Annotated in this window: 49 protein-coding genes, 1 pseudogene and 1 riboswitch (2 of these 51 only partly in view); of the genes and pseudogenes, 9 read left to right on the top strand and 41 right to left on the bottom strand. The window is 36.9% G+C overall.

The features are described from left to right. The 4 genes in view from H8S01_RS05950 to H8S01_RS05935 are tightly spaced (at most 51 nt apart) and all read right to left on the bottom strand, a layout consistent with a single transcriptional unit that may run on beyond the window. Positions 1–202, bottom strand: partial view of a D-alanine--D-alanine ligase family protein gene (locus tag H8S01_RS05950; protein WP_021866160.1) — the 5' end (the start) only. The gene continues 833 nt to the left of window position 1, outside the view; the window shows 202 of its 1,035 coding nt (coding positions 1–202); it begins with the start codon at positions 200–202; the stop codon falls past the left edge of the window. A gap of 28 nt (positions 203–230) precedes the next feature. Further along, on the bottom strand, positions 231–1,598 hold the full coding sequence (locus H8S01_RS05945; protein WP_186836526.1) for a citrate/2-methylcitrate synthase: 1,368 nt from the start codon (positions 1,596–1,598) through the stop codon (positions 231–233). Positions 1,599–1,636: 38 nt separating this feature from the next. Continuing rightward, on the bottom strand, positions 1,637–2,191 hold the full coding sequence (locus tag H8S01_RS05940) for a DUF1653 domain-containing protein (RefSeq protein WP_021866158.1): 555 nt from the start codon (positions 2,189–2,191) through the stop codon (positions 1,637–1,639). Between the two features lie 51 nt (positions 2,192–2,242). Further along, a complete protein-coding gene (locus H8S01_RS05935; RefSeq protein WP_021866157.1) occupies positions 2,243–2,845 on the bottom strand; it encodes a zinc dependent phospholipase C family protein in 603 nt (200 codons plus the stop codon). 161 nt (positions 2,846–3,006) lie between these two features. Between H8S01_RS05935 and H8S01_RS05930 the strand changes: the two genes are divergently transcribed. Further along, positions 3,007–3,855 (top strand): PHP domain-containing protein, encoded by an 849-nt coding sequence (locus H8S01_RS05930; RefSeq protein WP_186836525.1) that lies wholly within the window; start codon positions 3,007–3,009, stop codon positions 3,853–3,855. A gap of 134 nt (positions 3,856–3,989) precedes the next feature. On the opposite strand, the gene H8S01_RS05925 is transcribed toward H8S01_RS05930, so the two are convergent. The 3 genes from H8S01_RS05925 to pheA all read right to left on the bottom strand — a co-directional run bounded on the left by H8S01_RS05925 (position 3,990) and on the right by pheA (position 7,337). Further along, on the bottom strand, positions 3,990–5,171 hold the full coding sequence (locus tag H8S01_RS05925) for a phosphoribosylaminoimidazolecarboxamide formyltransferase (protein WP_186836524.1): 1,182 nt from the start codon (positions 5,169–5,171) through the stop codon (positions 3,990–3,992). 62 nt (positions 5,172–5,233) lie between these two features. Next, positions 5,234–5,947, bottom strand: coding sequence for an IMP cyclohydrolase (locus tag H8S01_RS05920; protein ID WP_021866154.1), 714 nt, complete (start codon positions 5,945–5,947; stop codon positions 5,234–5,236). Between the two features lie 79 nt (positions 5,948–6,026). Next, a riboswitch (ZMP/ZTP riboswitch) is annotated at positions 6,027–6,127 on the bottom strand. 79 nt (positions 6,128–6,206) lie between these two features. After that, positions 6,207–7,337, bottom strand: a complete 1,131-nt coding sequence (gene pheA, locus H8S01_RS05915; protein ID WP_186836523.1) for a prephenate dehydratase — start codon at positions 7,335–7,337, stop codon at positions 6,207–6,209. 103 nt (positions 7,338–7,440) lie between these two features. Here pheA and H8S01_RS05910 point away from each other — a divergent pair, with 103 nt between their 5' ends. Continuing rightward, positions 7,441–8,466: a DUF5050 domain-containing protein gene (locus H8S01_RS05910; RefSeq protein ID WP_186836522.1), complete on the top strand. Its 1,026-nt coding sequence runs from the start codon at positions 7,441–7,443 to the stop codon at positions 8,464–8,466. A gap of 66 nt (positions 8,467–8,532) precedes the next feature. Next, positions 8,533–8,736 (top strand): annotated as a pseudogene (locus H8S01_RS14430) (hypothetical protein); the annotation flags it as partial. A 98-nt stretch (positions 8,737–8,834) separates the two neighbouring features. Here H8S01_RS14430 and H8S01_RS05905 read toward each other — a convergent pair. The 7 genes from H8S01_RS05905 to argC all read right to left on the bottom strand — a co-directional run bounded on the left by H8S01_RS05905 (position 8,835) and on the right by argC (position 16,400). Beyond that, on the bottom strand, positions 8,835–10,049 hold the full coding sequence (locus H8S01_RS05905; RefSeq protein WP_186836521.1) for a class I SAM-dependent rRNA methyltransferase: 1,215 nt from the start codon (positions 10,047–10,049) through the stop codon (positions 8,835–8,837). Positions 10,050–10,107: 58 nt separating this feature from the next. Then, positions 10,108–10,554 carry a DMT family transporter gene (locus tag H8S01_RS05900; protein ID WP_186836520.1) on the bottom strand — a complete coding sequence of 149 codons (447 nt, stop codon included), beginning with the start codon at positions 10,552–10,554 and terminating at the stop codon, positions 10,108–10,110. An 86-nt stretch (positions 10,555–10,640) separates the two neighbouring features. Next, positions 10,641–11,879 carry a sugar ABC transporter substrate-binding protein gene (locus H8S01_RS05895; protein ID WP_186836519.1) on the bottom strand — a complete coding sequence of 413 codons (1,239 nt, stop codon included), beginning with the start codon at positions 11,877–11,879 and terminating at the stop codon, positions 10,641–10,643. A 7-nt stretch (positions 11,880–11,886) separates the two neighbouring features. After that, positions 11,887–13,083, bottom strand: coding sequence for an aspartate aminotransferase family protein (locus tag H8S01_RS05890; protein WP_186836518.1), 1,197 nt, complete (start codon positions 13,081–13,083; stop codon positions 11,887–11,889). Positions 13,084–13,099: 16 nt separating this feature from the next. Beyond that, positions 13,100–13,996: an acetylglutamate kinase gene (gene argB, locus H8S01_RS05885; protein ID WP_186836517.1), complete on the bottom strand. Its 897-nt coding sequence runs from the start codon at positions 13,994–13,996 to the stop codon at positions 13,100–13,102. Positions 13,997–14,032: 36 nt separating this feature from the next. Beyond that, positions 14,033–15,256 carry a bifunctional glutamate N-acetyltransferase/amino-acid acetyltransferase ArgJ gene (gene argJ / locus H8S01_RS05880; RefSeq protein WP_186836516.1) on the bottom strand — a complete coding sequence of 408 codons (1,224 nt, stop codon included), beginning with the start codon at positions 15,254–15,256 and terminating at the stop codon, positions 14,033–14,035. Positions 15,257–15,353: 97 nt separating this feature from the next. Beyond that, on the bottom strand, positions 15,354–16,400 hold the full coding sequence (argC, locus tag H8S01_RS05875; protein WP_186836515.1) for an N-acetyl-gamma-glutamyl-phosphate reductase: 1,047 nt from the start codon (positions 16,398–16,400) through the stop codon (positions 15,354–15,356). A 280-nt stretch (positions 16,401–16,680) separates the two neighbouring features. On the opposite strand from argC, the gene H8S01_RS05870 reads away from it, so the two are divergent. After that, positions 16,681–17,910: an argininosuccinate synthase gene (locus H8S01_RS05870; RefSeq protein WP_021867249.1), complete on the top strand. Its 1,230-nt coding sequence runs from the start codon at positions 16,681–16,683 to the stop codon at positions 17,908–17,910. 348 nt (positions 17,911–18,258) lie between these two features. On the opposite strand, the gene glyA is transcribed toward H8S01_RS05870, so the two are convergent. The 10 genes from glyA to H8S01_RS05820 form a co-directional block, all read right to left on the bottom strand. Then, positions 18,259–19,500, bottom strand: coding sequence for a serine hydroxymethyltransferase (glyA, locus tag H8S01_RS05865; protein WP_021867248.1), 1,242 nt, complete (start codon positions 19,498–19,500; stop codon positions 18,259–18,261). A gap of 52 nt (positions 19,501–19,552) precedes the next feature. Beyond that, positions 19,553–22,060, bottom strand: coding sequence for a methyl-accepting chemotaxis protein (locus tag H8S01_RS05860; RefSeq protein ID WP_186836514.1), 2,508 nt, complete (start codon positions 22,058–22,060; stop codon positions 19,553–19,555). Positions 22,061–22,127: 67 nt separating this feature from the next. Beyond that, entirely contained in the window at positions 22,128–23,924 is a 1,797-nt protein-coding gene (gene aspS, locus H8S01_RS05855; RefSeq protein WP_021867246.1) for an aspartate--tRNA ligase, read from the bottom strand. A 57-nt stretch (positions 23,925–23,981) separates the two neighbouring features. Further along, positions 23,982–25,388 (bottom strand): coproporphyrinogen dehydrogenase HemZ, encoded by a 1,407-nt coding sequence (gene hemZ / locus H8S01_RS05850; RefSeq protein WP_186836513.1) that lies wholly within the window; start codon positions 25,386–25,388, stop codon positions 23,982–23,984. A 50-nt stretch (positions 25,389–25,438) separates the two neighbouring features. Continuing rightward, complete coding sequence (locus H8S01_RS05845) at positions 25,439–26,068, bottom strand: MBL fold metallo-hydrolase (RefSeq protein ID WP_021867244.1); 630 nt, start codon at positions 26,066–26,068, stop codon at positions 25,439–25,441. 20 nt (positions 26,069–26,088) lie between these two features. Further along, entirely contained in the window at positions 26,089–28,383 is a 2,295-nt protein-coding gene (locus H8S01_RS05840; RefSeq protein WP_186836512.1) for a RelA/SpoT family protein, read from the bottom strand. Between the two features lie 117 nt (positions 28,384–28,500). Further along, complete coding sequence (locus H8S01_RS05835) at positions 28,501–30,324, bottom strand: ABC transporter ATP-binding protein (RefSeq protein ID WP_243204226.1); 1,824 nt, start codon at positions 30,322–30,324, stop codon at positions 28,501–28,503. A gap of 16 nt (positions 30,325–30,340) precedes the next feature. Continuing rightward, positions 30,341–32,005, bottom strand: coding sequence for an ABC transporter ATP-binding protein (locus tag H8S01_RS05830; protein WP_243204225.1), 1,665 nt, complete (start codon positions 32,003–32,005; stop codon positions 30,341–30,343). A 53-nt stretch (positions 32,006–32,058) separates the two neighbouring features. After that, the gene (locus H8S01_RS05825; RefSeq protein ID WP_021867240.1) at positions 32,059–32,895 is read right to left on the bottom strand and encodes a sugar phosphate isomerase/epimerase family protein; all 837 of its coding nucleotides are present in this window, start codon (positions 32,893–32,895) and stop codon (positions 32,059–32,061) included. Between the two features lie 92 nt (positions 32,896–32,987). Then, positions 32,988–35,351, bottom strand: coding sequence for a beta-L-arabinofuranosidase domain-containing protein (locus H8S01_RS05820; RefSeq protein WP_021867239.1), 2,364 nt, complete (start codon positions 35,349–35,351; stop codon positions 32,988–32,990). 185 nt (positions 35,352–35,536) lie between these two features. On the opposite strand from H8S01_RS05820, the gene nrdG reads away from it, so the two are divergent. Further along, positions 35,537–36,064, top strand: coding sequence for an anaerobic ribonucleoside-triphosphate reductase activating protein (nrdG, locus tag H8S01_RS05815; RefSeq protein ID WP_186836510.1), 528 nt, complete (start codon positions 35,537–35,539; stop codon positions 36,062–36,064). A gap of 34 nt (positions 36,065–36,098) precedes the next feature. After that, a complete protein-coding gene (dut, locus tag H8S01_RS05810) occupies positions 36,099–36,542 on the top strand; it encodes a dUTP diphosphatase (protein ID WP_186836509.1) in 444 nt (147 codons plus the stop codon). A gap of 106 nt (positions 36,543–36,648) precedes the next feature. Here the strand turns inward: dut and H8S01_RS05805 are convergent, their stop codons facing one another. The 4 genes from H8S01_RS05805 to infC form a co-directional block, all read right to left on the bottom strand. Further along, positions 36,649–37,692: a trigger factor gene (locus tag H8S01_RS05805; protein ID WP_186836508.1), complete on the bottom strand. Its 1,044-nt coding sequence runs from the start codon at positions 37,690–37,692 to the stop codon at positions 36,649–36,651. 200 nt (positions 37,693–37,892) lie between these two features. Beyond that, positions 37,893–38,249, bottom strand: a complete 357-nt coding sequence (gene rplT, locus H8S01_RS05800) for a 50S ribosomal protein L20 (RefSeq protein WP_021867235.1) — start codon at positions 38,247–38,249, stop codon at positions 37,893–37,895. A gap of 32 nt (positions 38,250–38,281) precedes the next feature. Next, positions 38,282–38,479: a 50S ribosomal protein L35 gene (rpmI, locus tag H8S01_RS05795; protein ID WP_021867234.1), complete on the bottom strand. Its 198-nt coding sequence runs from the start codon at positions 38,477–38,479 to the stop codon at positions 38,282–38,284. Between the two features lie 39 nt (positions 38,480–38,518). Continuing rightward, positions 38,519–39,013, bottom strand: coding sequence for a translation initiation factor IF-3 (gene infC, locus H8S01_RS05790; RefSeq protein ID WP_186836507.1), 495 nt, complete (start codon positions 39,011–39,013; stop codon positions 38,519–38,521). A gap of 313 nt (positions 39,014–39,326) precedes the next feature. Here infC and H8S01_RS05785 point away from each other — a divergent pair, with 313 nt between their 5' ends. After that, positions 39,327–40,196, top strand: coding sequence for a DegV family protein (locus H8S01_RS05785; protein WP_021867232.1), 870 nt, complete (start codon positions 39,327–39,329; stop codon positions 40,194–40,196). Here the strand turns inward: H8S01_RS05785 and H8S01_RS05780 are convergent. Further along, positions 40,185–41,462, bottom strand: a complete 1,278-nt coding sequence (locus H8S01_RS05780; protein ID WP_186836506.1) for a peptidoglycan-binding domain-containing protein — start codon at positions 41,460–41,462, stop codon at positions 40,185–40,187. The two genes, H8S01_RS05785 and H8S01_RS05780, sit on opposite strands and share 12 nt — an antisense overlap. Positions 41,463–41,577: 115 nt before the next feature. Here H8S01_RS05780 and H8S01_RS05775 point away from each other — a divergent pair, with 115 nt between their 5' ends. Beyond that, positions 41,578–42,459 (top strand): N-acetylmuramoyl-L-alanine amidase, encoded by an 882-nt coding sequence (locus tag H8S01_RS05775; protein WP_186836505.1) that lies wholly within the window; start codon positions 41,578–41,580, stop codon positions 42,457–42,459. 16 nt (positions 42,460–42,475) lie between these two features. Here the strand turns inward: H8S01_RS05775 and H8S01_RS05770 are convergent, their stop codons facing one another. From H8S01_RS05770 to H8S01_RS05735, 8 genes are read right to left on the bottom strand one after another with little or no spacing between them, the layout of a single operon-like run. Continuing rightward, positions 42,476–43,342 (bottom strand): hypothetical protein, encoded by an 867-nt coding sequence (locus H8S01_RS05770; protein WP_186836504.1) that lies wholly within the window; start codon positions 43,340–43,342, stop codon positions 42,476–42,478. Continuing rightward, positions 43,326–43,817 carry a dihydrofolate reductase gene (locus H8S01_RS05765; protein WP_021867228.1) on the bottom strand — a complete coding sequence of 164 codons (492 nt, stop codon included), beginning with the start codon at positions 43,815–43,817 and terminating at the stop codon, positions 43,326–43,328. The genes H8S01_RS05770 and H8S01_RS05765 overlap by 17 nt, the downstream gene beginning before the upstream one ends. A gap of 26 nt (positions 43,818–43,843) precedes the next feature. Further along, positions 43,844–45,088 carry a GTPase HflX gene (gene hflX / locus H8S01_RS05760; protein WP_186836503.1) on the bottom strand — a complete coding sequence of 415 codons (1,245 nt, stop codon included), beginning with the start codon at positions 45,086–45,088 and terminating at the stop codon, positions 43,844–43,846. Beyond that, positions 45,088–46,899, bottom strand: a complete 1,812-nt coding sequence (gene ptsP / locus H8S01_RS05755) for a phosphoenolpyruvate--protein phosphotransferase (protein WP_186836502.1) — start codon at positions 46,897–46,899, stop codon at positions 45,088–45,090. The genes hflX and ptsP overlap by 1 nt, the downstream gene beginning before the upstream one ends. Positions 46,900–46,926: 27 nt before the next feature. Beyond that, complete coding sequence (locus H8S01_RS05750) at positions 46,927–48,732, bottom strand: glycerophosphodiester phosphodiesterase family protein (RefSeq protein WP_186836501.1); 1,806 nt, start codon at positions 48,730–48,732, stop codon at positions 46,927–46,929. 55 nt (positions 48,733–48,787) lie between these two features. After that, positions 48,788–49,354, bottom strand: coding sequence for a putative ABC transporter permease (locus tag H8S01_RS05745; protein WP_243204224.1), 567 nt, complete (start codon positions 49,352–49,354; stop codon positions 48,788–48,790). Between the two features lie 49 nt (positions 49,355–49,403). Then, positions 49,404–50,000 (bottom strand): CDP-alcohol phosphatidyltransferase family protein, encoded by a 597-nt coding sequence (locus tag H8S01_RS05740; RefSeq protein WP_021867223.1) that lies wholly within the window; start codon positions 49,998–50,000, stop codon positions 49,404–49,406. A gap of 28 nt (positions 50,001–50,028) precedes the next feature. Beyond that, positions 50,029–51,240: an NADP-dependent isocitrate dehydrogenase gene (locus H8S01_RS05735; protein ID WP_021867222.1), complete on the bottom strand. Its 1,212-nt coding sequence runs from the start codon at positions 51,238–51,240 to the stop codon at positions 50,029–50,031. A 205-nt stretch (positions 51,241–51,445) separates the two neighbouring features. Here H8S01_RS05735 and asnB point away from each other — a divergent pair, with 205 nt between their 5' ends. Beyond that, positions 51,446–53,299, top strand: a complete 1,854-nt coding sequence (gene asnB, locus H8S01_RS05730) for an asparagine synthase (glutamine-hydrolyzing) (RefSeq protein ID WP_186836500.1) — start codon at positions 51,446–51,448, stop codon at positions 53,297–53,299. A gap of 159 nt (positions 53,300–53,458) precedes the next feature. On the opposite strand, the gene H8S01_RS05725 is transcribed toward asnB, so the two are convergent. The 4 genes in view from H8S01_RS05725 to H8S01_RS05710 are tightly spaced (at most 18 nt apart) and all read right to left on the bottom strand, a layout consistent with a single transcriptional unit that may run on beyond the window. After that, entirely contained in the window at positions 53,459–54,124 is a 666-nt protein-coding gene (locus tag H8S01_RS05725) for a hypothetical protein (protein WP_186836499.1), read from the bottom strand. 16 nt (positions 54,125–54,140) lie between these two features. Further along, positions 54,141–56,060 (bottom strand): hypothetical protein, encoded by a 1,920-nt coding sequence (locus H8S01_RS05720; RefSeq protein ID WP_186836498.1) that lies wholly within the window; start codon positions 56,058–56,060, stop codon positions 54,141–54,143. Positions 56,061–56,078: 18 nt separating this feature from the next. Next, entirely contained in the window at positions 56,079–56,537 is a 459-nt protein-coding gene (locus tag H8S01_RS05715) for a hypothetical protein (protein WP_186836497.1), read from the bottom strand. An 18-nt stretch (positions 56,538–56,555) separates the two neighbouring features. Beyond that, on the bottom strand, positions 56,556–57,671 hold the 3' portion of the coding sequence (locus H8S01_RS05710; RefSeq protein ID WP_186836496.1) for a hypothetical protein. Its footprint extends 129 nt past the window's final position; the window shows 1,116 of its 1,245 coding nt (coding positions 130–1,245); the start codon falls outside the window, past its right edge; the stop codon is at positions 56,556–56,558.

The raw sequence follows: 57,671 nt of genomic DNA, 5'->3' as shown, positions 1-57,671 counted from the left end.
CAAGCTCTGAAGCAAGCTCCTCTAAATCATTCTTATCATTAAAGAAATCCTGTACATTATCATATTTATCACTTCCAAGAAAAACATCAATCATATTGGCATTATGACCATTTCTTCTAAGTGATGCACATATAAGTTTACCTGATGAAAGCGAAACATCTCTTTCAGTGCTTGTACCGCCTGCTATTACTGCTATATTCATACCCATTTTCCTTTCCTGTCAAAACTGCTTATCGTTCGCTTAAAGGAGTGTATTCATTATGCGGGCTTATACTCTTATAAGCCGGACGAATAATCTTTCCACAGTTAATAAGTTCTTCTATTCTGTGGGCACTCCATCCCGAAATTCTTGCCACCGCAAAAATTGGTGTATACAACTCATGCGGAAGGCCTAACATACTATACACGAAACCGCTGTAAAAGTCCACATTTGCACTGACACCTTTGTAAATTTTTCTCTCTTTTGCAATAAGTCCGGCAGCAATCCTTTCAACATCAGACATAAGCTTGAATTCTTTTTCCCTGTGTTTTTCCTGCGAAAGCTGTTCTACAAAACCTTTGAACACTCTTGCTCTCGGGTCTGAAAGCGAATAAACGGCATGACCCATACCATAAATAAGACCCGTTTTATCGAATGCTTCTTTGTGAAGAATTGCATCAAGATATTTAGTGAGTTCTTCTTCATCATCCCAGTTCTTAACATTATGCTTGATATCTTCAAACATCTTTACAACCTTTAAATTGGCACCACCATGCTTAGGTCCCTTTAATGATGCAAGTGATGATACAACTGCGGAATATGTATCTGTACCTGAAGATGTAACAACATGTGTTGTAAATGTTGAATTGTTACCGCCGCCATGTTCTGCATGAAGAACAAGTGCAATATCAAGAATCTCTGCCTCAAGCGGTGTAAAATTGCCATCATCACGCAGAAGATGAAGAATATTTTCAGCCGTAGACATCTTAGGATCCGGCTCATGTATTATAAGGCTTCCTCCTATGTGTGAATGTTTATACGCCTGATAACTGTAAACAGCAAGAAGTGGAAGCTGTGAAATAAGCTGGATTGACTGACGTACCACATTAGGAATGCTCACATCATCTGCCTTATCATCATATGAATAAAGCATAAGCACACTTCGTGCCACAGCATTCATAATATCGCAGCTTGGCTTTTTCATTATAATATCTCTTACAAAATTAGGCGGTATACATCTGTAATATCCAAGAAGCTCTGTAAAATCTGCAAGCTGTTCATCATTTGGCATCTCACCAAAAATCAGAAGATATGTAACTTCTTCAAATCCATATCTTTTGTCCTTTGTAAAACCTGCAATAATTTCTTCAACATCATATCCACGGTAATAAAGCTTTCCGTCACATGGATGAGATATCCCATTCTCATCTGTTTCTGTAGATTTTACTTCTGAAATTTCAGTAAGTCCTGTAAGAACACCTTTACCATTCAAATCCCTAAGTCCTCTTTTTACCTCATATTTATCATACAAATCAAGACTTATTCTATTATTCTCCCTGCATTTTTCAGCGAGACTTTCAATCTCAGGTGTCACCTTTGTAAAATTCTTTTCTTCCATAAAAACCCTCCTGTTTAATTATAATATATTACATATTGTTATCTTAACCTCGTACATTCATATTTTGCGTGTGCCTGTATGCAGTGTCTAAGCGATGCATATCTTTCGTCAATGGTTCCCGGAAGCACCTCTACATCCATTGAAACCGCCATAGCATCAATAAGCTTATCATCAAGATTATCTCTTAATTCAGACAGCACCTCAAGTTTCTGTGCATACCCTTCTGCATCAAGAAACTTCATAAGTCTGTCATCAACAGCCTCGGTCTCTTCATCAAAAACCGGTAGAATCACCGGTTCATTATCCAATGAATCTTCATTACCTTTTTCATCAACGCTTACATATCCGCTGTCTTCATCGAAAAACACCTGTTCAAACCTGTATCTTTGCTTAACATCCGGATATTTAACATGGTCAACCTCACTCATAAACATATCATATGGTCTTACATATACTGCAAAATCTCCATACAGAGCCTGATATACTATCATCTTTTCCTTCGTCTCGGAGTGAATTGCAACAGCTTTTACCTGATATAGCTTATTTTTAAAATGTCTGTACAGACCTCCAATAACAGGTTCCCGTTCCTGCATAAAATCTCCTCCCTTCATGCAATCCCAATAATAATCTTATTATTTTAAAAACTATGCCACATTCGGGCGTAGTCTGTTAATATAACCATAACTTCTGTTTTCAATAAGAAGCTTTAATATTCCTCCGACAATTATATGGCACATCGCGACTATATATATACAGTCGTTGTTTACTGTACTTCTTCCGCTTACATATTGTGCGTGCAGATTCTTTATGAGCCTGCAAATATCTTCAGGCTTCCTAAAACTGTCTATAAGACTTTTATTAATATAAATCTGTTCACTGTCAATATAACTTTTCAATGCTTCTTTCAAATTTTTCTCATATATGCAATGGTCTTTTATATTACCATCAAAAACTTCATTATGCGGATATGTAAAATAATCAGCTACATAATGCGTTACTTCGCCCAGCTTTCTTACATATGCCGTAGAAATTCTTTTGTAATCATGTGAATCTACTGTAAGTTGTGAAATAAAATCCGAAACCATATCAAATGTTTCTTCCATGTTATGTTTCGTAGTTACAAATGACGGACGACAATCCGGCAGGATACTTCCAAGCAAAAATGCCTTCCTGTGGTTAATCAATAAGCTGCTGTCCATATTATCAATAAGATAAACAGCTAATGATAAGTGTGACTTTTTTCTCATGTTACAATGCCTTTCAAAGTTTACTATTAATACGTAACATATTTTATTTTAAACTTAAACGTGGTAAAATACAATAAAATTACTGTAAAATATTCGCAAAAACAATAATGTGCAATCCACTTTATGCAATTGGATTCTCATTTTAACAAAAAGGAGGATTTATGAAATCCATAGACTTACATGTTCACTCAACATATTCAGATGGAACACTCACGCCATCTGAGCTGGTTAAAAAAGCTTTCTCAATAAATCTTGCTGCCATGGCTCTCACCGACCATGACACTATTGACGGGATACCTGAAGCTGTCAGCTGTGCCGCCGATTACGATATTGAACTTATACCCGGCATAGAATTAAGCACTTTCTATGACAAAAAAGAAATACACATAGTTGGTCTATATATAGATTATACTGACAAAAATTTCAAAAAAGAATTAGAATCTTTAAAACAAAGCCGTGAAAAACGTAATGAGAAAATTGCTGCCAGATTCTGTGAAATAGGAATTCCTGTATCTTATGATGAAATGAAAAAGATGTATGAAGGTGCTGTTATAACAAGAGCTAATTTTGCCGACTACCTTGTAAGAAAAGGTTATGTAAAAAGCCGCAATGAGGTATTTGACCGGTATCTTGGGGACTCAAAACCATGTTATGTCCCTCGCGAGAAGATGCTTCCCGAAAAAGCTATCAAAATGATAAAGTCAGTCGGCGGCGTACCTGTTCTTGCACACCCTGTCCTGTATCATATGGGAAATGAACAAATGAACAAACTGATGGATTATCTGTGTCAACATGGAATTGCCGGACTTGAAGCCGTTTATTCAACCTATACAATGGGTGATGAGCTTGAAATGAAACATATCGCCAAAGAACGAAATCTTTTAATAAGCGGCGGTTCAGATTATCATGGTGCAAACAAACCCGATATTGAACTTGGTACCGGACGCGGACACCTTTTTGTTCCCGAAGAAATTCTTACAAAAATTAAAGAATATAAAAATAACATATAACAGCTATATTCATAAATCAACCATGACCTGATATCTGCATAAATACAAAAATCCCGAAGACTTTCAGCCACAAAAGCAGCATATGAAGTTCTTCAGGATTTTCTTTTTATACCAGTTAAAAATCTGCCTGCAAATTAGTGATGGAATAATCTCATTCCTGTAAAGCACATTGCAATATTTCTCTTGTTACATGTCTCAATTACATTGTCATCACGGATTGAACCACCCGGCTGTGCAATATATTTAACACCGCTCTTGTATGCTCTCTCAATATTGTCACCAAATGGGAAGAATGCATCTGAGCCAAGTGCAACATCTGTATTTTTATCAAGCCATGCTCTCTTTTCTTCCTTTGTAAATACTTCCGGCTTTTCAGTAAATACTCTTTCCCATTCACCATCAGCAAGAACATCCATGTAATCCTCACCGATATATAAATCAATTGCATTATCTCTGTCAGCACGACCGATATTTTCTTTAAACGGAAGACTTAATACCTTTGGATTCTGGCGTAAAAACCAGTTATCTGCCTTTGAACCAGCAAGTCTTGTACAGTGGATTCTTGACTGCTGTCCTGCACCGATTCCGATTGCCTGTCCGCCCTTTGCGTAACATACGGAATTTGACTGTGTATACTTTAATGTAATTAATGCAATAATCAAATCAATCTTTGCCTGCTGAGAAATCTCTTTATTTTCTGTAACTACATTGCCAAGAAGTTCTTCATTAATTACAAACTCGTTGCGTCCCTGTTCAAATGTAACACCATAAACCTGTTTTCTTTCAATTGGTTCAGGCTTATATGAAGGGTCTATTTTAATGATGTTATAATTGCCTTTTTTCTTTGATTTTAAGATTTCAAGTGCCTCATCTTCATATCCCGGTGCAATGATACCATCTGATACTTCATGCTGGATAAGCTTTGCAGTTGCAACATCACAAACATCTGAAAGTGAAATAAAATCACCAAATGATGACATTCTGTCAGCACCTCTTGCTCTTGCATACGCACATGCAAGTGGAGAAAGTTCTCCAATTGACTCATCTACCCAGTATATTTTCTTTAAAACATCTGTGAGTGGAAGACCAACTGCTGCACCTGCAGGAGATACATGCTTAAAAGAGGTTGCAGCCGGAAGTCCTGTCGCTTCTTTTAACTCTTTTACAAGCTGATAACCATTAAATGCATCAAGGAAATTAATATATCCCGGTCTGCCATTTAGGATTTCAACCGGAAGTTCACTTCCGTCTGCCATAAATATTCTTGAAGGTTTCTGATTAGGATTGCATCCATATTTTAACTGAAATTCGTTCATTTTATATCCTTTCTGTAGATAAACATACATCGTAAATAGTATTGCTGTTTCTTAACCTTAAATTACTTATTCTTATTGATAATTCTTGTCTCATATTTTCCAGTCTTAATATCAATAAAACGAACAAATAATGAAACTTTGTTATCCTCATTTAAGTTATTCCAGAGCATATCTGTAAATGAATCAATATCACCTGAAATCTTTACCCATGCAGGTTCTCCCTCGAAGCTTGGGAGTGGTGAGCCATCACCCATATATGTATGAATAAAACGTCCTTCACCTGCAAGTGGTGTCTCATATGAAAATGTGTATCTGTTACATGCTGCACCATTGCCGTTATTGCTCTTTAAAATTGACATTGCATAATCAAATTCACCATTTTCAAAATTAAGTATTCCTGAAATTCTAGGTGTAAAATTCGGTTCATCAGGCTCAAATTTTCTTGTTCTTAAAGACTGTTCAAATGTCTTTCCGGCTTTCATCAAATCATAAATTGTATCTGTCTGGTCGCCGTTTGTAACGATTGTACTGTTGTTAAGGACTCTTACAGGTGCATAGATGATAAGGCTCGGATCTTCAAGCTTGCTCTCATCAAATGCCTGTGTACGGATTCCTTCTCCATCCTCGACAAATACTCTGTTGCGGCTGTTAGCACTTCTACCCATAATGAAATAAGCTGTTACAGCCTTTGTGCCGTCTTCTGACTTTCCGATTACAATTCCTCTTCCCGGATAAGCACATCCTGATAATTCATTTTCTAATAATTGCATTTCCATAAACAGTACCTCTTCTAAGTTTTATTTTGTAACCTTTTCCACACGCAAAAATGCCGGCTCACCCGGACAACCTGATTAAAAAGGTCGCCCAGGCGGTCGGCATTTAAAAACTGCTATGTTCCCTGTGAGTAATCTCACTGTATGTAAAAACATACATTTCCGCCAGTCACACAGCTTATATATTTACCATACACTATTTATTTTAAAAATGCAACAGCTTAAATTAATAATTTTTTAAATAAATTGTTCACATGAAAGATTAATAATTTCCAAGAAGTTTTATCGCTTTAGCTTCTTCCTGTATTCCACGAAGTGCATTCATAACAGCCGGGTCATCAATATTCCCCTCAAAATCTATGAAAAATCTGTATTCCCAAGGTCTGCCTTCTATTGGTCTTGACTCAATCTTATTCATATTAAGTCCATTATATATAATATGGCTTAAAAGGTTATAAAGGGTTCCGGGTTCGTTAGCTGTCTCAAATACAATACTCATCTTCTTTGCATTTTTTACAAATTTTCTTGTATTTGTAACTATAACGAAACGTGTTGTATTGTTATCAAGGTCATTAATCTTTTTGGCAAGAACTGAAAGATTATAAACTTCAGCTGCTTCTTCACTTGCTATTGCAACGTGTGTCTTATCATTTTCTTCAAGCACTTTCTTTGCACTTCCGGCTGTATTTGCCTGGCTTATCTGCTGCCAGTCCTTATGCTTTGAAAGAAACTTCTCACACTGCATAAATCCCTGTGGATGAGAATAGACTGTTGTCACTTTATCAATGTCTGTTCCTTCAAGTCCCAAAAGTGCGTGCTCAACTTTTACAAATGTCTCTGCTATTATGTAATTATCATATTCCTGAATAAGGTCATAAACATCTGCGACACAGCCAGCCGTCGTATTTTCTATTGGAAGGACAGCATAATCCGCTTCACCGTTTTTTACTGCTTCCATTGCATCACGCCATGAAGGCACAGCAAAGTTATTAACGTCTTTTCCAAAAAATCTTCTCATTGCAATATAACTGTATGCACCCGGAACTCCCTGATATACAACACGGCAGTTCTTTTTATCTATCTCATCAATTGCTTCATATGGCTCTCTTAATGTCTGTGTAGTCTCTTCTAAGAGTCTGTATTGCATCTTTCTTGAATTAGCCATAATCTGCGAAAACAAATCATCTATGGCATGCACATTCTTAGGATCTTTCACCATCTTACTGACAGCCTCTATCTTTGCTTTTTCCCTGTCTGTATCAAGCACTTTCTTGCCTGTCTCAATTTTATATTTGGCAACATCTGTACAAAGCTGCATGCGTTCTTCAAACAAATCTACGAGCTGTCTGTCAATCCCGTCAATCTTATCTCTTATCTCGCCTAAATCCAACATTACTTTCTCCAATCCATATATCCAATAGTCCATTGCATATACAAGCATTTTATGTTATTTTACTATATTATAGGTTGAATAACAAGCACGATTGGAGATTAGCATGAAAAAAATAATAACAATCATTGTCAGTATAGTTGCTGTCATTGCACTCGCAGGAGGGCTGACTTTTTCTTATTTTTCAACAAGATTTAAGTACAACTCCAAAACTGCCGTTGGAAATACTGCCGGAAACCTCAACAATAAAGGACGCTTTTGCGAATATGACGGCAAAATTTATTTTGCAAATCCATATGATGACGGACGCCTTTATGTTATGGATTCTGACTGTTCAAATGCCAGAGCCTTAAACACAGATTCGGTATACTATATCAACGTCTGTGGCAATTACATTTATTATGTAAGAAATAATCTTTCTTCAGCAAAAGAAAATTCTTTTACAGGTCAGATGTTTGGTGTTTATCGTACAGACCTTGACGGACAGAATGCGGATACAATTACAACTACAAAATCCGGTATTGCCACCCTTTACGGCAATGACATTTTCTATCAATATTACAATGCAAACGAAGGAATGTATGTATACAAAGCCGGAATAGACGGAAAAGATGATAAAAAATTTTCCTCAAAAGTATATAATCTGGCAAGCGTATACAATGGCAAATTCTATTTTGCAGATACATATAACAAGAATTATATAAGCACGCTTGATGCATCAACCGGAAATGTAAGTGCATATTTTAATGTAAATGCATATCTTGTAGATGCTGCTGATAATTATATTTATTATATTGACCTTGACAAGGGATACGCCCTCATGCGTCTTAATACATCAAATAAGACACTTGAACAGCTTTACAGTCCTGTTGACGGTGGAAAAGTCATCAATTACAACCGCTACGGCAACAAAATTTTCTTTCAGGTTGAAGGCACTAACACAGGTCTTTACCGCATGAATGCCGATGGAACACAGATTGAATATATTGCTGCTGGCAATATTTCAACAATAAACTGCACTTCACAGTATACATTTTTCCAGTATTATGAGGATAATGAAACTTTATACAGAATTCCGACTGTAAACCCTATTACAAAAGTCGAGGAGATTACAATTAAGACTGGCAAATAATAAAAAAGCACATCATAGTTAGTTACCTTGCAGTATGTTACAGTAAAAACAGGCTGAGCTTTTAGGAAGTGGATTACCTCTATCACTATGATTATTTTTTATGGCGTACTCTATCATATATGGCGTGAGCGTTATCAGATTAAAGGCCATAAAGCAACTACAGCAGCTATTTATGGTCTTGCAGGATTAAGAATTATTTTGTGTATGATGCCTCAGAATGCCTGGCTCAGTGCATCCGCTCCGCTTTCCTGGGGAATCTATCGAAATATAATCTTAAAACAAGCAGCATGTGAGCATAAATCCAGCCACTCCCACAGCTGCTTGTTTTATATTTATTGATGCTGACTTCCTATTTTCCTGCCAAACGCCTAACGTTCGTCCACAACCTGGAAGATGTAAAACTTCAAATAAAGTGAAGAATCTGATGCCCAAAGTACAGGATGGTCAGGTGCCTGTGTGCGGAATTCAATCTGACGCAGACGTTTATGTACATTTCTTGCCGCCTCGCCGATTGTCTTTGTAAAAAGTTCTGTATCCATAAAATGTGAGCATGAACATGTAGCAAGGTAGCCGCCGTCTTTAACAAGCTTCATCGCACGAAGGTTAATCTCCCTGTAACCTTTTACGGCATTTTTGATTGAACTGCGTGACTTTGTGAAAGCAGGCGGGTCAAGAATTACAAAGTCAAACTTTTCGCCCTTCTTTTCAAGTTCAGGCAGAAGTTCAAACACATCACGGCATACAAATGAAACTCTGTCCTCAAGTCCGTTAAGCTTCGCATTTTCGCGTGCCTGTTCAACTCCAAGTTCTGATGCATCAACTCCAAGTACACTGGCTGCCCCTGCCATTCCGGCATTTAAGGCAAATGAGCCTGTATGTGTAAAGCAGTCTAATACTTTTGCACCCGGACAAATCTTCCATATTGCTTTTCGATTGTACTTCTGGTCAAGGAAAAATCCCGTCTTTTGTCCATCCTGAACATCAACGTAATACTTTACACCATTTTCCTCTATCATAACTTTTGTATCAAACTCTTCGCCAATAAATCCTTTAAAACGCTCAAGCCCTTCATTCAGACGTACCTTGGCATCGCTTCTTTCATACACACCACGTATATTCATACCATTTTCATCAAGAACTTTTTTAAGTTTATCAACTATCATTGGCTTGAATCTGTCTATTCCCAACGCAAGAGACTCTACCACAAGAACATCTGAAAACTTGTCAATAACAATTCCCGGAAGGAAATCAGCCTCACCAAATACAAGACGGCATGAAGACATATCAACTGTATGTTTTCTATACTCGACACAGTCACGCACTCTCTGCTCAATAAAATCCTCATCAATAACATGCTGATGTCTGCTCATCATCCTGACTGTAAGCTTTGACCTTCTGTTAATAAAACCTATTCCCATAAAATATCCGTCAAAATCATGCACTTCAACAAGTGTTCCATCAGGAGCATCTCCCATGATGCTTTCTATCTCATTATCATATACCCACATTCCGCCGGCTTTGATAGTACGTCCCTCACCTTTTTTCAAATTAACAATTCCGCATATTTTAAATAAATCTTCCATGTACTCTCCTTTACTAATATGAATTTAAATTATTGTATATTTTTATTTACATATGATTTTACTCTTTTGAATTACCACACATACTAAATATTACTACACCTGTAACTGCAACCGCAATGCCTAACAGCTTTATCCATGAAAAATCTTTTTTCTCACTTCCAAAAAGCCCGAACAATTCAATAATGTAGGCAACCGCAATCTGGCTGATAACAATAGTAATCTCAGCTTTTGCAACTCCAAGATCAGACATAGCCTTTACAACCGTATATGTTATAAATGCACCAATAACACCGCCCAGAAGCGATATCTTCGGCGACACATTAAACAGACCCATTATCTGCGGTCTTCCGTCAACAATCCACATCACAGCACATGTAAGAAATGCTGTAATCTGCACGAATCCAGCTGCTACCCATATACTGCTGCTCTTTGTAACTCCCGTATTAAACACTCCCTGGATACTCATTAATGCACCCGATAAAATTGCAATCAAAAAACCTGCCATCAGTACCTCCTAAAGAATTAAATTTACTATTATTTTCAATCTAATACTTAATTATGTACTCATAACAGGTTTTTTATTCTTTATTTTTATTGGACTTTTAATTCAGATAAAAATGAATTTACTGATGTTTCTATATCAGTTCCATCCCATACCTGATGAAGCATTATATCAAATTTTGTATAAAAATATGCAGCTCCCATAAATTTTGCTTTGTCATCAGCCTTTGAATATATTTCATATATTTTCCCATATGTATCCTTATATTCTTTGCTGTTAATGCTTATAGTTCTTGAACTTAAAAGCCCTGTTGTGCTGTTTACAGCAGCAGCATAATCATAGCTCATAGCGTTGGCAACTGCCTTTGCAGTCTGGACATCGGATGAATACGGATTAACAAATGCACATAAATTTTCGGAAATATTTTCAATCTGCATATCATCTGAAAGTGCCGGAATATTACATACACCATATGAAATTCCTGACTCCGCAATTGTATTAAGATGCGAAACATCTGTAATTGTATATGCAAGTTTTCCCTGTGCAAATAAATCAGCACATGAATCAAGCGTTGTCTCGGCACGCACAATACCAAATTCGTCTCTTAATTTTACAAATTCAGTCAGCGATTTTTTAAGTAAATCTTTGTCAGCACTGAGCTTTGTATTATCATCTCCGCTTTCTCCGCCTATTTTAACCGAACCACACACAAACCCGTAATTAACAAGCATATCTGAGACATCCCATGATACGAGCTGCTCAACATTCTGATTATCATCATTAACTGTATAATTATGACAATAATCTATAAGCTGTGAAAATGTTTCTACAGAAGATGCAGCATTTTTATTGTATACAAGAAATGGAACATCAAATGTGACAGGATATCCATAAAGTTTACCTTTATATGATGCTGCTTCAATTGCACTGTTTCCATAATTTTTTTGTGTATACAAATCAGAATATGTACTGTTCTCAACTGTAAGACCCATCATGCTTGCTTTTTCAAGCTCATCTGTAAGCATAAGATATACATCTGCCACGTTACCGTTTCGTACACTCTCTTCATATATATTCTCAAGATAGTTATCAGAATCAACCAAAACCGGTTCAATTGTAACAAGTTCGTTTGCAGAATGAAATCTATCCGCAACAAAATTCAGATAATCTGTATACCTGTCGTCACAATACCATACTCTTATATTCTCTGCCTGCTCAATGTGAAGATTTTTTGCCGTTTTATCAATATTGACACCACCACACGCAGCAAGCGAAAAAATCAGACAAACTGCAAGTAAAACCGCCGCTGCTCTCTTTAACTGCTTCATATAATAATTAACTCCTTGTTTCATCAAGGGCTTTTCTTAATTTAACTATCATCTCATCAACATCTTTTTCTGTTATTACAAGAGGTGGTACAAATCTTATAACATTTGTGCCTGCTGAGAACAGAATAAGACCATTATCAAGTGCATTGGAAATCACATCTTTAGGATTTAATGACAACTCAATTCCCTGAATAAGACCTACGCCCCTGTGCTCAATTACTATATCATAATCCTGAACAATCTGCTCTAATTTTTTAGCCATATATGCACCAACTTTTTGTACATTTTCAAGTACATTGAGTTTTTCAAATAATTCAAATACTTTTGCTGATGCCGCACACGCAAGCGGATTGCCACCATATGTAGTACCATGGTCTCCAGGAACAAGTGCTTTTGCAACATTTTCTTTTGCAAGAAATGCACCAATAGGAACGCCACAGCCAAGTGCCTTTGCAACTGTAACAATATCAGGCTTCACACCATACTGCTGATATGCAAACATAGAACCTGTACGTCCCATGCCACACTGGATTTCATCAAGAATAAGAAGAATTCCTTTCTCATCGCAGAGTTTTCTTACACCTTCGATAAATTCTTTTTTGGCAGGATATACGCCGCCCTCTCCCTGAACTGTCTCGAAGATAATGGCACATGTCTTATCATTCACAAGTGACTTGACACTTTCAAGATCATTGTATTTTGCAAACTTTATTCCCGGAATCATAGGACCAAATGCTTCCTGATAATGACGGTTGCCTGTTACAGCAAGAGCCCCCATGCTTCTTCCGTGGAATGAATGTTCCATTGCAATAATTTCATGGTCTGTTGAGCCATCCTTTAAATATGCATATTTTTTGGCAAGTTTTATAGCTCCCTCAACTGCTTCCGTACCGCTGTTCGTAAAAAACACTCTGTCCATGCCGGAAGCCTTTGTTACGGCCTGGGCCGCCTTTACTGCAGGCTCATTGTAAAAATAATTTGATGTGTGGATGAGCTTGTCAACCTGAGCTTTTACTGCATCATTGTATTCTTTATTATTATATCCCAATGCAAATACCGCAATTCCGGCACCAAAATCAAGATATTCTTTTCCATCTGTATCATAAAGTCTTACTCCATCACCTTTGTCAAGTACAATCTGGTAACGGTTATATGTATGAATAAGCTTTTCTTCAGCTGTTTCAATAATTGTCTTTGTATCCATCATTTTTCTCCCTTAACTAGATATTTGTATCAAAAAATTTCTCTGCTTCTTTACTAAGAATAGCTGTACCAACACCCTTATTAGTAAATATTTCAAGAAGAAGACAATGCGGAATACGTCCGTCAAGAATATGAACTCTTGAAACGCCATGCTCTATCGCATCTATACAGTTATTTAACTTAGGAAGCATACCACCTCCAATTGTTCCGCCAGCAAGAAGTTCTCTTGCCTCATCAGTTGTAAGTTCAGAAATAAGAGAAGACTTATCTTCATAATCTCTGTATACACCCTCTATATCAGTAAGAAATGCAAGTTTTTCAGCATTGACAGCTCTTGCAATTGCACATGCCGCATCATCAGCATTAATATTATATGAGTGAAATGTATCATCATATCCTATAGGGCAGATTACAGGTATAAAATCATCTTTTAAAAGTGAAGTTATAATTGTAGTATCTACATCTTTTACTTCACCTACATAACCTATATCTTCGCCACCTGAAAGCTTCTTTTCAACCTTTAACATGCCGCCATCCTTACCGCTGATACCACACGCTTTGACACCAAGTTCTTCTATAAGTGCAACAAGACTCTTATTTACCTTATTTAATACCATTTCAGCAATTTCCATTGTAGGTTCATCAGTAACACGTAGGCCATTGATAAACTGAGGATTTCCACCTGTCTTTGATACCCACTTACTGATTTCCTTTCCGCCGCCGTGAACGATAATAGGCTTAAATCCTACCAGCTTTAACAACACAACATCCTGAATTACTTTTTTCTTTAATTCCTCGTCAACCATGGCACTTCCGCCATATTTTACAACGATTATTTTTCTGTTGAATTTCTGTATATAAGGCAGTGCCTCAACGAGAATCTGTGCTTTTTTTAATTCTTCATTCATTTCCATGTCAATAATTTCTCCTTAAAATTCTTTCTTATTTAATTATGAACGGTAGTCTGCATTAATTTTTACATAATCAAATGTAAGGTCACAGCCCCATGCCGTTGCGTTGACATCACCCTGCTTTACATCAGCTATAGCCGTTACAGGATTCTGCGAAAGAATCTTTGTTGCCTCTTCTTCACTATAATCAGTTGCCTTGCCATTTTCAACTATCTTTAACTTTCCAGCACTGCTCTCAAAGTAAATATCAACTTTTTCAGGTTCAAAATCTGCTCCGGAATATCCCATTGCACAAAGAATTCTGCCCCAGTTGGCATCATGTCCAAAAATAGCTGCCTTTGTCAGACTTGAGGTAACAATTGATTTTGCAAGTGTTCTTGCCTGTTGTCTTTCTTTTGCATTAATTACTTTTACTTCAAAAAGACAGGTACAACCTTCACCATCTCCTGCTATCATCTTTGAAAGCTCTGTAAGTATATATGAAAGTGCTTTAAAATATTCATCGTACTCAGGTGTATTTTCCTTTATACATTCATTTTCTGCCATTCCGTTTGCCATTACAAGAACAGTATCATTAGTTGATGTATCGCCATCAACGGAAATCATGTTAAATGAATCATCTACTATTGCACTTGTCATCTTCTGAAGTGCACTCTTTTCGATATTTGCATCACTTGTGATAAAACAAAGCATTGTTGCCATATTAGGATGAATCATTCCCGCACCCTTGCACATGCCGCCTACTGTAACTTTCTTTCCTTTTATGTCAACTGTCACGGCAACCTGCTTAGATCTTGTATCGGTTGTCATAATTGCCTCTGCAGCCTGTGTTCCCGCTTCCTGTGTATCAGCAAGCACTGATGGAAGTGCATTGATTCCCGCTACCATTGTATCCATAGGAAGCTGCATTCCGATTACACCTGTTGATGCAACAAGCACAGAATTTTCAGGAATCCCAAGTGCCTTAGATACTGCCTGTGCTTCCCTAAGGCATGCATTGTCGCCCTCCTCGCCTGTGCAGGCATTGGCAACACCACTGTTAATAACAACAGCCTGTGAATATTTACTGTTATATACAATATTTTTATCCCACTTTACAGGAGCTGCAAATACTTTATTTGTTGTAAATGTACCTGCTGTAACACATGGTTTTTCAGAAAAAATCATTGCCATGTCTTTTTTTGTCTTGTTTTTGATTCCGGCATTCATACCTGCCGCCTTAAATCCTTTTGCGGCTGTAACGCCACCCTGTATAATTTCCATATTGATTAATCTCCTCACGCTGAATTTATTACGGTGTATTTATATTGTGTGATTTATTTTTCGTTGCTGTCCGGTTAATCCCACAAAATATCTACTATTATGGGAACATCGGTGCAAGCTGCAGTCCTTCATTTTCAGGAAGTCCGAATAAAAGATTCATATTCTGTACCGCCTGACCTGCAGCACCTTTAACAAGGTTATCCAAAGCACCCATCATAATGAGTCTGTGTGTTCTAGGCTCTACCTTATATCCTATATCGACAAAATTGCTTCCCTCAACCCATCGTGTCTCAGGACATACACCTTTATCCAGAACTCTCACAAAATACTCATCTTTATAATATTTATCGTATACAGCCTTTACATCATCATCTGTTACATCTTTTTTAAGATTTGCATATGCTGTTACAAGAATTCCTCTGTTCATAGGAACGAGATGCGGTGTAAATATAAGCTTTAAATCATCTCTTCCGCATGCATATCCGAGCTGTTCTTCAATCTCAGGTGTATGTCTGTGTGTTCCGACACCATATGCTTTCATGCTCTCGTTTACTTCACAGAAAAGATTGGCAACCTTTGCACCTCTTCCCGCACCTGAAGTTCCACTCTTTGCATCAATTATAATTGTATCAGGGTCAATAAGTCCTTCCTTTACCATAGGATAAAGTGTAAGGATTGAAGTAGTTGTATAACATCCAGGGTTAGCAACTATTCTTGTATCCTTTGTAATCTTGTCCCTGTTAATCTCACAGAGTCCATAAACCGCTTCATCTATGTACTGGGGAGCTTTATGCTCGATTTTATACCATTTTTCATAAATATTTACATCTTTGAGTCTGAAATCAGCACTCAAGTCAATTATCTTTACCTTATTTAATATGTCATCATTAACAAGTGATGCACATAATCCCTGTGGAGTTGCTGTAAATATTACATCAACCTCATTGGCAAGTTCTTCCATATTATCATCCATGCAGACATCATCTACAAGCTGAAACATATTTCTGTATACATCTGCATACTTCTGGTCGATATAACTTCTCGAACCAAACCATACAATCTTTACATCCTTATGTCCAAGCAATAATCTTACAATCTCATTTCCGGCATATCCTGTCGCTCCGATAATTCCTACTTTTATCATATACTTCCTCCAATCGCATCTGCATGCATTTTGTGTATGTTTTTTATTATAGCAACTTTTTTTCTTATGTAAAGTCTTATTTGCATATTTTTTATATTTATGCATGAATTATGTATTTTATTCACATTTTTCTGCATAAAAATAATTTTGCCTATTGCTTTTTTATTATGATTGGATTATTATAAAACACATGAGATTCACAACACGAGGAGAACAGATTTCTGTCGTATATTTATAAATGCGGCATTATTTTCCCCGCAATAATAAGGAGGATTTATTTATGAAAGAAAAAGTTGTTTTAGCTTATTCCGGCGGTCTTGATACTACTGCTATTATCCCATGGTTAAAGGAGAATTTCGATTACGATGTTATCTGCGTATGTGCAGACTGCGGACAGGGCGAAGAACTTGATGGACTTGAAGAACGTGCTATTTCATGCGGTGCTTCTAAGTTATATATTGAAGATATTACAGATGAATTCTGTGACGAATATATTGTTCCTTGTGTAAAGGCACATGCTGTATATGAGAACAAATATCTTCTTGGTACATCAATGGCAAGACCTCTTATTGCTAAGAAGCTTGTTGAAATTGCACGTAAAGAAGGAGCTGTTGCTATCTGCCACGGTGCTACAGGTAAAGGTAATGACCAGATTCGTTTTGAACTTGCAATCAAAGCACTTGCTCCTGATATTAAGATTATTGCTCCTTGGAGAAATGATAAATGGGGTCTTGATTCCCGTGAAGCCGAGATTGAATATTGCAGACAGCACGGCATACATCTTCCATTCTCTGTAGATACAAGCTATAGCCGTGACCGTAACTTATGGCATATCAGCCATGAAGGTCTTGAACTTGAGGATCCAGCTAACGAGCCTAATTACAAACATCTTCTTGTTCTTGGCAATCGTCCTGAAGATGCACCTGATGAAGCTGAATATGTAACAATGACATTTGAAAAAGGTGTTCCTACATCAGTCAACGGCAAACAGATGAAAGTATCTGATATTATCCGTGAACTTAACAGACTCGGTGCAAAACATGGCATCGGCATTATCGATATCGTAGAAAACCGTGTTGTAGGCATGAAATCACGTGGCGTTTATGAAACTCCCGGCGGAACAATTCTCTACGAAGCACATCAGCAGCTTGAAGAATTAATTCTCGATAGAGATACAACAGCGTTAAAACTTGATATGGGCAATAAATTTGCACAGATTGTATACGAAGGAAAATGGTTCACACCTCTGCGTGAAGCTGTTCAGGCTTTCGTTGATAAAACTCAGGAATATGTAACAGGTGAAGTTAAATTCAAGCTTTACAAGGGCAATATCATCAAAGCAGGTACAACTTCTCCATATTCACTCTACAACGAATCAATCGCTTCATTCAAGACAGGTGACCTCTATGACCACCATGACGCAGAAGGATTCATTAATCTTTTCGGTCTTTCATTAAAGGTTCGTGCTATGAAGCAGGAAGAAGTTAAGAAAAACAATAATACAAAGTAAAATAACAAAAATTAATTTTGTACATAGCAAAAAAGAGCTGGTCGCTTTAACGATTGAAAATCGTAAAGCCACCAGCCCCTTTTTTATTTTATTCTTTCTATTTTTCAGTTAAATTAATACAACCCCCCCAATCTTTACAATGAGCAACACAAAGCCATAACTATGAGAAACACGCTCCGCGAGTTTCTCAAGTTATCGCGGCAGTCGCCAAGGTCTCGTGCAAGCACGGACTTTGGCTCGTTACACGCGTAAATTATATAACAACAAGCCGCAAAACATTATCTGTCCTGCGGCTTGTTGTTATGTATGTGTTATACAATTTTTTATTTAATTATTCATGAAATTGAATTATTCATAAAGAGGATACTTGTCTGTAAGTCCCTTAACAAGTTCCATAGCCTTTGCCTGATTCTTTTCAACATCATCAACAAGAAGAGCGATTGCTTCTGCAACAACGTCCATATCTTCTGTATTGAATCCTCTTGTTGTTACTGCTGCTGTACCAAGACGGATACCGCTTGTAACGAAAGGCGAAGCAGGATCGTTAGGAATTGTATTCTTGTTACATGTGATGTTTGCAGCATCAAGAAGCTTCTCAACTTCCTTACCTGTAACACCCTTATTAATAAGATTTACAAGCATAAGGTGATTGTCTGTTCCTCCTGAAACAATATCAAAACCTCTGTTCATAAGACCTTTGCAAAGTGCATCTGCATTATCAACAATATTCTTTGCATATACCTTGAAACTTGGATCTAATGCTTCTTTTAAGCATACAGCCTTACCAGCAATTACATGCATAAGAGGGCCACCCTGTATACCAGGGAATACTGACTTATTGAACTTGAACTTATCTGCGTTTTCGGCTGAACTTAAAATCATGCCGCCTCTTGGTCCGCGAAGTGTCTTATGTGTTGTTGTTGTAACAACATCAGCATAAGGAATCGGGCTTGGATGCATACCACCTGCAACAAGACCTGCGATATGAGCCATATCAACCATAAGATAAGCACCAACTTCATCACAGATTTCTCTGAACTTCTTGAAATCGATTGTTCTTGCATATGCACTTGCACCTGCAATAATCATCTTAGGCTTACATTCTTTTGCAATTCTTAACACTTCATCATAATCTATAAAACCTTCAGAAGTTACACCATAAGGAACAATGTGGAAATATTTACCTGAAATATTAACAGGTGAACCGTGTGAAAGATGTCCGCCGCAGTCAAGGCTCATACCCATAACTGTGTCGCCCGGCTCTACCATTGCAAAGAATGCTGCAAGGTTAGCCTGTGCACCTGAGTGTGGCTGAACGTTTGCATACTCACAGCCAAAGAGCTTTTTAGCTCTCTCAATGGCAAGAGTCTCAACAACATCCACATATTCGCATCCGCCATAGTAACGTTTTCCCGGATAACCCTCTGCATATTTATTCGTAAGCGGGCTTCCCATAGCTGCCATAACGGCCTTACTTACAAGGTTTTCTGATGCAATAAGCTCAATGTGTGTTCTCTGTCTTGTGAGTTCGTCCTCCATAGCTTTCGCTACTTCAGGGTCGTAATTTAAAACTTCATCAAATGAATACATTGTGCAACCTCCGTATAATTATTAATTTTTTGTATATTCTATTATAATATAATCAAATCTTAAACAAGTCAATAGCATTTGCCAAAGCTGATGAATTCTGGTTAAGATTCTGTGCTGCCTCATTAAGTGCTTCAACCTGCTGAAGCTGACGGTTAGCTGTTTCTGTTACCTCTTCTGATGCCGCAGCAGTCTCCTGTGACACAGCTGAAATACTCTGAATTGCATCTATTGTCTGTGCCTTTGCATCCGCTATTGTATCAATACCGTTTGTAATTTCATCAAGATTACTTATGAGTTCTGTAAACTGTTCCTGAATCTTGTCAAATACATGCTCAGCATTCTGAAGCGATTCGCCCTGTATTTCAACAACATCTTCTGCTTTCTTTGCAATATTGACTGTATCATTAGTCTTTGCATTAATATCATCAACAATCTTACGGATTTCATTTACAGAATCCACAGACTGTTCTGCAAGCTTTCTGATTTCATCAGCAACTACAGCAAAGCCTCTTCCTGCTTCACCGGCTCTTGCAGCTTCTATTGAAGCATTGAGAGACAAAAGATTAGTCTGCTCTGCAATTTCATTAATTGCACCAATAATATGTGCAATTGACTTTGATGAATCTTTAAGTTTTGTAATTTCTTCGATAACCTGATTTGTTATCTGAACTGTACTTTCCGCATTGCCTTTAAGTTCCTGTATTGATGTCATTCCGCTTTCAACGATTTTTGATGTATCATCTGCAATGCGTGCAATCTTGTCTGAATTATCAGATACAAGATTAATCTTATCTGAAAGATTATCCATCTGTCTTAAACAATCCTCAGAATCTTCTGCCTGTTGGACAACACCATGTTCAATTTCCTGAATTGCAACAGTAATCTTTTGTGTATCATCAAGAAGCTGCTGTGCATTCTGTGCAACGGTTTCAACGGAATTATCAACCATGCCCGATATATTCTTTGTCTGTTCAATAAGACTCTTTACGTTGCTAATCATGCCGTTTGTACTCTTTCCGAGTATTGCAAATTCATCATGCCCCTTAACATCAACATTTATTGTAAGGTCACCAGCCGCAGCTTTTTCAAGCCTATCCATAATATGCTTGATTGCCTTGATAATATTTGTAGAAAGGAAACCGGCAATTATAATTGCAATTATAATTGATGCAATAACAACACCTACAGAAACATATTTTATTGTATTTGCCTGTGCAAGAATTGTACTCTGAGGAATCATTGCACATACCATAAATCCGTCATCTGTCACGCTATATACGAAAAGCTGGCGTTTCCCGTTATATTTAACAAACTTGCTTCCGCTCTTTTCCTCACCATTAACAGCTGTCTCATAAAACTCTTTGTCAGATATATACTTTGCATTACTGTCTGCATTATCCGTTGCACCTATCTCACCGCCATCCGGAGCAATAAGAAGTACCATGCTGTTCTTACCAAGATCAATATCTTTAAGTGTATCTGATACATAATCTGTCTTTAAATCATAGAATATGTAACCTACACCCTTTCCTGAATTACCGGAAAGCTGACGTCCAAAGCTTACAGAATAATCTTTTGCACCCTTTTGGTCGATGTAATCTCTTGATGTAAACCATGCTGATTTATTTTTATCAATTGTCTGTCCCTCTGATGCTGCCTTAACACTGTTATACTCACCAGTAGGATCCATTGATGTGGCACTTGTAAAAATATTCTTTCCGTTTTTACCAATTACATATACCGCCTTTACAGCCTTATTTCCAAGTGCTGTAGATGACAGATTAGTATTAAGATTATCATAAACATTTTTCTCATTAAGCGGGTCTGATGCAAGCGAACCTGAATAATACGATCTAACATCGGCATTATTAGCAAAATCATTTGCAAGTGCCTTAATATTAGAAAACATCAAAGTATAATAATCTGCTGTTTTCTGTATCGTTGACACTGAAGTTTCCATGAAGCTTGACTTTATGGCATTTGCTGCTGTCTCATACGAAACCACACCAAGAAGCACTATAAGAAGTACCGGAATTATAAATGCACTAATAAGCTTAAACTTTATGGATATTCCATTTTTAAAGCCAGCCGAAAGCTTGAATTTTCCAAGATTTTTCATTAAATCTTCTGTTTTTTTGCTTTCTGTTTTTGCTTTTTTGTTATTCTTGTTTTTTCTCTTCTTTTTCCTGCCGCCAGAAGTTTTATTATCTTCTTCAGACTGCAAATCATTTTCTGCAAATAAATCCTGCATGACATCGTTACTGTCAGCAGTTAAATCATTACTACTGTCTTCTGTTAAATCATCCTGCAAAATATCATCATCAATATTATCTTCTGGTTCAGAAGATTGAGATGATTCAGACTCATCTGACTGAACATCTTCAGATATAACATCATCGCTAACATTTACATCATTACCTGACTCATCATACTGTTCAACAGCGGTCTCTGCGTCAATCACGTCGATGTCATTGTTGTAATTCTCATTAGCTGTTTCTTCTGATGATACGTCTGTTATTAAATTTTCGCTTTCCTGATTTTTTTCTTCAAAATCTCCCATACACGTATACCTCTTTCTAATGCTCTTTCCTTTTGCAACAGCAACACAGCACTTTTAGTATCTCTTTTTATTTATCGTCTTCTTCAACATCTATATTTATTGAAAGTTCCCTTAACTGTTTCTCATCAACCACATCAGGTGCATTTGTAAGAAGACATGATGCATCTTTAACCTTTGGAAATGCTATTACATCACGGATGCTGTCTCTCTTTGCCATAATCATTACAAGTCTGTCAAGACCATATGCAAGACCTGCGTGTGGTGGTACACCATACTTGAACGCATCAAGAAGGAATCCGAACTTTTCATATGCCGCTTCATTTGTAAACCCAAGTGCATTAAACATTCTCTGCTGTACATCTGCCTGATGAATTCTTACTGAACCACCACCGATTTCTGTACCGTTAAGTACAATATCATATGCCTTTGCACGTACTGCACCAGGGTTAGTCTCAAGCATATCAAGATCTTCATCCATAGGCATTGTAAACGGATGATGCATTGCCACAAATCTGTTCTCTTCATCAGACCATTCAAACTGAGGAAATTCTGTTACCCATAAGAATCTGAATTCATTCTTGTCAAGAAGTCCAAGCTGGTCTGCAAGTTCAACTCTGAGTGCACCAAGAACATTCCATACAATCTTATTCTTATCTGCCGCAAAGAGAAGTAAATCACCATTTTCTCCATCCATTGCCTTGATAAGTGACTGCATTTCTTCTTCTGTCATAAACTTCGCAAATGATGATTTAACTGTTCCATCTTCATGAATAGCAATATAGGCAAGTCCTTTTGCACCATAACCCTTTGCAAAATCAACAAGTGCATCAATCTTTTTACGAGGCATTGCACCCTGACCCTTAACATTAATACCACGTACTGAGCCACCATTTTCAATAGCACCTGTAAATACTCCGAATCCACAGTTTTTAACTATATCTGTAACATTTTTAAGCTCCATGCCAAATCTCAAATCAGGCTTATCTGAACCGAATCTGTCCATGGCCTCCTGCCATGTCATTCTCTGGATTGGAAGCTTAACTTCAACTCCAAGAACCTCTTTAAAAAGATGTGCAAGAAGTCTTTCATTTACATCAATAACATCATCTACATCAACAAAAGAAAGCTCCATATCTATCTGTGTAAATTCAGGCTGTCTGTCTGCACGTAAATCCTCATCACGGAAACATCTTGCAATCTGCATATATCTGTCATAACCTGAACACATGAGCATCTGCTTAAAAAGCTGTGGTGACTGCGGAAGTGCATAGAACTTACCAGGATGAATACGGCTAGGTACAAGATAATCTCTTGCTCCTTCCGGTGTACTCTTTGTAAGCATTGGTGTCTCTATCTCAAGGAATCCTTCATTGGCAAGGAATGCTCTTGTAAGCGTGGCAACCTTGCTTCTCATAATAATATTTGACTGGATATCAGGTCTTCTTAAATCCAGACATCTGTACTTTAATCTCAAATCTTCCTTCGTATTGATATTAGCTTCGATTGGAAATGGTGGTGTCTCTGATTCTGAAAGAATTCGGAGCTGTGATGCAACAACTTCTATATCACCTGTTTTAAGATTTTCATTTACTGCACCTGAACGCTTCTCAACCTTTCCGACTACAGCTATAACATATTCATTTCTAAGTGTATATGCTTTATCAAATCCTTCTTTTCCAACTGAATTTTCATCAAATACAATCTGCAAAAGGCCGCTTCTGTCCCTCAAATCCACAAATATAAGCGAGCCAAGATTTCTTCTTGTCTGAACCCAGCCCATAACTGTTACAGTCTCGCCTACATTGGCAGCTGATACCTCCGTACATCTATGTGTTCTTTTTAAGCCTACCATTGCTTCAGCCATTACTAACTTTCCTCCTGTAAATAACATAATTATTATTTATTATAACATGTTATTTAATTATAACATATTATTGTCAAAAAATATTCTTTTTCTTTCAATCATTTCATCAATTCTTGAAATATAGCTTGTCAGGTCTTTTACATTCTCGACACGCTCTATCCGCGGACTCGGTTGGTCCGCATCAAATACCGCTTTTGTTGATGCACCTGCACCCATGGCTATTATTGTCTGTTTTTCCTCCATAATAAGAATATTATAAATACATTCTTTTCCAGGAACAGAATAACCTACATTTTCAAGATTTCCTGCCATATTTTTCTGACGATACATATAATATGGCATACAGCCGATATCACCGGCATACTTTTGTGCAAGACTCACAGTTTCATCACTGTTTTCAAACTTCAGGTTTTCATATTTTTCACGCCATATATTGAGTGCGGCTGCCCTCTTTATCGCAAGCGAATGAACAGTCAGACTCTCCGGCTTTAACTCTTTTATTTTGTCAAGTGTATACCGCAGTTCATTAATTCCTTCACCCGGAAGTCCAAGAATAATATCCATATTAATATTATCAAAGCCAACGCTTCTTGCAAGTTTAAATGCTTCCTCAACCTGCGTGGCACTATGTCTTCTTCCGATAATTTCAAGAGTCTTGTCATTCATCGTCTGCGGATTTATAGAAATCCTGTCAACACCATGTTTTTTTAACACTTCAAGCTTCTGTACCGTCACACTGTCAGGTCTTCCCGCCTCTACAGTCAGCTCCTTTACGGTACTCATGTCAAAGTCTGCTTCAAGCTCATTAAGCAGCCTGTCAAGCTGTTCAGGTTCAAGAGTGGTCGGCGTTCCGCCTCCAAAATATACTGTATCAAGACGTCTGCCTTTCATTCTGTCCGCAACAAATCTCATTTCTTTGACAAGTGCATCAAGATACAAATCAACTTTGGACCTGTTAGCTGCAAGTGAATACGATGTAAATGAACAATACAGGCATGTTGTCGGGCAAAACGGAATTCCTATGTAAATACTGTAACCATTTGTATAATCAATGTCTTCAAGAATCTTTTTCTCTGTCTTTGCGACCTGCATTGCAAGTTCTGCTTTATCATGAGACACAAAATGCTTTTCTTCAAATTCTGACATGATCTCCTCATCAGAATTACCAGCTTCTAACATTGAATATGCAATTTTACTTGGTCTTACACCTGTAAGATATCCCCAGGGAAGATTTTTTCCCGTATCACCCTGAAGCTTTAAATACAGATTTTTCTTAAATCTGTCATGTGCCTCTTTCTTTGAAACACCTTCACACATTGAAGTATCTGCATATATAACCGTATCCTCATCCGTAAGCCGGGAGTCGTCTTTTAGAAGCGATGTCTGCATTCTAGGATAAAACGACTTTATAAGCACTTGTGCATCATCATAAAAATCAGAATTCCGCAAATCTACATAAATCATATTTTTCTCATTTCTGTTATTAATTTTTATATTGCAGCCAGACAGATATTTTACTGGCAATATGGATTATATTTCTTTTCATGGGCAATTGATGTGCTCTCACCATGCCCCGGAAATACAACTGTATCATCAGGCAGTAAAAACAATTTATCTTTTATGCTTGAAACAATATCTGAAAAACTTCCCGTTGCAAAATCTGTCCTTCCAACTGATTCAGCAAACAAAGTATCACCTGAAAAAAGCACAGATGCATCTTTAACATAATATGACACACCGCCTGATGTATGTCCCGGCGTATGGATTACTTCTATATCTATTCCGGCTGGATTAATATGTTGTTTATCTTTAATCCAGACATCTGCCTCAAGTGTTATCTTAGCTCCCATATGAGCCGAAAGATTCTTGTATGCATCTGCCAGAAGTTCCTTTTCATGCTCACCCGCGTACACTTTTATTCCATATTTAACGGCAAGCTGCCTTGCTGCACCTATATGGTCATAATGGCCATGAGTTATAAGTATTGCACATGGATGACATTTATTTTTTTCAATCAAAGCACTAATCTGTGGCTCATTGCCAGCCGGGTCAATTATAACTGCTTCGTCTGTATCTTTGTTTATCAGAAGATAACAGTTTGTTGAAACTCCCGGTATTACAGTATAATCCATTTTTATATTCATATTATTTCTCCAGTTTTTAATCAGCCTGCTGTTCTTGCTACATCTGTAACGCCTTCGATATTTCTAAGCTTTTCTACAAGCCTGTTAAGCTCATCTTTTCCATGTATGTCAAATCCAAGATTAATTGTTGCAATACCTTTCTTATTAACACGGCTGTTCATAAATTTAACATCTATGTTAGCTTCTGTAAATATTCTTGATATATCTACAATAAGTCCGGTTCTGTTACCTGCAAAAATATTAATCTCAGTGCTGTATTTATCAGCAGATGAATCAACCTGCTCCCATTCAGCCTCAATGAGACGTTCTCTCTCATTTTCAGGAAAATTAATAACATTTACACAATCTGTACGATGTATTGTAACACCTCTTCCTCTTGTTACAAATCCGACAATCTCATCGCCCGGCACCGGATTGCAGCACTTTGAAAATCTTACAGCTACATCATGTATGCCTTTGACTACTATACCGCCACGTGTTTTTTTATATTTATCTTTATTCTTTGCTTCCTGCTGTACAATGCCTTCCAGTACATCATTGTCAGTAACTTCGGCTTTCTTGCGTTTTTCATTTTCCTCAACAAGCTTATTGACAACCTGACCTTCCTTTAATCCGCCATGTCCGACAGATGCCAGAAGTGAATTCCAGTCTTTAAAGCCATACTTGTTAAGTGTCTTTTCCTGATTTTCAGGTTTCATAATATCAGAAAGAACAATGCCTTTTGTCTTACAGTAATTAGTTATAAGCTCCTTGCCCTTTAAAATATTATCTTCTTTTAACTCCTGCTTAAACCATTGATTAATCTTGTTTCTTGCCTGCGTGCTCTTGACAATATTAAGCCAGTCACGGCTCGGTCCTTTTGAATTCTGCGATGTGATAATCTCAACTCTGTCACCACTCTTTAATTCATAATCTATGGTTACAAGTTTGCCGTTGACTCTTGCACCTACCATCTTATTGCCGACTGCACTGTGAATGCTGTATGCAAAATCAACAGGGCATGAACCGGCCGGAAGATTCTTGACATCACCTGTAGGTGTAAAACAATATATATTATCTGAAAAAAGATTCAAATCACTCTTAATAGAAGAAAGAAATTCTTTGTTATCAGACATCTCTGTCTGCCATTCAAGCATCTGGCGAAGCCAGCTAAGCTTTGCCTCTTCATTGGAAGGTGCACCGCTCTTGCCTTCTTTATATTTCCAGTGTGCCGCAATACCATACTCAGCAGTTCTGTGCATCTCATAAGTACGAATCTGCACCTCAAACGGCTGTCCGTTAGAAGCAATCAATGTTGTATGAAGCGACTGATACATATTAGGCTTAGGCATTGCTATATAATCCTTGAAACGTCCCGGGATTGGCTTATACATCTCATGTATTACACCGAGTGCGGCATAACAGTCCTTTACTGTGTCAACCTTGATTCTTACGGCAAAAATATCATAAATCTGGTCAAGTGTCTTATTCTGGTTGACCATCTTTCTGTAAATAGAAAAGAAGTGCTTTACTCTTCCGTCAATCTCTGCCTCAATTCCGGCATTGCTTATGTGCATTCCGACTTCTTTTATAATACTCTTGATAAATGCTTCCCTGCCGGGTCTGTTGAGATTTACCTGCTCAACAAGATCGTTGTATACATCAGGCATAAGATATTTCATTGAAAGGTCGTCAAGTTCAACCTTAATCTTTGAAATACCGAGCCTGTGTGCAATAGGAGCGTATATTTCCATAGTCTCTCTTGACTTTTCAATCTGCTTAGCCGGTGACTGGTATTGCATTGTTCTCATATTGTGAAGTCTATCGGCAAGCTTTATCATAATTACACGAATATCTTTTGCCATAGCAAGAAACATCTTACGAAGATTCTCTGCCTGGACTTCTATTTTATCATGCTCATAGTTGAGCTGTGTAAGCTTTGTAACACCATCAACAAGAAGTGCAACTTCAGAGCCGAATTCTTTTTCTACATCTTCACTTGTCATAACTGTATCTTCAACTACATCATGCAGAAGACCCGCTATAATCGACTCCTTATCAAGCTCAAGTTCTGCAAGTATAATTGCAACACAAAGAGGATGAATTATATATGGCTCACCCGACTTTCTCTTCTGTCCTTCATGTGCCTTGTAAGCGACCTTATATGCTTTCTCAATATCAGATAAATCCGATGACGGATGATATTTTTTAATCTCTGTGATTAAATCCTGATAAAGCACCTCCGGGCTTGTGAAATCCGCAGGAGTATCCACCGGTCTCTCAACTTCTTTTGTTTTAATATTCTTATCCTGTTCAAGTACAATCTTTTCCGGCATACCATTACCTCCGCTTCATCATCAGCTCCAGCTGTGTCTCTTTCTAGTTTTAATATTAATTATATATTCTACCATCTGAAAATACAAGTAGTCAATTACTGTATAATCCCTTGTTTTTCACGAAAACTGAGCATTATACATACTGTAATAGAACTGTTTTTTATCAAGCAGTTCCTGATGTGTTCCCTGCTCTACAATATTGCCGTCTTTTACCACAAGAATCCTGTCTGCATTCTGTATTGTAGACAGTCTGTGTGCAATGACAAAGCATGTTTTATTTTTCATAAGTTTGACCATTGCACCGGATATATCCGCCTCTGTTACTATATCAACATTTGACGTCGCCTCATCAAGTATGAGCATTGACGAATCAAGAAGCATTGCTCTCGCAATCGTAAGTAGTTGTTTCTGTCCTTTTGAAATATTTGTTGCATTTTCAGTAAGCACAGTATCATAACCATCAGGCAGACTTTCAATATATCTGTGAATCTTTGCTGCTTTAGCTGCTTCTATAACCTGCTGCCTTGTAGCATTTTCATTACCATATGCAATATTTTCGTACACCGTTCCGTTAAACAGCCATGTATCCTGTAAAACCATTGCAAAAGATTTCCTTAAATCCGACATTTTATAATCCCTGTAGTTTTTATCATCAATGCTTATCTTGCCGCTGGCAATATCATAAAAACGCATAAGAAGATTAATTATTGTTGTCTTTCCGGCTCCTGTTTCACCTACTATTGCTATTACCTGTCCGGGTTTTGCTGACAGACTTATATCTTTAAGTATTATCTTATCTCTTACATACCCAAAGCTTACATTATCAAAATCAACTTTTCCTTCTACATTACTAAGGCTGACTGCATCAGGCTTATCTACAGGTTCTTTCGGTTCATCAATAAGCCTGAACACCCTTTCTGCCGCTGCAATTGCAGACTGGAATTCATTCAGTACATTTGCTGCCTCATTGATAGGACCTGAAAATTTTCTCGAATAAAGTACAAACGAAGAAATATCACCAATTGAAATCTTAGCTCCAATGTATAATACAGCACCAAAGACAGATATGCATGCAAGCGAAAGATTATTAACAAAATTAACACACGGACCTGTCATGCTTCCGAAATACTCTGCCTCATAATAACATTTTACGGCATCATCATTATTTTCTTTGAACTTGTTAATAGTATTTTCTTCCCTGTGATATGCTTTTATTGTCTTATGCCCGCCTATCATCTCTTCAACAAATCCGTTGAGACGTCCAAGTGCTGCTGAACGCTCCCGAAACAATGGTCTTGTTTTTCCTGTAATAAACTTTGTTATAAGAAATGACAAAGGTATTGTTACAACAAATATAAGTATCAGCATCGGAGATATCGAAAGCATCATAAAGAACGAGCCGACAACCGTTATAACACTCGTGAGTATCTGCACAAGGTCAGTTGAAAGCGATGTATTTACTGTATCTATATCATAAGAAATTCTGCTTAATATCTCACCCGTCTGATGTTTATCAAAATATGATACCGGAAGTTTCATAAGGCTGTCATAGACATCTTTTCTCATCTGGTAAACACATTTCTGTGTTATATGTATCATAAGGACAGAAAGTATATAAGACATTACTGAAGATGCAATATAAAATATTGCCATCAGAATACAGTAATGCGTGACTTTTTTAAAATCCACCTGACCGGTACCGGTTATTGCATCAATCGCCTGACCTGAAAGCTTTGGTCCGATAAGTGCAAAAACATTACCCGCAATTGATAAAAATAACGCTGCTGCCATGAGATATTTATATCTCATAAGGTATTTTGACAGTCTCAAAATAGTACCCTTTTTATTGATACTTCTGCTGTTTTTATATATCTCTTCCGCACTTGTTCCCTTTGCAATCTTTGGTCCCATACGGAACATATCTGCACCTGTTTTTGCCATGATAACACTTTCTCCTTTACTGTGTTATTCCGCTCTGAAGACTGCTTATTCTTGCATAAATTGCACATGTTTTAAGAAGCTTATCATGATTTCCGCATGCTGCAATCCTGCCTTCATCTATAACAATTATCTTATCACAGTCAAGCACTGAACTTACTCTTTGTGCAACTATAATTGTAGTTGTGTTTTTTCCCATTTCATCAATATTTTTTCGTATTGCTGCATCAGTCTTGTAATCCAGTGCACTTGAAGAATCATCAAGCACAAGAATCTCAGGATTTCCCGCAATCGCACGCGAAATTAACATTCTCTGTTTCTGTCCACCACTAAGGTTATTTCCTCTTATTGCAAGAAATGAATCGTATCCTTCATCCATCTGGCTTATATGTGAATCAATACATGATGCTTTTGCTGCTTTTTTCATATTCTCGTCAGTTATATTTCTTCCAAGTTTTATATTTTCCGAAACACTGTCTTCAAATATAATGTCATTCTGAAATACAGCACCGAATTTCTCACGCAGAACACCCACATCATAATCACGAATATCTTTTCCATCAATGAATATCTTTCCTGATGAGACATCATAAAATCTCATTAAAAGATTGATAATTGTTGTCTTTCCAGAGCCTGTTGCACCAATAATTCCAAGCTTCTGGCCTTTTTCCAGTGAAAATGAAATATCAGAAAGGTTATCAACATTTCCATTATATGAGAAACTCACATTATCAAAAACAATATACGGAAGGCTCTCATCACAGCTTTTATTATCATTAGTATCCTGATTCTTAATGTCAGACCGGGCTTGTAATATTTCTTCTATTCTTTCGGCAGACGAACCGGCTCTTGAAAACATAACGAAAAGACGTGTTATTGAAAGCATGGCATTAAGGATTATTGTAAAATATGTAAGAAATGCAATAATTTTACCAGGTGCTGTAAGTCCGGCATTTACACGGACTGCCCCAACAAATATAATCATTACCCAGCCAACATTAAGAAGGAAATTCATAACCGGATTGGTAAGTGCCATTGTTATACCCGCTTTTTTCTCCTTTTCAACAACATCCAGATTGATATTTTCAAATCTCTCACGCTCATAATCACCTTTTGAAAGTGCCTTGATAACTCGTATTCCTGTAATACTTTCACGCACACGGCCTATCATGACATCACTTGCCTTCTGATGCGTGTTATAAAGAGGAATGCCTTTTTTAGCAACATATATGACTACTATTGCAAGAAATGGAAGTGTTGATGCAAGTATTGCCGAGAGCACCGGATCAAGTGTCATAGTAACAATAATCCCGCCAATAAGAAGAATCGGTGCACGCACACCCATTCTCTGCATAGAATTCATAATCTGATGAATATTATATGTATCACTTGTCATTCGTGATATAAGTGTGCTCTGAGAGAAGTTGTCAACCTGTCCGCACGAAAGATTCATAATTGCCGTAAATGTATCATTTCTTAAAACACGCATTGAATCTCTCGCAACTGATGAAGCCATTCTGTTTGCTGTCACATTGCCGAGTACCGCAATAAATGCACAGACAACCATGACAAGTCCCCACTGTACAACTCTCGCAATATCTGCCTCAGGCACAACTTCATCAATAATATATGCAAGTATCCACGGAAGCAGCAGATCCATTACTGTTCCGGAAAATTTAACCATAAACCCCACTACCATGCGTGGGAAGTGGGGTTTCATATATCTGAATATTAAATTCATACTTCGGCGTATGTTCTTTCCATAAATTCTCTTGTTGCGACAGCATTTTCAGGCACCGTATTTTCAAGCGTACAGTGAACATATGGCTTGTATTCTTTTATCTTCTTTAAGAGAAGCGGATAATTAAGGCTTCCTGTTCCGGCAGCAATAGACTTTAACTCATTGCCCTCAACGACATAATCCTTGCAGTGGACTACAGCTATATCATCTCCGAGAAGTTCAAATGCCTTTTCAATAATCTCATCCTGTTTATCGATATTATCAACACAAAGAAGATTTACAGGGTCAAATATAATCTGAAGATTAGGTGAATCAATAGCATCCAGAACTTTTCTTGCTCTCTCAACTGTGTATACAATATGCTTCCACACCGGTTCAATTGCAAATATAACACCAAACTGCTCTGCATATTTTACTATAGGTCTCAGATTTTCTATAAATGTCTCAAGTGCTTCCTCAGAATGATTTGCCGGTTCGTACTTGTATTCTTCGTTAACGGCACCAGTCTCTGTTCCAACAACTCCACAGCCTAAAATACTTGCAAATCTTATATGTGCCTTGTATTTTTCTACTATCTTTTTATGCTGCTCCGGATTAGGGTTGCATAAATTAAGATAACAGCCAAGCACAGCCACATCAACTTTATTTTCAGCACACAATTCCTTGATATACATTGCAAGTCCGGGTGTCATTGTGCTTATCTCCGGCTTAAATTCCTTAATTGACTTGCTTAGTGCTATATGCATGCAATGAAATCCCTGATTATGTATATTTGGAATCAGTTCATCAAGCGGTGCATATTTTACATCATGAGCTCTTATACCTATTCTCATATTATCCTCCATTCCGGCACATATAGTGCATTACCATATAATCAATATTTTAATATTACTACGGTTTTTTGGTCTTTGCAAGACATGGCGGATTAATACAATCCATTTTCTGACAATGCCTTGTAATATGTAATAACAGGGATAAAACTCTGAGCAAATCCCTTTGTGCTTGCACCGGCACATATCACTGCATCATCAACAATTTTCTTGACACCGTTTGTCGTTGCTGCCTTTGAATCAATTGTTTTGTCGAATGTCTTTATTCCTGGTTTAAGATACTTCACATCTCCTGTGAGCTCATAAGCTATTGCAAGAGATTCAAGCAAAAGCGTATTATTACCAAGTCTCTGCAGACTCGGAAGTTCTTTATAATAAAATACTCCACATCCAAGCATACAGTTTTCAATAAGATCATCAACAGCACGGATTATCATATCTTTGATATCTTCACGCGGAAATACTCTGTAATATCTCATAACACTGCCAATCGCAACAGAAATCATAAATCCTACACGTATTGTTGTATTGTCTGTATATGGTGCAAGCCAGTAGCCATATTCTTCTTCCCATTTCTTAAAGCTGTCAACGATCCATTCACATTTGTCAATCCACTTTGATTCACCAGTCTCAACATATAATGCCGTCAGTGCTCTTAGTGCCCAGCCTGTTTCTCTTGCATTTGCCTCACCCGGAACAGCATACATTGGTGTATCAAGAAGCTTTAATATATTATTTCCAATTCCAACAGCCGTAGTTAATGCTCTTTCGTCGCCTGTAAAATGATAATAATCAATAAGACCTTCAACCCACTCATGCGAACACACCATAATACCATTCTTGCAATGTCCTGCCGTATGTTCCCACTGACCGCCGATTCGTAACGGATTATCACTGTAATGGCACACATCTACATCCATCTGATGCTCTGTTGAAACAAGAAGATAGTCAAGGAAACGTCTCACACCGGTTCTTGCATACTCCAACGCACATGAATGTGGATAATCATATTCATTATTACTCCACACTGTCTTTCCGTTGCCTCTTCCCTGCTGTGTATAATTAGAATCCCATGTATCGCCCCAGTTAAGCATGCCATAACATCTTGCATGTTCGTCAGCTCTTCCTATAAGAAACATCTCAACATCATCATTTAACTTATCAGGGAAAATATCCGGCATAACTCCGGCATTTTTAAACATCTCAGGAGAAATATATGGTCTGTCAGGCATCTGGTAAATAAGACTTCTGTTATCAATTTCAAGAATCTTCTCATCCGCAGCATGAAAATGCATAAGCACTTTCTGTGTTCTTGCCATTCCCGGCTGCATGATAACCTTGTCTTCTCCCTCAGGAACAAGCATAACAGCAATACCTTCACTGTCTGACTTTACAGCCTTTGGGTAATTTTGCTGTGCCTGATATACAGTTATACAGAGTCCGCCTTTAGCATCTGTCCTGTCAGCAAAAAATGTACCATATAAAACTTCCGCAAAATGCTCATTTGCCTCTTTCATAAGATAATGTGCATCTACATGACGGTTTACTTCTTCTCCATTTTTTCCTATATAAAAATCTGTCCTATAATTAGAACTTCCCACCATTGTCCTTACATCCAAAACAGGTGCTTTCTCATCAAAAAGTTCAAGTTCATGCGTTCCCCTTGTATGAAAAACAGGTCCGGTACAGCTGGTATTATCTGTCATTATATCGCCACATCCTGTAGAATCCGGCTTCTCATCAAAATTCATAGGTTTCATAATATCACTAAGGCGGCTTGAAGAATCAGCTTTTGCATAAAATACAAGTGATGCTATATCAAGTTCTTCCATGCTTGTGTTTATAATTCTGTATGAAAGTTCAACCCACGGTTTTCCGGCATATGCATTAATTCTTATCTCAAACTCTATCTTTTTATCTTTATCTTTTGATACATTTACGCCTTTTGTACACAAAGACACACACACCTGACCGCACTCTATTATATTCCATTCTTCAAGTTCTATATCATAACTTGTTCCATCAGCTTCTTTAAGATATGGGCCGGCAAAATTTTCATTTGTATATATCTTATTCCCATCATTAACTTCCTTAAAAATGTATGAGGCATAATCTTCAACCTTAAACTTTAACGCACCCGTATCAACTTCTATTCCTGTACTACTCTCAGTACATAAAATGTCCGGATTATCATTGACATCTTTACAATCAAGTTCACAATATACTTTTGTGCCCTTATTTGCCGGCAGATCAGCCATAAACCTTACAAAAAGATATCTTATTGATGTGTCATCATATCTTGATGTAACCTTTGCCTGTGTAGGAACCGGTTTTCCATCCTGCATAACGCATACATTATCTTTAGAATATATTTTTCCTTTTTCTACCGGAATACATATTGTACACGGTTCTGCAATCCTTGGATATCTGTAAAGTTTGTCAAAATTAATCTCTATCATAATGCTGTCTTCCTTTCATGTAAAAGTCTTATTTATGTTGTTATTATTTTAACATATATTCTGTATTTTTCCACTGAACTATAGATATTTATATATATTTTTACAGATTTTTAAACCTATTCAACATACTTTTTTTCTGTTATAATATGTAGTGCTAATTAACGTAAGATTGGAGACTGATCATAATGAACTATGCAGAAATCAAATATTGTGATGTAGCCAATGGTCCGGGAGTACGCACATCTCTTTTTGTAAGCGGATGCAGCCATCACTGTCCCGGATGTTTCAATGAAATCGCATGGGATTTTAATTATGGGAAACCATTTACACAGGATACAATTGATTCTATTATCGAATCTTTGAAACCGGATTATATACAGGGGCTTACACTTCTTGGCGGTGAACCATTTGAATACAGTAACCAGAAAGGTCTTCTTCCTCTTGTAAGACAGGTACGTGAAGTCCTGCCACAAAAAGATATATGGTGTTTTACCGGGTTTTTATTTGATAAAGATATCATAGAAAACATGTGTAAAAGGTGGAAAGAAACCAATGAACTGCTAAGTTATATTGATGTTCTTGTTGACGGACGCTTTGTTGAAGAGCTTAAAAATCTCAATCTCAAATTCAAAGGCTCTGAAAACCAGCGTACAATCCTTGTAAACGAATCATTGAAAAGCGGCAATGTCATTTTATATGACTTTGATAAATAAACCTTTATTATTTTTAAGAATGGAGACTATTAAAATGAAACAGACTGTAAGATTAAAAAAGTTAAGAGAAAATGCCATTATTCCAGCTTATGGAACTGAGTTTGCCGCTGGTGCCGACCTTTATGCATGCATGGATAAAGATATAACTATAAATCCCGGCTGCACCGAATTTATACACACAGGAATTGCACTTGAGATTCCAACAGGCCTTGTCGGTCTTATTTATGCAAGAAGTGGAATGGCTTGTAAACGTGGACTTGCTCCGGCAAATAAAGTAGGGGTAATTGATTCCGATTACCGTGGTGAAATCATGGTTGCTTTATATAATCACTCTAGCGAAGCCGTTACTGTATCAAAAGGTGAACGTATCGCACAGCTTGTACTTGCACCTTTTATAACTGCCGATTTTACAGAAGCTGATTCATTAGAAGATTCTGTCCGCGGCGAAGGCGGTTTTGGTTCTACAGGAACACACTAATCCACAAAACAAATAAAAAACATACAAAAATCCACAGACCATAAACATCTTCGTTTATGTCTGTGGATTATTTTATGCAGACAGCCAATGCCTTGCTGGCAGATGCCTACTTATATACAGCATTATCCATTACGATATCCTGTGCTTTCTGAATAATCATATTCTTAACAATCTTGTCTTTACCATACTTCTCAACAAATGAATCTTTATCAGAATATCCTCTGTCTTTTGCAAACTGAGGAAGCTCCCCTTTGTAATCATAATCTTTAATTGATATATTTTCCTTATCGGCAATCGCCTGTAAAATCATCTCCTGGGCAACAGCCTTTTTAACATAATCATCAAAGCTCATATTAAATGTCTTCTGGCAGTACTCATCAACTGTTATTCCCTGCATCATTGAATAAAACTTAATTGACTGTTCATAATCACTTGTCTTTGTTGCAAGATAATCCTCCGGATAACCTTTGATTGTACATCTTTCCTGAAGCTTTGTAAGAACAGCTTGTTTCTTTGCTTCAGTTACCTTTTCATCAATAGTATCCTGAATCTCATTCTTGATACTCTCTCTGTATTCAGCAACTGTATCATAATTGTAATATTCTTTTGCATAAGTATCTGTAATCATAGGCACATTAGGCTGTGCAACTGTTTTTACTGTAATCTCAAATACAATCTTACGTCCTGCATACTCAGGTGCATCGCTGAAATCTTCTGGAACTGTAAGTGTAACAACCTTGACATCACCGCTCTTTACTCCGTAAAGTTCATCAACAAACCCTTCAACCGTGAATGTATCTTTTCCAAGTACAATAGAGTAATCATTATCACTGAAGCCGGATACCTGCTCACCACCGATTGAGCCCTTAAAATCAATTGTAACTTTATCATCAGCCTGGGCAGCTCTTGTTGTTTCAACATATGTTGTATTACTCTCAAGATCATTCTGTATTCTTGTATTAATAAGATTGTTCTCTATTGCATCAGTATCAACGCTTACCTCTATGCCCTTATATTCTCCAAGCGTAACATAATCTTCCGCATTATAATCATAATTAACTTTAATCTTTGTATTACATGCTGTCATGGAAACCATCATAGCTGCTGACAGCAAACCAATACTTATCTTCTTTAAAATATTCTTTTTCATATTCACTCATCCCACACTTTCATAATCGTGAAAGGTCTCTTCAATCAGAAACCAATCTAGTAGATAATAACATATCTTTCAACATATGAACAGTGTATATATCATTTTTCACATTTATTTCACAAACTTAAAAGAGGCCCGCTTCAACGATATATAACCGTTAAAGCGACAGCCCCTTCAACTTATAACTTAATATATAATTAAGCAACCTTAGACTTTGCTAACTCAGCAAGCTTTGCAAATCCTTCTGCATCATTTACAGCCATCTCTGACAATACTTTTCTGTTAAGGTCAACATTAGCAAGCTTTAAACCATACATAAATTTGCTGTATGATAAACCATTGATTCTTGCAGCAGCATTGATTCTTGCAATCCATAACTGTCTGAACTGTCTCTTCTTCTGCTTTCTGCCCTTATAAGACTCTGTGAGAGCTCTCATAACAGACTGCTTAGCTACTCTATACTGCTTTGATCTTGCACCTCTATAACCTTTAGCGAGCTTTAAAACTCTGTTGTGCTTTTTCTTTGCGTTCATTCCGCCTTTAATTCTTGCCATTTTATATTCCTCCTTCTATACCGTTTATCTGATTAGAGATAAGGCATAATCTTCTTCATTGTCTTAACATTAGTTGCATCAGTCATTGCTGCGTGTCTTAAATTTCTCTTTCTCTTTGTTGTCTTCTTTGTAAGAATGTGGCTCTTATAAGCTTTCATTCTCTTTAACTTACCTGTACCAGTTACTTTAAAACGCTTTGCAGCGGCTCTTTTTGTTTTTACCTTTGGCATAATAAACCTCCTGAATTTTTAACATGTAGTATTTATATTTTAACGTTTTTCAGTTAAAAACATCATCATGCTCCTGCCTTCCATCTTAGGAGCCTTTTCAACAACGGCTATATCACTCAGCTTCTCAGCGAAATCTGTAAGAATGTGTTTGCTGCTCTCTACATGAGCCATCTCACGTCCTCTGAATCTCAATGTAACTTTTACTTTGTTACCCTTCTCAAGGAACTTTCTTGCAGCGTTGCTCTTTGTATTAAGATCATTGACATCAATATTTGGAGAAAGTCTTACTTCCTTCGTCTCTATTGTCTTCTGTTTCTTCTTAGCTTCTTTCTCTTTTCTGATTAATTCGTACTTATATTTGCCATAATCAATCAGCTTACATACAGGTGGCGTTGCAGATGGTGCAATCTTAACAAGATCAACATCAGCCTCTCTTGCAAGTTTCATGGCATCCTTTGCTGACATAATTCCAAGCTGTTCTCCGTCAGCTCCGATTAATCGGATTTCTTTGTCCCTGATTTGTTCGTTAATCATTAAATCGCTAATAACAGTGCACCTCCATAAAAAAAGTGGATAGCAGCAGCCATCCACATACATCACAAAATAAAGACCTGTTATAAGTCATATATTCATAAAGTATAAACCCGAGTCGCCCTTGCGCTAAGGTGAGAGTGGACACTCTGCTTCATTAAAATTCACATCTTTTGTATCTTATCACCATTTGACAGATGTGTCAATAGGATAAATGAAAATATTTTTAATTTACACATTCGCCTATATAGTGATATTATATATATGAATATAAAATATTGCAAGCATTTTTATGTTATAAAACAAGGAGGATTTTATGCGTCAATATCTAATTTCAACCGACACAACAGCGGATCTTACTGATGATTTCGTCCGCGAAAATTCTATCGACATACATACTCTTTTTTATGCTTTCGGTGAGCAGCTCTACGGACCCGGAAACGAAATGCCAGTAAAAGAATTCTATACACGCATGCGTAACGGAGAAATGCCTACTACAATGGCATGTAATCCCGAAGACGTTGCAAAAATTTTCAAAAAAAGAGTTGCGGAAGGCTATGACATCCTTCATATTGCTTTTTCTTCAGCACTCTCCAGCAGCTACAACAACTGCTGCATAGCTGCCAGAGAAGTAATGGAAGAATATCCCGAATCAAAAATTATTGTAATTGATTCTCTTGCTGCTTCAATGGGAGAAGGGCTTACTGTATATCGTGCTATCCAGTTAAAAAACGAAGGAAAATCCATTGACGAAACAGCGGATTACATTAATGCACACCGCCGCAATTTTGTTCATTTCTTCACAGTTGATGACCTTCATCACCTCTACCGTGGAGGACGTGTTTCAAAGACAACAGCTATTGTAGGCAGTCTTGCCGGTATCAAACCTATTCTTCATGTAAATGATGCAGGTCAGCTTATACCTGTAGGCAAGGTCAGAGGAAGAAAAAAATCTCTTCTCACACTTGTATCAAAAATCGATGAACTCATGGGTTCATATAAAGACGAGACAGATGCAATTTTTATCGGTCATGGCGACTGCCTTGAGGATGCAGAATTTGTAGCATCTAAAATAAGGGAAAAATACAATCACAAAATTGTAATAAACACAATCTGCCCGACTATCGGAGCACACTCAGGTCCGGGAACACTTGCCTTGTTCTTCATGGGTGAATCAAGGATTTAATTCCGCAATACCTGAAAGTGCAACATATTTTCCGGAAATCTGGTACCATGTTGCAAAATCAACAACACCAGTCTGAGGCATATCAAATATTTTCTGGAATTTTCTTACTGCTTCCGCCGTTTGCTCGCCGTATATTCCATCCGGCTCAACCGGCGGAATTGCATTATAAAATTCACCAATAAGATTAAGCTGCTCCTGAAGCTGGCGGACTTTTTGTCCTGAAGAACCAATGTCAAGATTGTATCCCGGCCATGATGCAGGAATCCCGCTTATCTCCTCAGCCGTGTTAATATACATTGAATCACCATAATAATATTTTAATATATCTATAGCACTATAATTCTGGTCTCCAAGATATTTGCTTCCCCACTGGCTCATCCAGTCCGGACAGCTCACTCTCTTCCCATCACAATACTGAGTAAGAATCGGCTGTTTTACATTTGGTCTTGAAAGATACTGGTTAAATATGTCATCAACAATATCCGATATGCTTGTAAATATATTTCTTCCGTAAATCCATTTATGGTCAAATGCCGTAGATGAAGTGATTGTAAATTCATATCCTTTATTTCTGTAAAACTCTGTATACACCCTGTTTAATGTAAACGACATAATTGCAAGCACGTTAGCTTTTATCGTTTCAACCGGCCACGTTGAATATATCTCACTGCTTGCCACATTCTTAATATAATCAGAGTATCTCACATAATAATCTGAAGCTGTCGGGTCAGCTGGCACACCATCGTGGACAACAACTGTTTCAGGAACAACAACTTTACTAAGCACAATCTCACCGCTCGTATTTACAGGCTGTATCTCATTTTCAGGTATCTTTGGAGGATACGTTCCAAAAAGAGTATTTGCCGGAATCACAACTACATCTGACGCGGCATCGCTTTCCGTCTGTCCTCCGAGTGATGCCTGCTGTGTACTGCTTTCTCCCGAAAAAATTTCAGAACCCGATATAAGCATATCAACATATCCTGATGCGGTAATTTTTACATTATACTCTGAATATGGCTGTGAATCCTGTGGCTCCATGCTATATTCAACCGGAGGTGCAGGAAGTGCTATTGTCGGTGTAAGTCCACTGTCATCAGTAACCAGTTCCTCAATAATACTGTCCGGCCGGCCTGTATATGAAATTTCCACTCTCGCATTCATAACAGGTCTTTTTGTCCGTCTATCAATTACATTTACTTTGAGATTACCTCTGTCAACCGCATTTTCCGGTCTTTCAAATGTATGCACATAATTAATATTCATAATATTTTCCCATTTATTTTTTATCATTCTATGCTTATTTTTGTCCTACAATGAATCATTTAATCCGATTTGAATATAATAATGTGAATATTGTTTTGTAATAAAAGGGGAAACCATGTCTGATATAACTATTGCACTTGATGCAGGCCACGGTGGAAGTGATCCCGGTGCCACCTATAACGGACGTGCTGAAAAAGATGATACACTCCGCCTTACCCGGGCTGTCGGAAAGATACTTGAAATGAATGGCATTAATGTATATTATGTGCGGGACAATGATGAATATGAAACTCCATTTAAAAAAGCAACCGATGCCAATAATTCAGGTGCCGACTATTTTATTTCAATACACCGCAATTCATCCGAAAAAAACAACCAGTATAGCGGCATTGAATCTCTTGTATACAAAGATTCCGGAATACGCCACACTCTTGCAAAAAATATCAACAAAGAACTTGCCGATGCCGGTTTTGAAGACCTCGGAATAACAGAACGTCCTAATCTCGTTGTCTTAAAAAGGACCCAGATGCCTGCCGTTCTTGTAGAGGTTGGATTTATCAATAGCGATACAGACAATAAGATTTTTGATGAAAATTTCAATGAAATTGCAAGGGCAATTGCCGACGGCATTCTTGAAACAGTCTATTCACAAACTACAAAAACGGATGCCCCCGGCACCGGCTCTTCTCCTGACATTCCGGCAAATTACAGTATGCCTGCAAGTCCCGGTATTTCTGAGAATCCCGGCATGCCCGCATGCCGTTGTGACGAAGAGGGAACAAAACTTTACAGAATCCAGACAGGTGCTTACCGCAACAAAGAAAATGCCGACAGAATGCTTGATTCTCTTTTAATAGAAGGTTTCCCTGCATTCATTATATCCGATGACGGTTATTATAAAGTACAGGTCGGTGCTTTTCTTTACCTTACAAATGCAATAAAAATGGAACAGCGTTTACGGCGTTTCCGATATAATACCTATATCGTATATGACTGAAAAACACGCCATCGGGTTAATTTCCCGGTGGCGTGTCTGCTGCATCATCAAATTTTATATCAGCCGATACGGTAAAATCATACTCTGTTCCGTCATAATCAAAATCAAGCTGGTAATTATCAATTTTTATTCTTTTGAGATTATCTTTTTCACCAATATGGATATCGGCCTGTGCATATGTAAACCGTGCAAGCTGTCTGTCCGTATATCTTTTTAATTTTTCACGGCTAACAACTCCGTATGCCGAAAACATTCCCATATAAACTGACGTATCACTGTTGTCATACAACGCATCTATCGTGCCGGATGCCGCCTTTTTAAGATTTGCCTTTTCAAGTAAAACACTGTATACAGATACATGCGAGCCATTCAGCTCATAACCTTCACCAGGCTTATTTTCATACTTCATACTGTCCGCAAGTGATGCATAATTCTCATAAATGCTGTCCAATGCGGTATTTATAGACTTTGAATACTTTTCAAAATCATATTTTTTAATAAATTCCGGCTTTAATAACTCTGAACTTTCAACCTTGTAAATCTTTCCTTTTTCCTGCGTTGTCTCATAATACAGAATTCCATTATAAAAATAAAAATCTATTCCTGTATTTTCATACACACCTTTATTGTCTGAAACATATACTGTTCCACTTATCTTTTTTCTTATAAGGCTTTCAACAGACTGCTTATCTATATAATCCCTTATAATATCCGCAGCCTCTTTTCCCTCATTTTTCAATGCAGCCGCCGCATCTGGATTGTTTTGTTTTTCTTTTAAAAAAGGTGTTGCAAAATAAGTTCCGGCATAAACTGCCGAAATAAGCAGTGAAAGTGCTGCCAATATAAATATTATTTTTCTGTTTTTATTACTTTTTCTTTTCATACTTCACAAACTCATATACAATATCAAAATACGTTTTTTCTTCACTGTTTGCCGTTATGTGCCACTCACTGTTTTTATCAAGATTTTCAAGATATGTGTCGGCATCATACTTATAATCAATCTTTGTTATATGTGCCACATCGCAGTATGGGAGAAATTCTTTATAGATTTCACCACCGCCTATTACATATATATCATTATCATCATAATCTTTTACTGCATCAAGCACCTCTTCAACACTTGCACAAACAACTGCTCCTTTTGCATCATACGACTTATTTGTCGTAAGCACAATATTTTTTCTGCCATATAAAGGGGATTTTTCTTTAAGGCTTTCAAATGTTTTTCTTCCCATAATGACAACTTTTCCGTTTGTCTCCTGTCTGAAAAGCTGCATATCCTCCGGAATATTTACAAGAAGCCTGTTATTTCTTCCTATTCCCCAGTTTTTATCTACTGCTGCTATAAGTTTCATTTTTCTGCCCCTTTCACTAAAAAATATTATAATTTGTCATATATTTCTTTAGGAACATATGCTTCAACTTCTATTCCGTCCTGCGTATACTCTTCTGAAATAAGTGTACCAAATTCACGTATAAGCTGTATTCTTCCAGCATCCTGATATTTGAAGCATCTGTTAATGTGAATTCTGTTTTCACGAAGAATTTTTCCAAGTTCATCAAGAAATTCATCTATTCCTTCACCTGTTTTTGCTGAAACCCTCATGCTGCATTTTGCACGCATATCCTTTATTGTCTCAGCATTTCCGGCAAGATCTGTTTTATTAAAAAGAGTTATAACCGGCTTATCTCCAACCTGAAGCTCATCAAGTGTCTCATAAACCGCCGCAATCTGCCTGTCCATATCAGGATGAACACTGTCAACAACATGTATTATTATATCTGCATATTTCGCCTCTTCAAGCGTGCTTTTAAACGCCTCAATAAGATTATGCGGAAGTTTTCTTATAAATCCTACTGTATCAGTAAGAAGAACCTTATCCGTGTTAGGAAGCTTTAACACTCTTGTTGTAGGGTCAAGTGTCGCAAAAAGTTTATCTTCAGATAAAACCCCTGCATTGGTAAGTTTATTTAAAAGTGTTGACTTGCCTGCATTTGTATATCCCACAATCGCTGCAACAGGAATTGTTGAATCACTCCTTTTTTGTCTCTGGATTTCCCTGTGATTCTCAATTTCTTTGAGCTGGGCGTTAAGTCTTGATATCCTGTCCCTTATGAGTCGTCTGTCAGTCTCTATCTTCTTCTCTCCGGGACCTCTTGTTCCTATTCCGCCGCCAAGCCTTGAAAGTGTTGTTCCAAGACCTGAAAGTCTTGTCATCCTGTACTTGAGCTGTGCCATCTCAACCTGAATCTTACCCTCGCTGGTGTTCGCTCTTGATGCAAATATATCAAGAATAACCATTGTCCTGTCCATTATTTTAAGATTAAGAACATCTTCAAGATTCCTAAGCTGAGCCGGTGTAAGTTCATCATCACATATAATGCCTGTAGCATCAAGCTCATCAGCCATCAGGCGTACTTCCTCAAGTTTTCCTTTACCTATATAAGTTGCCGGGTGAAAGTATTCTCTCGGCTGTATCAGCCTGCCCACAGTTACGGCTCCTGCTGTCTTTGCAAGCTCTGCAAGCTCATCAAGTGAGCTTTCTGCTTCATCATTATCATCAAGTGCAACTCCTATAAGAAGCACTCTTTCTATCTCTTCATCAGTCTCATAAATCTGAGCCATCATATCCTCCTTGTTTGCGAAGCAAATGCGACTGCCCTTGCAGGAGCAGAGGATTTGTCCTCCTTGTTTTGCAAAGCACATCCACTGCGTTGTTCTTTTGCTGCAATATAGTCACTAAGGTAATTTGCCACTTCTTTTTCAGTACACATTGCCATTACACTTGTCGTAACCTCATCGGCTTCCCTTATGCTCCATGATGCAATGTTTTTTCTTGTCTCAAGCACATTGGATGGAGAAACCGAAAATTCATCAAGCCCAAAACTTAAGAGCAGTGGTATCATACATGGATTTCCTGCCGCCTCTCCACACATTCCGGCTTCTATCCCCACTTTTTTTGCATTTTCAATAATATATTTAATTATTCTTAATACCGACGGATGAAACACAGAGTAAAGATATGCAACATTTTCATTTCCTCTGTCAACTGCCATCGTATACTGTGTCAGATCATTCGTTCCTATCGAAAAGAAATCCACTTCCTTTGCAAGCAAATCTGATATAAGTGCTGCGGCCGGTGTCTCAATCATAATGCCAAGTTTAATATCTTTATCATATGGTATCTTTTGCTTGTCAAGACTTTCTTTTACTTTTTTCAGAAGTGTCTTTACTCTCAGGACTTCTTCAAGCGATGTTACAAGCGGTATCATTATCCTTACTTTGCCAAATGCACTTGCTCTTAATATTGCTCTTAGCTGCGTTGTAAAGACATCAACTCTTCCAAGACAGAATCTTATTGCACGATACCCGAGAAACGGATTAGTTTCTTTTGCAAGTCCCATATACGGAATATTTTTATCGCCGCCTACATCAAGCGTTCTTATCGTAAGTGTTTTTCCTTTTAAAACTATTGCCGCCTTTTTATATGCCTCAAACTGTTTTTCCTCATCCGGCATTGAAACACCATTCATAAACAGGAATTCTGTCCTGAATAGTCCAACACCCTCAGCACCGCTTTTCATACCTTTTACGGCATCATCTTCATTTCCTATATTGGCCGCAAGGCACACCTTATATCCATCAGATGTAACAGTTTCCCTATCAATATATTTTTTTAATTCTTTTACTTTTTTCTGATATTCTTTTTTCTTTTTAGTATATATCTGAACCGTCTTCTCAATAGGTTTTAAGAAAACTTCCCCATATTCGCCATCTACAATAACGCTTTCATTATCGGCAATCTTTGAACATGCATCCTTCACACTTAAAACTGCCGGAATTTCCAGTGCTCTTGCAAGGATAGCCGCATGTGATGTCTCACCGCCTTTTTCCGCAATTATACCCACAACATGTTTCGTATCCATCGCTGCAGTGACAGAAGGATGAAGCTGCTTTGCAACTATTATTGTATCAGGTTCAAGATTTGATAAATCTACTGTGACATTGCCTGACAACATCGATAATATCCTGTGCTTCAGATCTTCTATATCTGCCACACGCTGATTCATAACTTCGCTGTCGAGCGAGGCAAATATATCCGCATAAAGCGAACATGTTCTGTCAACTGCGGCATCTGCACAAAGGTGCTCATTTTCAATAAATCCGATTATCTGCTGGTTCATCTCAATATCTTCTATAAGATAAATCTGATTCTGAAGAACAAGAGACGTCTTATCATTTTTTTTTAACTTTTTCTTTAATTCTTCTATTATATTTTGTGTATCTGCAATAAACTTCTTTTTTACATTTTCATATCTTCTTAATTCAGCCGCCGTGTCACTCACAATCTCAGTCTTCGCCTCTATCTGAGGTTCATCTATTATAAGTGCATGTCCTATTCCTATACCTTTTGAAGTTCCAATACCCCTTATCATACACGTCTCCATTCCGGACATTATGTCTCACTGATTAAATACATATTTTGCCATATTTACAAGTGTCTCACTCGTATCTCTCGAATATATCGTTTCCCTTGCAAGAACCGGGTCATCAGTAATAATATTATCAACGCCTTTATTCGTAAGATTCTTTATCGATGTTGCATTATTAACAGTCCATGCATATACTTGTTTTCCCGAATTATGAATTGCATCTACTATCTGTTTTGAAAGGAATGACGCATTCATACTGAAGAAATCCACATCATCCATACTGTAAAAATCACCATATGCTATAGATAAAATGTAGCCCACCTGTATATCATCCGTAAGTTCTTTTACTCTTTTTAACATATTATAGTCAAATGATGTAATAACGCAATCATTCTGCATATCATATTTTTGTATAAGTTCTGCCACTTTATCAGCCGTATATACCGTATCTCCGCTTTTTAATTCAATATTAAGCCGTGCTTTTCCTTTTACAAATCTTAATACTTCTTCCAGCGAAGGCACTTTTTCGCCTGCAAATTCTTTTCCAAAATATGAGCCTGCATCAAGTTCCCTTATCTGGCTGTAAGTAAGTTCTGAAACCTTTGCATTAACACCGGTTGTTCTGTAAAGGCTGCGGTCATGCATAATAACCGGCACATTATCTGATGTCAGCTGGACATCCAGCTCAATAAAATCTGTCATATTTTCAACTGCAAGTTCAAATGCAGCCATTGTATTCTCCGGTGCTTTTATTGATGAACCCCTGTGTGCCGTGATTTTTGTTTCATGGAATATCGCAATACTCTCAAACGGATTTTTGTTAAACGTCCTGACAACATAAAAACTGTTAAGACCTATTGACATTATAAGTATCAGAAAATATATCATTCTTTGAAGCCTGAAAAACTTTGATTTTATCCTTATAACAACATAATCAATTTCTTTAGGGTCAGAATAATAATAATACATTCTTGATATCATAGTATATGATATTGGTACAGCAAGGTATAAAAGCAGTATTCTTATGCCAATTCTTATATTTTTTAACACTGACAGATATATGGCACTTCCCATATAAGCCATATTAAGAATTTTTACTCCGGCAAACAAAACAGCCGTAATTATTACATAAAACAATATTATAACTGCAAGTATTGCCAGATTATATAATATGAGTGACATTAATGTAGGCAGGAAATGTTTTCTTACTGTTGATGCACTCTGCCTGTATGACGTCCTGAAATTATCACCCTCAAGCACACATATATTAAATGAGTAAACCCCCATTATTACAATTGTATAAACCACTATTACAGCTACAGCCAGCCCAGCCTTTACAATTGCAGGTCCATTAATCACATATATTCTGAAAGCAGTTATTGTTTTTTCTGACAATACAAGGCTGCCAAGCATCGTTACATTAATTGCGAGTATTGAAATAAAATAGAAGAAAATAAGCGGTAGATTCCGGATATTAATAAGCCTTTTCATCCTTTTTAAAGATGTAAATGCTATCTCAAGAACAGATGCTTTACACTGCTGCCGTTTCAATTCAAAGCACGCTGCAAGAAAAGACATCTCATATATACAATAAAATACAAAAATAACAACAGCCGCAAGCATAACTATCCACGAAACAGGATTCTTGAAAATCCGTATTATATACTCATTCGTAAGATACTTTGCTCCGGCTGCTTTCATAACAAGATTTATTATTAAAATTGCAATAGGATAAAATACTGCCGTTGCCGCAAGTTTATATGTAAGTTCAAATACTAAAATGTTTCTTCCACTTCTTCTTAACATCCAGAAGTCATCTTTAATTTTTCTAAACATAAACTGCTCCCAAATTCATAATAATACGGCAGCACATTTTTATGTGTGACACCGGTTATCTTCTTAGAAAACCTTTTAAAACCCCATCATTATTTTCACCTGCAATCTGATGTGCAAACTGCCATGTGAAATCAATAAGATAAGTTATAACAATTATAGTTCCCGCTGCATATGCAACTCTTACATCAAGCATCTTAACCGCACCTTCTACATAACGATTAAAAACACCAAATATAAACAATGCAAGCACGCCCCATGCCAATGTGCTTTCGAGGCACAAAATTCCTTTATAGTTAAAAGGAAGATGTTCATAATTCCACCATACCGAACCAAAAAGTTTTAACATGAGTCTGGCTGTAAGATACTCAAAAATCGTTGCACATACGCATCCTGCAAAATAAAGTGCCACATAATTATGCTCAATCGGAGCAAAAATATTATACGCAATAAATGTGCCAAATCCATATATAACACAGAAAGGCAACCTGGCAAAACCTCTGTTCTCCCATCTTTTGAGCTGGATGCGTATAACAACGCACTCCATTGCCCATCCAAAAAAACTATACGCAAAAAACCATAAAGCAAATTGTCCGAAATTCATTCCGTGAAAAGTATAACCCATAATTTTCCTCATTCAAATATCCATATAAACTGCATATGGTCTTTATATTTTAATATAATATTTTTTCGTTTCTGCCATTTCTGGCGTCAACAATCATTATAATGTATAGTCTTACATACATTACAAATGCAAGCATAAGTGCTCCGGCACATACAAGAAGAAGAATATCCTGAACATGAACCTCCATCTGAGGAAATGCGACAAGTGCAAGCATAACAACATATAAAATTGCAGTACACACTTTGCCGTACCACTTTGCTCCATTAAGTCTCTTTTTCGCAAATTTCATCACAAAAAAACCTGTAACTGCTGATATTACCTCTTTCAAAACAAGAAATATAACCAAAAGGTACATATATTTTACTCTTACAGTAAGTGCAACAAGCATTGCAAGCTGCATAAGCTTATCTGCAAGCGGGTCTATTATTCTTCCCAAATCTGTAATCATATTGCATCTTCTTGCAATCTGTCCATCAAAAAAATCAGTCAGCCCCGACAGCATGACTACAAGTGTTGCAAGATAAAAATCCTGTGGTCTTTCTGCCGTAAAATAAATATGAAGAAAGAGCGGAACCATAAGTATTCTCAAATAACATAATATATTTGGTATTTTAATTAAGTCTCCAAGCTCAAATTTAAATTTCATAACTCATCCTCATAAATCAGACACATGATTATGCCATAAGGCTGTCAAGTGTAGCACGTACTGCCTTTATGAAATCCTGTGTATTTAATGTCTTTGGATTTGGAAGTGTTGTAATAAGTGCCAAATCCTTTGTCATCTCACCATTCTCAATTGTCTTGATACAAGCCTCTTCGAGCTTATCTGCAAATTCACCGAGTGCAGGAATATTATCAAGTTCGCCTCTTTTTCTCAATGCACCTGTCCATGCATAGATAGTTGCAATTGGGTTTGTAGATGTCTCTTCACCCTTGAGATGCTTGTAGTAATGTCTCTGAACAGTACCATGTGCTGCCTCGTATTCAAAATATCCGTGAGGTGATACAAGCACTGAAGTCATCATTGAAAGTGAACCGAATGCCGTAGCAAGAAGATCACTCATAACATCACCGTCATAATTCTTGCATGCCCAGATATAACCGCCCTCAGAACGGATAACTCTTGCAACCGCATCATCAATAAGTGTATAGAAATACTCGATTCCAAGTTCTTTGAACTTATCAGCGTATTCCTTATCATATATATCCTGAAATATATCCTTGAATGTATGGTCATATTTCTTAGAGATAGTATCCTTGCTTGCAAACCATAAATCCTGCTTTGTGGCAACAGCAAATTCAAAACAGCTTCTTGCAAAACTTTCAATACTGTCATTTAAGTTGTGCATACCCTGAATGATACCGTCACCCTTAAAGTCATGTATAAGTTCTCTTGTCTCGTTACCGTTGGCATCTGTATATACAAGTTCAGCCTTTCCAGGTCCTTTCACCTTCATCTCTGTTGCCTTGTATACATCACCATATGCATGTCTTGCAATAGTAATAGGCTTCTTCCATGTCTTAACATATGGCTCAATACCTTTTACAATAATTGGTGCCCTAAATACTGTTCCGTCAAGCATGGCACGTATTGTACCGTTAGGACTCTTATACATCTCTTTTAAGTTATATTCTTTTACTCTTGCTGCATTAGGTGTAATTGTAGCACACTTAACAGCAACACCATACTTCTTAGTTGCCTCTGCCGAATCAATAGTAACCTGGTCATTAGTCTCATTTCTATGTACAAGACCCAAATCATAATATTCTGTATTCAAATCAATATAAGGAGTGAGGAGTTCATCCTTAATCAACTGCCAGAGAACTCTTGTCATCTCGTCTCCATCCATCTCAACCAGCGGTGTTGTCATCTTAATCTTTTCCATGCCACAATTCCCTTTCTTCCCTATTAACATATAACCATATAAAGTGAAATCGCTTTTACAGTTAAATTGTTACATTTTTTGTGAACATTATACTTTATTTTAAAATTTTTGTAAACCCTGCGTGCTCTATTGCTTGTATTTACTTCATTTGTCTGCTATAATTCTCTTCAATGCAAATATTTCGGAAAAACAAGGAGGATTACACATGTGTGGTTTTGCTGGATTTACTGGTTACCTTGAAAACGGTAAAGATGTTCTTACTAATATGATGAACAGAATCGTACACAGAGGTCCGGACAGTGCCGGACAATATATAGATGATAAAGCATATATGGGATTCCGCCGTCTAAGCATTATTGACCTGGACAACGGAAGCCAGCCTATGTTTAATGAAGATAAAAAGATTGTAATAACATTCAACGGTGAGATTTACAATCATCAGGAATTAAGAAAAGAGCTTATTGAAAAAGGACATATTTTTGCAAATAATTCTGACACAGAAGTGCTTATACACGCTTACGAAGAATACGGTGAAGACATGTTAAACAAGCTGCGTGGCATGTTTGCTTTTGTAATCTGGGACAGTGCAAAAGAAACTATTTTCGCTGCAAGGGATTATTTCGGAATCAAACCATTTTACTATGCCGTTGTTGACGGCAATCTCGTATACGCATCAGAAATTAAAAGTATTCTTGAATATCCGGGATATAAAAAGGAAGTAAATGAAGTCGCTCTCGAAAATTACCTCACATTCCAGTATTCCGTGCTTGAAGAAACATTTTTCAAGGGCATATACAAACTCATGCCTTCACACTGCCTTACTTTCCACAACAAAGAACTCAATATCAAAAGATACTGGGAGCCGGAATTTGATGCAGATGAATCAAAGACTCTTGACGACTGGATTAATGAAATTGACGATGCAATGCACGATTCTGTTGAACACCACAAAATCAGTGATGTTGAAGTCGGCTCTTTCCTTTCAAGCGGCGTAGATTCAAGCTATGTTGCCGCAACATTTAATGGCGACAAGACATTTACGGTTGGATTCGATTATGAAAAATATAACGAAATCAACTATGCAAAAGCTTTATCAGACAAGATTAAGATTGATAATTACAGCAAGCTTGTATCAAGTGAAGAATATTGGGCCGCAATTCCAAAAATCCAATACCACATGGACGAACCGCTTGCAGACCCTGCAGCAATTGCTTTGTATTTTGTAAGTCAGACAGCATCAAAGCATGTAAAAGTTGCTCTTTCCGGTGAAGGTGCCGATGAATTCTTCGGCGGCTATAACATTTACCGCGAACCTCACGACCTTGCAGGATTCCAGAAGCTTCCTCTTGGTCTGAGAAAAGGACTTGCTGCATGTGCAAAGCATATTCCTTTCAAATTCAAAGGCAAAAACTTCTTAATAAGAGCAAGCAAGCCTGTAGAAGAAAGATTTATAGGCAACGCATTTATGTTTAACGAAGAAGAAAGAAGCCGTGTATTAAAGAATCCTACAGGAAAATATAATCACACAGAGCTTACAAAGCCTTTCTACGATAAGGTAAAAGACAAAGACGACGTCACAAAAATGCAGTATATTGACATTAACTTCTGGCTTATCGGCGATATTCTTCTGAAAGCCGACAAGATGAGCATGGCTCACTCACTTGAAGTGCGTGTTCCGTTCCTTGACAGAGAAGTATTTGATGTTGCAAGACACATTCCTACAAAATATAAGGTAAATGCACAAAATACGAAATACGCCATGAGAATGGCAGCACACCGCTATCTTCCTGATATGGTAGCAGAGAAAAAGAAACTAGGTTTCCCTGTCCCTATCAGAATATGGCTTAAAGATGAAAAATATTACAATATCATCAAGAAAGCATTTACAAGCGATGCCGCAAAGAAATACTTTAACACAGACACGCTTATCAATTACCTTGATGAGCATAAAGAAGGCAAAGCAGACAATTCAAGAAAAATCTGGACAGTATACATGTTCCTTGTATGGTACAACGATTACTTCGGCGACGGATACAACCCTGAACTGCCGGCGGCATAAGACAGTAAATTCACAGAGCATATCATTGATATATTAAGTTCAATGATATGCTCTGTTTTTCTGTATTTTGTAATATTCGTGTTGTTTAATGTAATTTATCAATAGAAATACGTGTAGTTTAGTGTGATTTTTGTTGAATTTTCGCTTGTTTTTTACGCTTTAATACCACATATCCACAACATCGAATTGATTATTTTGACATTTCAACAAAACTTTAATTGTTTTAAGATTCATGTTTTCTTTACTCATCTCATTAGTGGCAAATGTTACTTTTATAAAATATTCTCCTTCATATTCAACCACAGCAGAATCAAATAACGAAATTGAAGATTCTGCAAACGGAAATTCTGTTATATTATTTTCCTTCATGAATCCTTGGGCTTCCCATTCCTTCATTGTCTGTACTATTACAGCTTCCTGTTCATGTGTGAATGAGATTTTATGGTTATCAACAACAAATGTTGTCATTTTTTCCTGTGAACCTTTTTTGTATATATCTGTCATTTTTTGTGTTGACGCTGTTCCCGTCGTTACGATATATTCAACTGCCAGTTCTTTAATCCCGTCATTATCAATATCAACTTCCGCAAATCTGACATCTGCTTCTCTTCCTTTGGCAACACTTAACCTTGCATTGTCTATTGTGCAGCTTTCGCCTGCATATGTATAATCAACTCTTTGGACATTGGGATTTTTATCCCATACCCTGACATAACTTTCTGTTTCATTATTTTGAATATTATCACCGACGTTATTGGCATTACCGCAACCTGCAAGTCCCAATAAAATAAATGCCGCCATAAAATATACTATTGTTTTTTTCATAAACTCTTTACCCTCTCTAATGTTGCCATTTGCTCACCATCCGTGTAATTATAAATGTCACCGAAAATGTCACTGTACTTATAATAAGCTTAAAAACAATGAGCAGCAAAAGCCATCCTATAACTGACACGTTGATTTTTACGTCACCCATAAATGTAAGACTCTGCACGGGTGCCTGAAAATATGTAACTTTGTAATATCTTATCAGGTTTGTATATTCGATAATATTTACCGCCAGAGTCAGCAATAAAGTTATCAATTCCCCGGAAATCAGCTTCTTTTTGTTGACATACTTAAACCCGCCTGAACTTGAATTAATCAGTTTATCCATTGATGACTTTTTTTCAATATAAACACTTGCAAATGCTATAAGCATAACTGCAAACTGCGTTGACATTAAAAGAATAATTTCACGTACTGTACTTTGTTTACCGAATATCTGCTCATATCCTCTGTCAGACATTATATATCCGTCAATTCCCGTTTCTTTTTTTAACTTTGCAAGATATGATAATTTTTCCATCGGTTCTGCTATTTCAACAGACGAATTTGATACACTGTTATAATTGCTTACCGCAGCAAAATATTCTTCAAAATCGATTTCACCGTTATCATATTTTTTCTGTGCTTCAATTCGTTCCTTATTGGCATTGTCCGTTTTTTCAAGCACAGAATCAACATAATTTTTTATATATGTATAATCTTTTCCTCCGTGTTCTTTATATAATTTGTCATTCTGAATCTGCAAATCATTGAAAGTAACATATCCTGTCGTACTGAAATAAACGGCGGCAAATATTGCAGCCGCAATAAGCCATATTCCCTTTGACGTAAGAAGTGTCTTATGAATTTCCTTAAATAAATTGTTATAATTATTAAAAATTTTCTGATATTCCTCATTTATCTTATCAGAAATTTTTGCCATAATTCCTTTTTCTGTGTTTGGATACCTTTTAACATAAACAAGTACCGAAATCATAAACATCATAACTGACAGTATAATTACTGCTGTAATCAGCACGTATCTTAATGACACAACATGCGAAAACACATTGACATTGATGTACTCCATGTATATAGTATTAATTCTGAATAAATTACATATATTTATATATTTTAATAATCTATATATACTCTGGGATTCCGTATTTATATATATAAAATATTCAATTATTACAAATACACCTGTTCCGATAAATACATTTTTTCTGTTTCTAAACACATTCATCAACATATATATAATTGATGTTGCGACAACTACAGACAAATAAGTCAATAAAAAATCAGCAATCAGATACTCTGCTTTATTAATGACAAGCGTACACTGTCCGAATTCTGATATATTCTGTATCGGATTGTACAAGTCACCAAGCCCGCCAAATAAAATAAATGATGTAAAAGCGACAGTAATATAAAGCAAAAAATGCTGTATTAATGAAACAATAAATATATCTGCAATTCTCACAAGCCCAAGATAAGCACGTCCGTTTTTTGACATATATGTAAGCTGCCACATATTGTTATCCCGTTCTTTAAAAAGATTATTCATAAGAAGCAGCGTCAAAATTGCCGATATTCCTATAAACATCGAATACTTTGATATAGCACGGACTGCTTTGCTGTTATCTGCCGACAAATTAATATTAATCAGCTTCTCATAATCTTTTCCTGTTTTTATTATATTTTTATAAGAAAAAGATTCCGGATTGGAAAACAATCTCTGTTTTTTTAATTTTTCAGCACGGTCCACGATATTCTGTATATTTGATTTATAATTTTCTATATACTCTGTCCTGATTCTTAAATCTCTTTTGCTGTCTTCATTTATTTTATTTCCGCCCGCCGTTGCCTGAAACATAAATAAAATAATATTAAGAACTAATGCTGCACAAACAATAATTATATATTTAATATTAAGTAATCTTTTTAATTCCATAGGCAACCTCACAAAATATTACTTGACATTAATAACAGGCTCATCCACCTTATCTACATAAGCATTAATGTATATCTTATTCTCATCGTAACTTGCTTCTATATACATTCTTTTTGGAAATTCCATTACATAATCATAGTAATCCTGGTCGGAACTTGTATGAATTTTTTTACCTGTAAACCAGGCATATAAGCTTTCTCTGAAATCATTAAGCGTTACCGTATCATTCTGATATTCACCAAAAGCCTCTTTTAATGATAATCTGTCACCTTTTTCAAAAGTTTTTCCGTTAATATAACTTGTAAATGTCTCACAAAAACCATCTTCACGCGTCATATTACTGCTTCTTCTGTTCATTATGTGATATCCTGCTGATTTTGTTTCCAGCTCTGCTTCTTCGTTTTTTTCACTGCCACATCCCGCTGTGAAAATTAGAGCCAATACCATAAATGTCACTATCATTAATCTTTTTTTCATAAAACCACCCCTTTTATATTACTTCTGCCATTCAGATTCACTCCATGTGTCGGCAGTATTAATTTCTGATTTCTTTATATATGCGAGTTTATGCATACTTGCATACTTTACTTCTGTTTTCTTTCCTACTTCAAAAAGCTTATATCTGTCATCACCAAAAAATACGCTTCCCCTTGTTTCCATTGTATTTATTACATTTCCGTCCTTATCAAGAACATATAATGTTATCGTTAAATCTGCGGTTCTTGTAAACAGGCACCATCTTGTATTATCAAGATATATATAATCTTCGTCAAAAGATATATAACATAATGTCGAATTTCTTTCTGCTTTATATATAAGATTTTCTTCTTTATCTTTGATTTTATATTTATATAACCCTTCGTTGATTACATAATAATAAATTATATTATCAGAGGTATCAATTATATAATCGCTTATGTTTTTATCTATTAATTTTGTTGTTTTTCCTGTTGATTCATTGTAACAGTATAAGCCATCACCCGTCATAACATTCTGTTTTGTCTCTTTTTTAAATTCTGTTGTTGAATATGTAAAGAAAACTTTATCACCATATGCCCTTACAGAATTAAATAAAACACTTTGCTCATCACTCGTTATAATATCTTCATTTATTTTATTATCAAGTGAAAATCTTTTTATGCTTATCTGTACTGTCTCAGGCAGTCTGCAATTTCCCGTACGGTTATATACATATACACAGTCATTGTTAAATACAAGACTATAATCGTCCGCACTGTCTATAGGAACACTTCCTATATCAAACAATTCTTTTCTGTCTGTTCCATCGGAATTAATCTGCACAAGTACAGCTCGTCCCTCTGAACTGAATTTAATCATATATATATGATTTTTATAATACCATACTACCTCTGAATAATCAGAAAACACAGCAGGACAATCCGAATTTACGTGATCACACTGTGCATTATTGCACAGAGGGATTAACTCGCATGTTTCATCATCCATATAAGAGAGTATTTTACGCCCACCACTGCCAAATGTAACATAATAATATCCATACTCGCCTCTTGCTACAGAATGCACTGCTGATGAATTCCAATAAGGCTGGCTATCCTCAATATTGCCTGTAAATTCAATATCTTCTATACC

This window comes from Lachnospira hominis (ex Liu et al. 2021), from assembly GCF_014287955.1.
Taxonomy (GTDB): domain Bacteria; phylum Bacillota; class Clostridia; order Lachnospirales; family Lachnospiraceae; genus Lachnospira; species Lachnospira hominis.
Note: the sequence above shows the minus strand (reverse complement) of the source record. Positions and strands in the feature narration are given on the sequence as shown.

Bases quoted from the DNA above. Each gene is read 5' to 3' on its own strand.
- H8S01_RS05945 (WP_186836526.1), bottom strand. From the start codon at position 1,598: ATGGAAGAAAAGAATTTTACAAAGGTGACACCTGAGATTGAAAGTCTC.
- H8S01_RS05940 (WP_021866158.1), bottom strand. From the start codon at position 2,191: ATGCAGGAACGGGAACCTGTTATTGGAGGTCTGTACAGACATTTTAAA.
- H8S01_RS05935 (WP_021866157.1), bottom strand. From the start codon at position 2,845: ATGAGAAAAAAGTCACACTTATCATTAGCTGTTTATCTTATTGATAAT.
- H8S01_RS05930 (WP_186836525.1), top strand. From the start codon at position 3,007: ATGAAATCCATAGACTTACATGTTCACTCAACATATTCAGATGGAACA.
- H8S01_RS05925 (WP_186836524.1), bottom strand. From the start codon at position 5,171: ATGAACGAATTTCAGTTAAAATATGGATGCAATCCTAATCAGAAACCT.
- H8S01_RS05920 (WP_021866154.1), bottom strand. From the start codon at position 5,947: ATGGAAATGCAATTATTAGAAAATGAATTATCAGGATGTGCTTATCCG.
- pheA (WP_186836523.1), bottom strand. From the start codon at position 7,337: ATGTTGGATTTAGGCGAGATAAGAGATAAGATTGACGGGATTGACAGA.
- H8S01_RS05910 (WP_186836522.1), top strand. From the start codon at position 7,441: ATGAAAAAAATAATAACAATCATTGTCAGTATAGTTGCTGTCATTGCA.
- H8S01_RS05905 (WP_186836521.1), bottom strand. From the start codon at position 10,049: ATGGAAGATTTATTTAAAATATGCGGAATTGTTAATTTGAAAAAAGGT.
- H8S01_RS05900 (WP_186836520.1), bottom strand. From the start codon at position 10,554: ATGGCAGGTTTTTTGATTGCAATTTTATCGGGTGCATTAATGAGTATC.
- H8S01_RS05895 (WP_186836519.1), bottom strand. From the start codon at position 11,879: ATGAAGCAGTTAAAGAGAGCAGCGGCGGTTTTACTTGCAGTTTGTCTG.
- H8S01_RS05890 (WP_186836518.1), bottom strand. From the start codon at position 13,083: ATGGATACAAAGACAATTATTGAAACAGCTGAAGAAAAGCTTATTCAT.
- argB (WP_186836517.1), bottom strand. From the start codon at position 13,996: ATGGAAATGAATGAAGAATTAAAAAAAGCACAGATTCTCGTTGAGGCA.
- argJ (WP_186836516.1), bottom strand. From the start codon at position 15,256: ATGGAAATTATACAGGGTGGCGTTACAGCCGCAAAAGGATTTAAGGCG.
- argC (WP_186836515.1), bottom strand. From the start codon at position 16,400: ATGATAAAAGTAGGAATTATCGGAGCGACAGGATATGCCGGAAATGAG.
- H8S01_RS05870 (WP_021867249.1), top strand. From the start codon at position 16,681: ATGAAAGAAAAAGTTGTTTTAGCTTATTCCGGCGGTCTTGATACTACT.
- glyA (WP_021867248.1), bottom strand. From the start codon at position 19,500: ATGTATTCATTTGATGAAGTTTTAAATTACGACCCTGAAGTAGCGAAA.
- H8S01_RS05860 (WP_186836514.1), bottom strand. From the start codon at position 22,060: ATGGGAGATTTTGAAGAAAAAAATCAGGAAAGCGAAAATTTAATAACA.
- aspS (WP_021867246.1), bottom strand. From the start codon at position 23,924: ATGGCTGAAGCAATGGTAGGCTTAAAAAGAACACATAGATGTACGGAG.
- hemZ (WP_186836513.1), bottom strand. From the start codon at position 25,388: ATGATTTATGTAGATTTGCGGAATTCTGATTTTTATGATGATGCACAA.
- H8S01_RS05845 (WP_021867244.1), bottom strand. From the start codon at position 26,068: ATGAATATAAAAATGGATTATACTGTAATACCGGGAGTTTCAACAAAC.
- H8S01_RS05840 (WP_186836512.1), bottom strand. From the start codon at position 28,383: ATGCCGGAAAAGATTGTACTTGAACAGGATAAGAATATTAAAACAAAA.
- H8S01_RS05835 (WP_243204226.1), bottom strand. From the start codon at position 30,324: ATGGCAAAAACAGGTGCAGATATGTTCCGTATGGGACCAAAGATTGCA.
- H8S01_RS05830 (WP_243204225.1), bottom strand. From the start codon at position 32,005: ATGGTTAAATTTTCCGGAACAGTAATGGATCTGCTGCTTCCGTGGATA.
- H8S01_RS05825 (WP_021867240.1), bottom strand. From the start codon at position 32,895: ATGAGAATAGGTATAAGAGCTCATGATGTAAAATATGCACCGCTTGAT.
- H8S01_RS05820 (WP_021867239.1), bottom strand. From the start codon at position 35,351: ATGATAGAGATTAATTTTGACAAACTTTACAGATATCCAAGGATTGCA.
- nrdG (WP_186836510.1), top strand. From the start codon at position 35,537: ATGAACTATGCAGAAATCAAATATTGTGATGTAGCCAATGGTCCGGGA.
- dut (WP_186836509.1), top strand. From the start codon at position 36,099: ATGAAACAGACTGTAAGATTAAAAAAGTTAAGAGAAAATGCCATTATT.
- H8S01_RS05805 (WP_186836508.1), bottom strand. From the start codon at position 37,692: ATGAAAAAGAATATTTTAAAGAAGATAAGTATTGGTTTGCTGTCAGCA.
- rplT (WP_021867235.1), bottom strand. From the start codon at position 38,249: ATGGCAAGAATTAAAGGCGGAATGAACGCAAAGAAAAAGCACAACAGA.
- rpmI (WP_021867234.1), bottom strand. From the start codon at position 38,479: ATGCCAAAGGTAAAAACAAAAAGAGCCGCTGCAAAGCGTTTTAAAGTA.
- infC (WP_186836507.1), bottom strand. From the start codon at position 39,013: ATGATTAACGAACAAATCAGGGACAAAGAAATCCGATTAATCGGAGCT.
- H8S01_RS05785 (WP_021867232.1), top strand. From the start codon at position 39,327: ATGCGTCAATATCTAATTTCAACCGACACAACAGCGGATCTTACTGAT.
- H8S01_RS05780 (WP_186836506.1), bottom strand. From the start codon at position 41,462: ATGAATATTAATTATGTGCATACATTTGAAAGACCGGAAAATGCGGTT.
- H8S01_RS05775 (WP_186836505.1), top strand. From the start codon at position 41,578: ATGTCTGATATAACTATTGCACTTGATGCAGGCCACGGTGGAAGTGAT.
- H8S01_RS05770 (WP_186836504.1), bottom strand. From the start codon at position 43,342: ATGAAAAGAAAAAGTAATAAAAACAGAAAAATAATATTTATATTGGCA.
- H8S01_RS05765 (WP_021867228.1), bottom strand. From the start codon at position 43,817: ATGAAACTTATAGCAGCAGTAGATAAAAACTGGGGAATAGGAAGAAAT.
- hflX (WP_186836503.1), bottom strand. From the start codon at position 45,088: ATGGCTCAGATTTATGAGACTGATGAAGAGATAGAAAGAGTGCTTCTT.
- ptsP (WP_186836502.1), bottom strand. From the start codon at position 46,899: ATGATAAGGGGTATTGGAACTTCAAAAGGTATAGGAATAGGACATGCA.
- H8S01_RS05750 (WP_186836501.1), bottom strand. From the start codon at position 48,732: ATGTTTAGAAAAATTAAAGATGACTTCTGGATGTTAAGAAGAAGTGGA.
- H8S01_RS05745 (WP_243204224.1), bottom strand. From the start codon at position 49,354: ATGGGTTATACTTTTCACGGAATGAATTTCGGACAATTTGCTTTATGG.
- H8S01_RS05740 (WP_021867223.1), bottom strand. From the start codon at position 50,000: ATGAAATTTAAATTTGAGCTTGGAGACTTAATTAAAATACCAAATATA.
- H8S01_RS05735 (WP_021867222.1), bottom strand. From the start codon at position 51,240: ATGGAAAAGATTAAGATGACAACACCGCTGGTTGAGATGGATGGAGAC.
- asnB (WP_186836500.1), top strand. From the start codon at position 51,446: ATGTGTGGTTTTGCTGGATTTACTGGTTACCTTGAAAACGGTAAAGAT.
- H8S01_RS05725 (WP_186836499.1), bottom strand. From the start codon at position 54,124: ATGAAAAAAACAATAGTATATTTTATGGCGGCATTTATTTTATTGGGA.
- H8S01_RS05720 (WP_186836498.1), bottom strand. From the start codon at position 56,060: ATGGAATTAAAAAGATTACTTAATATTAAATATATAATTATTGTTTGT.
- H8S01_RS05715 (WP_186836497.1), bottom strand. From the start codon at position 56,537: ATGAAAAAAAGATTAATGATAGTGACATTTATGGTATTGGCTCTAATT.